56 protein-coding genes (2 of these 56 running past the window's edge) are annotated in these 57671 nt (G+C 39.2%); 17 read left to right on the top strand and 39 right to left on the bottom strand.

Annotated elements, in window-relative coordinates:
* The 12 genes from DKM50_07025 to larB all read right to left on the bottom strand — a co-directional run.
* Positions 1-1330, bottom strand: partial view of a hypothetical protein gene (locus tag DKM50_07025; GenBank protein ID PZM79927.1) — the 5' portion only. It extends 50 nt beyond the left edge of the window; only the first 1330 of its 1380 coding nucleotides appear in the window; the start codon lies at positions 1328-1330; the stop codon falls past the left edge of the window.
* Positions 1331-1510: 180 nt separating this feature from the next.
* On the bottom strand, positions 1511-2257 hold the full coding sequence (lepB, locus tag DKM50_07020) for a signal peptidase I (protein PZM79926.1): 747 nt from the start codon (positions 2255-2257) through the stop codon (positions 1511-1513).
* A complete protein-coding gene (locus tag DKM50_07015; protein PZM79925.1) occupies positions 2257-2616 on the bottom strand; it encodes a 50S ribosomal protein L19 in 360 nt (119 codons plus the stop codon). The genes lepB and DKM50_07015 overlap by 1 nt, the downstream gene beginning before the upstream one ends.
* A gap of 18 nt (positions 2617-2634) precedes the next feature.
* Complete coding sequence (locus DKM50_07010; protein ID PZM79924.1) at positions 2635-3357, bottom strand: tRNA (guanosine(37)-N1)-methyltransferase TrmD; 723 nt, start codon at positions 3355-3357, stop codon at positions 2635-2637.
* Positions 3358-3398: 41 nt separating this feature from the next.
* Entirely contained in the window at positions 3399-3917 is a 519-nt protein-coding gene (gene rimM / locus DKM50_07005) for a 16S rRNA processing protein RimM (protein ID PZM79923.1), read from the bottom strand.
* Positions 3901-4347, bottom strand: a complete 447-nt coding sequence (locus tag DKM50_07000) for a hypothetical protein (GenBank protein ID PZM79922.1) — start codon at positions 4345-4347, stop codon at positions 3901-3903. Before DKM50_07000 ends, rimM begins: the two co-directional genes overlap by 17 nt.
* Before the next feature lie 15 nt (positions 4348-4362).
* A complete protein-coding gene (locus DKM50_06995; protein PZM79921.1) occupies positions 4363-4596 on the bottom strand; it encodes a KH domain-containing protein in 234 nt (77 codons plus the stop codon).
* 53 nt (positions 4597-4649) lie between these two features.
* Entirely contained in the window at positions 4650-4940 is a 291-nt protein-coding gene (gene rpsP, locus DKM50_06990) for a 30S ribosomal protein S16 (protein PZM79920.1), read from the bottom strand.
* A gap of 66 nt (positions 4941-5006) precedes the next feature.
* Positions 5007-6158, bottom strand: coding sequence for a chorismate synthase (locus DKM50_06985; GenBank protein PZM79919.1), 1152 nt, complete (start codon positions 6156-6158; stop codon positions 5007-5009).
* An 86-nt stretch (positions 6159-6244) separates the two neighbouring features.
* Positions 6245-7105 carry a bifunctional methylenetetrahydrofolate dehydrogenase/methenyltetrahydrofolate cyclohydrolase FolD gene (locus DKM50_06980; GenBank protein PZM79918.1) on the bottom strand — a complete coding sequence of 287 codons (861 nt, stop codon included), beginning with the start codon at positions 7103-7105 and terminating at the stop codon, positions 6245-6247.
* Positions 7095-8264 carry a nickel pincer cofactor biosynthesis protein LarC gene (larC, locus tag DKM50_06975; GenBank protein PZM79917.1) on the bottom strand — a complete coding sequence of 390 codons (1170 nt, stop codon included), beginning with the start codon at positions 8262-8264 and terminating at the stop codon, positions 7095-7097. The genes DKM50_06980 and larC overlap by 11 nt, the downstream gene beginning before the upstream one ends.
* 134 nt (positions 8265-8398) lie before the next feature.
* Complete coding sequence (larB, locus tag DKM50_06970; protein ID PZM79916.1) at positions 8399-9142, bottom strand: nickel pincer cofactor biosynthesis protein LarB; 744 nt, start codon at positions 9140-9142, stop codon at positions 8399-8401.
* A 200-nt stretch (positions 9143-9342) separates the two neighbouring features.
* Between larB and DKM50_06965 the strand changes: the two genes are divergently transcribed.
* Positions 9343-9741: a hypothetical protein gene (locus DKM50_06965; GenBank protein PZM79915.1), complete on the top strand. Its 399-nt coding sequence runs from the start codon at positions 9343-9345 to the stop codon at positions 9739-9741.
* A 5-nt stretch (positions 9742-9746) separates the two neighbouring features.
* Here DKM50_06965 and DKM50_06960 read toward each other — a convergent pair whose 3' ends face one another.
* From DKM50_06960 to DKM50_06945, 4 genes are all read right to left on the bottom strand, one after another.
* On the bottom strand, positions 9747-12068 hold the full coding sequence (locus DKM50_06960; protein PZM79914.1) for a hypothetical protein: 2322 nt from the start codon (positions 12066-12068) through the stop codon (positions 9747-9749).
* Positions 12069-12137: 69 nt separating this feature from the next.
* Entirely contained in the window at positions 12138-12581 is a 444-nt protein-coding gene (locus tag DKM50_06955) for a two-component system response regulator (GenBank protein ID PZM79913.1), read from the bottom strand.
* The gene (locus DKM50_06950) at positions 12565-13872 is read right to left on the bottom strand and encodes a hypothetical protein (GenBank protein PZM79912.1); all 1308 of its coding nucleotides are present in this window, start codon (positions 13870-13872) and stop codon (positions 12565-12567) included. Before DKM50_06950 ends, DKM50_06955 begins: the two co-directional genes overlap by 17 nt.
* Positions 13872-15653 (bottom strand): hypothetical protein, encoded by a 1782-nt coding sequence (locus DKM50_06945; protein PZM79911.1) that lies wholly within the window; start codon positions 15651-15653, stop codon positions 13872-13874. The genes DKM50_06950 and DKM50_06945 overlap by 1 nt, the downstream gene beginning before the upstream one ends.
* Positions 15654-15910: 257 nt before the next feature.
* On the opposite strand from DKM50_06945, the gene DKM50_06940 reads away from it, so the two are divergent.
* The 4 genes from DKM50_06940 (at position 15911) to DKM50_06925 (ending at position 20251) form a co-directional block, all read left to right on the top strand.
* Positions 15911-16519 (top strand): hypothetical protein, encoded by a 609-nt coding sequence (locus DKM50_06940; GenBank protein PZM79910.1) that lies wholly within the window; start codon positions 15911-15913, stop codon positions 16517-16519.
* 36 nt (positions 16520-16555) lie between these two features.
* A complete protein-coding gene (locus DKM50_06935) occupies positions 16556-18418 on the top strand; it encodes a hypothetical protein (protein ID PZM79909.1) in 1863 nt (620 codons plus the stop codon).
* A gap of 290 nt (positions 18419-18708) precedes the next feature.
* Positions 18709-19740: a hypothetical protein gene (locus DKM50_06930; protein PZM79908.1), complete on the top strand. Its 1032-nt coding sequence runs from the start codon at positions 18709-18711 to the stop codon at positions 19738-19740.
* Between the two features lie 262 nt (positions 19741-20002).
* Positions 20003-20251: a hypothetical protein gene (locus DKM50_06925; protein ID PZM79907.1), complete on the top strand. Its 249-nt coding sequence runs from the start codon at positions 20003-20005 to the stop codon at positions 20249-20251.
* A 32-nt stretch (positions 20252-20283) separates the two neighbouring features.
* Here the strand turns inward: DKM50_06925 and DKM50_06920 are convergent, their stop codons facing one another.
* From DKM50_06920 to DKM50_06905, 4 genes are all read right to left on the bottom strand, one after another.
* Complete coding sequence (locus tag DKM50_06920) at positions 20284-21021, bottom strand: FkbM family methyltransferase (GenBank protein ID PZM79906.1); 738 nt, start codon at positions 21019-21021, stop codon at positions 20284-20286.
* 50 nt (positions 21022-21071) lie between these two features.
* Positions 21072-22166, bottom strand: coding sequence for a hypothetical protein (locus DKM50_06915; protein PZM79905.1), 1095 nt, complete (start codon positions 22164-22166; stop codon positions 21072-21074).
* Between the two features lie 190 nt (positions 22167-22356).
* Positions 22357-23946 carry a hypothetical protein gene (locus DKM50_06910; protein PZM79904.1) on the bottom strand — a complete coding sequence of 530 codons (1590 nt, stop codon included), beginning with the start codon at positions 23944-23946 and terminating at the stop codon, positions 22357-22359.
* A 619-nt stretch (positions 23947-24565) separates the two neighbouring features.
* A complete protein-coding gene (locus DKM50_06905) occupies positions 24566-24715 on the bottom strand; it encodes a hypothetical protein (protein ID PZM79903.1) in 150 nt (49 codons plus the stop codon).
* A 60-nt stretch (positions 24716-24775) separates the two neighbouring features.
* Here DKM50_06905 and DKM50_06900 point away from each other — a divergent pair, with 60 nt between their 5' ends.
* Entirely contained in the window at positions 24776-26701 is a 1926-nt protein-coding gene (locus DKM50_06900; protein PZM79902.1) for a hypothetical protein, read from the top strand.
* A 31-nt stretch (positions 26702-26732) separates the two neighbouring features.
* Here DKM50_06900 and DKM50_06895 read toward each other — a convergent pair whose 3' ends face one another.
* From DKM50_06895 to DKM50_06860, 8 genes are all read right to left on the bottom strand, one after another.
* The gene (locus DKM50_06895) at positions 26733-27986 is read right to left on the bottom strand and encodes a hypothetical protein (protein PZM79901.1); all 1254 of its coding nucleotides are present in this window, start codon (positions 27984-27986) and stop codon (positions 26733-26735) included.
* 59 nt (positions 27987-28045) lie between these two features.
* Positions 28046-29398 (bottom strand): hypothetical protein, encoded by a 1353-nt coding sequence (locus tag DKM50_06890; GenBank protein PZM79900.1) that lies wholly within the window; start codon positions 29396-29398, stop codon positions 28046-28048.
* Between the two features lie 34 nt (positions 29399-29432).
* A complete protein-coding gene (locus tag DKM50_06885; protein PZM79899.1) occupies positions 29433-30332 on the bottom strand; it encodes an NAD-dependent dehydratase in 900 nt (299 codons plus the stop codon).
* 117 nt (positions 30333-30449) lie between these two features.
* Positions 30450-31157, bottom strand: a complete 708-nt coding sequence (locus DKM50_06880) for an acylneuraminate cytidylyltransferase family protein (GenBank protein ID PZM79898.1) — start codon at positions 31155-31157, stop codon at positions 30450-30452.
* Positions 31158-32084 carry a hypothetical protein gene (locus DKM50_06875; GenBank protein PZM79897.1) on the bottom strand — a complete coding sequence of 309 codons (927 nt, stop codon included), beginning with the start codon at positions 32082-32084 and terminating at the stop codon, positions 31158-31160.
* A 25-nt stretch (positions 32085-32109) separates the two neighbouring features.
* Positions 32110-32901, bottom strand: coding sequence for a 5-deoxy-glucuronate isomerase (iolB, locus tag DKM50_06870; protein PZM79896.1), 792 nt, complete (start codon positions 32899-32901; stop codon positions 32110-32112).
* Between the two features lie 15 nt (positions 32902-32916).
* Entirely contained in the window at positions 32917-33723 is an 807-nt protein-coding gene (locus tag DKM50_06865) for a sugar phosphate isomerase/epimerase (GenBank protein PZM79895.1), read from the bottom strand.
* Positions 33720-35105 carry a glycosyltransferase family 2 protein gene (locus tag DKM50_06860; protein PZM79894.1) on the bottom strand — a complete coding sequence of 462 codons (1386 nt, stop codon included), beginning with the start codon at positions 35103-35105 and terminating at the stop codon, positions 33720-33722. The genes DKM50_06865 and DKM50_06860 overlap by 4 nt, the downstream gene beginning before the upstream one ends.
* A gap of 265 nt (positions 35106-35370) precedes the next feature.
* Here DKM50_06860 and DKM50_06855 point away from each other — a divergent pair, with 265 nt between their 5' ends.
* The 10 genes from DKM50_06855 (at position 35371) to DKM50_06810 (ending at position 47048) form a co-directional block, all read left to right on the top strand.
* Entirely contained in the window at positions 35371-37296 is a 1926-nt protein-coding gene (locus DKM50_06855; protein PZM79893.1) for a hypothetical protein, read from the top strand.
* A gap of 58 nt (positions 37297-37354) precedes the next feature.
* Entirely contained in the window at positions 37355-38230 is an 876-nt protein-coding gene (locus DKM50_06850) for an N-acetylneuraminate synthase (GenBank protein PZM79892.1), read from the top strand.
* Entirely contained in the window at positions 38227-39363 is a 1137-nt protein-coding gene (locus tag DKM50_06845; GenBank protein PZM79891.1) for an acylneuraminate cytidylyltransferase, read from the top strand. Before DKM50_06850 ends, DKM50_06845 begins: the two co-directional genes overlap by 4 nt.
* Before the next feature lie 44 nt (positions 39364-39407).
* On the top strand, positions 39408-40634 hold the full coding sequence (locus tag DKM50_06840) for a hypothetical protein (GenBank protein PZM79890.1): 1227 nt from the start codon (positions 39408-39410) through the stop codon (positions 40632-40634).
* A 116-nt stretch (positions 40635-40750) separates the two neighbouring features.
* Complete coding sequence (locus DKM50_06835) at positions 40751-41752, top strand: hypothetical protein (GenBank protein ID PZM79889.1); 1002 nt, start codon at positions 40751-40753, stop codon at positions 41750-41752.
* Positions 41753-42064: 312 nt separating this feature from the next.
* Positions 42065-42889 (top strand): hypothetical protein, encoded by an 825-nt coding sequence (locus DKM50_06830; GenBank protein ID PZM79888.1) that lies wholly within the window; start codon positions 42065-42067, stop codon positions 42887-42889.
* Between the two features lie 117 nt (positions 42890-43006).
* Positions 43007-43354: a nucleotidyltransferase domain-containing protein gene (locus tag DKM50_06825; GenBank protein PZM79887.1), complete on the top strand. Its 348-nt coding sequence runs from the start codon at positions 43007-43009 to the stop codon at positions 43352-43354.
* Positions 43320-43700, top strand: a complete 381-nt coding sequence (locus DKM50_06820; GenBank protein ID PZM79886.1) for a DNA-binding protein — start codon at positions 43320-43322, stop codon at positions 43698-43700. Before DKM50_06825 ends, DKM50_06820 begins: the two co-directional genes overlap by 35 nt.
* A gap of 101 nt (positions 43701-43801) precedes the next feature.
* The gene (locus DKM50_06815) at positions 43802-46048 is read left to right on the top strand and encodes a hypothetical protein (protein ID PZM79885.1); all 2247 of its coding nucleotides are present in this window, start codon (positions 43802-43804) and stop codon (positions 46046-46048) included.
* A 61-nt stretch (positions 46049-46109) separates the two neighbouring features.
* Positions 46110-47048 (top strand): hypothetical protein, encoded by a 939-nt coding sequence (locus DKM50_06810; protein ID PZM79884.1) that lies wholly within the window; start codon positions 46110-46112, stop codon positions 47046-47048.
* Between the two features lie 107 nt (positions 47049-47155).
* Here the strand turns inward: DKM50_06810 and DKM50_06805 are convergent, their stop codons facing one another.
* The 11 genes from DKM50_06805 to DKM50_06755 form a co-directional block, all read right to left on the bottom strand.
* Complete coding sequence (locus DKM50_06805; GenBank protein ID PZM80025.1) at positions 47156-47551, bottom strand: endonuclease; 396 nt, start codon at positions 47549-47551, stop codon at positions 47156-47158.
* Between the two features lie 230 nt (positions 47552-47781).
* Positions 47782-49422 carry a hypothetical protein gene (locus DKM50_06800; protein ID PZM79883.1) on the bottom strand — a complete coding sequence of 547 codons (1641 nt, stop codon included), beginning with the start codon at positions 49420-49422 and terminating at the stop codon, positions 47782-47784.
* 163 nt (positions 49423-49585) lie between these two features.
* Complete coding sequence (locus tag DKM50_06795; GenBank protein PZM79882.1) at positions 49586-50701, bottom strand: hypothetical protein; 1116 nt, start codon at positions 50699-50701, stop codon at positions 49586-49588.
* Positions 50463-51113 carry a hypothetical protein gene (locus DKM50_06790; GenBank protein ID PZM79881.1) on the bottom strand — a complete coding sequence of 217 codons (651 nt, stop codon included), beginning with the start codon at positions 51111-51113 and terminating at the stop codon, positions 50463-50465. Before DKM50_06790 ends, DKM50_06795 begins: the two co-directional genes overlap by 239 nt.
* A gap of 22 nt (positions 51114-51135) precedes the next feature.
* Positions 51136-52272, bottom strand: coding sequence for a hypothetical protein (locus DKM50_06785; GenBank protein PZM79880.1), 1137 nt, complete (start codon positions 52270-52272; stop codon positions 51136-51138).
* 128 nt (positions 52273-52400) lie between these two features.
* On the bottom strand, positions 52401-53585 hold the full coding sequence (locus DKM50_06780) for a hypothetical protein (GenBank protein PZM79879.1): 1185 nt from the start codon (positions 53583-53585) through the stop codon (positions 52401-52403).
* A complete protein-coding gene (locus tag DKM50_06775) occupies positions 53582-54055 on the bottom strand; it encodes an NUDIX hydrolase (GenBank protein ID PZM79878.1) in 474 nt (157 codons plus the stop codon). Before DKM50_06775 ends, DKM50_06780 begins: the two co-directional genes overlap by 4 nt.
* Positions 54042-55208: a CDP-4-keto-6-deoxy-D-glucose-3-dehydrase gene (locus DKM50_06770; GenBank protein PZM79877.1), complete on the bottom strand. Its 1167-nt coding sequence runs from the start codon at positions 55206-55208 to the stop codon at positions 54042-54044. The genes DKM50_06775 and DKM50_06770 overlap by 14 nt, the downstream gene beginning before the upstream one ends.
* Before the next feature lie 31 nt (positions 55209-55239).
* Positions 55240-56286: a hypothetical protein gene (locus DKM50_06765; GenBank protein PZM79876.1), complete on the bottom strand. Its 1047-nt coding sequence runs from the start codon at positions 56284-56286 to the stop codon at positions 55240-55242.
* A complete protein-coding gene (locus tag DKM50_06760) occupies positions 56261-56797 on the bottom strand; it encodes a hypothetical protein (protein PZM79875.1) in 537 nt (178 codons plus the stop codon). The genes DKM50_06765 and DKM50_06760 overlap by 26 nt, the downstream gene beginning before the upstream one ends.
* 10 nt (positions 56798-56807) lie before the next feature.
* Complete coding sequence (locus DKM50_06755; protein ID PZM79874.1) at positions 56808-57422, bottom strand: hypothetical protein; 615 nt, start codon at positions 57420-57422, stop codon at positions 56808-56810.
* A 134-nt stretch (positions 57423-57556) separates the two neighbouring features.
* On the opposite strand from DKM50_06755, the gene DKM50_06750 reads away from it, so the two are divergent.
* A protein-coding gene (locus DKM50_06750) for a hypothetical protein (GenBank protein PZM79873.1) crosses the window boundary here: on the top strand, positions 57557-57671 show its 5' portion. The gene runs 869 nt beyond the window's last position; only the first 115 of its 984 coding nucleotides appear in the window; its start codon is at positions 57557-57559; its stop codon lies beyond the right edge, outside the window.

The raw sequence follows: 57671 nt of genomic DNA, 5'->3' as shown, positions 1-57671 counted from the left end.
CTTGGATAGTATTTAATCCAAAAGCGGTTCCTGTGAATTCGGTGTCATTTGGAGCTTTGAAGTGTCTATATGCTGTAAGTGCGTTTTCGAAAGAGCCTGTACGTATCTTATTGGCGATATTTTTCGTGTCAGGATTGTTTTCACCTTTTACTTCTATCAGGTTAGCGACCATTTTAAGCGTGAATTTTAGATTATTATTAAAATCAGGATAATCTTCTTTTTTTGATAAGACGCTTATTAAATAATTGCCGTCTTTTTTGAACCAAGCTTTGTTCCCATCTTTGTAATAATCGTATATTGCTGGGAAGTGCTCCTTATTTGGAATCCACTGTCCTTGATTATCCTTTTTACCTGACGTGAAGTAGTTAAGGATGTCTCCGGCTAGCTTTTTGTTGGAGGGAGAATTAATTTCATTTATTAATTTTTCGTGTAATGTTTTTTTGTCGTTTAAAGTATCAAGGGTCTTCACAACTTCTTCTGCTTCAGGTTTTTTCATCTCACGGTTATTCCGGTAGAGATCTGCTAGGGACAACTCTTTGTCATTATTAAACCCTTTCAAGCTTTCTTTTGTAAGGTGGGTGAGCGAATCGTATAGAGTTCCTTGGTCCGCTAGCATTGACTCAATCAGTTTTTTTGTACCAGCAGATAGTCGATTATCAGCTTTGGCTTTTTCCAATTCGTTTTTAGATATATGGTGGTCTTGGTTCATTATAAATATTATGTCTTTGTCATATCTCGCAAATTTTGAATCGATATCGAGCTTGAAGTTCTCCTTGTCAGGAGCAAATTTGTCTAATACTTTACCCTTCTCGTTTATGTACCCTTTTTTTTGTAGTTCATTCCAGATCTCTTTTGAGGTATCATTGTTAATAGTTTTATTTTTATCGTCTTTTATGTCGGTGAAGGCATTTTTATTTAAAGCTTTATAATCCCAAGGGAATTTAAAAAGTCCTAAAAAGGTTTTGGGCAAAAACCCGGGAGCTTCTGTGCTGAACGCATTTTCACCTCTGTTGAAATAGCTTATTAACTCATCTATAGTGCTGCTGGTATCTTTTAGGTACTGAGCTTTAGAAAGGTCTTTGATAGAAAGCTCACCGCTATTTACGAGGCCAAAGCAATTTTCATTTGTCATCTTCATCATAGATTTATAGAGCGTTTCGTTATTTGCTAATAATGATTGAATGAATTCTTTACCTTCGGGAGCAAGGTTCTTGTCATCTTTTGCTTTTTTTAGTTCTTCTACAGAAACGTTTTTGCTGTCATTATCCAAATGATTTGTTTTAGTGCTGAAGTATTTTATTGTTTCGCCTATTCCTTTGCTGACTTCCATGAGGCTCTCCTTCATATATATTTATAATGGTGTTGTTATGATAATTATTCCACGGTATAGATAAAATGAAACATCAACAAGGAGTATGGAATTCTTTATGAATAGCACTTCTTGATGATAATAGTCTGGATTAGTTTTTAGGGAAAACTTAGTATGAAAGCAAATAGCCAGTAAAAGTTATTAGATTATAGGACCAATTCGGGTAACTGGCCAGATTTTGAATATAGCTTTACCAACAATATTTTCTGCTGGCAGGAAGCCCCAGATTCTGCTGTCACTGCTGCGCGGACGATTGTCGCCCATTGCGAAGAAGCTCTTTGCGGGTATCTTGATTGGTCCGAAATTATCTTCATCCCTTATGAGAAGATGCTTTGACTCATCAATTTTTTTGCCGTTAACATAGATGTAGCCATCTTTAACTTCAATAATCTCGCCAGGTAAGCCAATTATTCTTTTTATATAGTCACTTCCTGGTTTCTGGGGAGGCCGGAAATACGTTACCTTTCGGAAGGTATTTTCGGTGTAGAAATGTATTGCTCCCTCAACCGGTTCTTCCGGTGGGTAAAAAACTACAACGTCAAATCTTTTTAGCGGGTTTTTGAAATCAATCACATATTTTGTATTTGAAAACGGGATATTTACCTTATAAAGCGGATTAGGAATAACATAAAGAAATGTTTTTTTGTGTTTAGCATTAAATAATGGATTTTGAATCCCATAGTACGGCTTAATTACGACGAGCCGGTCTTTTATCATGAGCGTAGGTATCATTGATCCTGAAGGAATATAAAAAATTTGAAAGAAGAAAGTTTTTATAAGAACAGCTAAAACAAAAGCAATAACAAAGGTTTCTACTGTTTCCCTTATATGTCTGCTAATACTTTTATTCTGATTATCAGCGAGTGATTTCAGTTTGTTACTAAACATTAAGACTTTTTAGTCTCCTTCTTTTTAATTCTTGTTGCTTTCGTACCTATTCTGTCTCTTAGGTAAAATAATCGGGCTCTACGTACTTTTCCTGCAGTAATAATCTCGATCTTTGTGATTTTCGGTGAGTTAAGGGGAAAGGTTTTTTCGACGCCAACATCGCCAACAACTTTTCTGACAGAAAATGTTTTCTGTACAGAGCCGTTTTGCATCTTAATAACAATGCCTTGAAAGAATTGTATTCTTTCTTTTTTTCCTTCGATAATTTTTGCATATACCTTTATCGTGTCCCCTACATGGAACTCCGGGAAGTCACTTCTGACTTGGGCACTTTCAATTTTTTCTATTATGTTAGACATTCCTATCTCCTTTACTAATTATGTTTTAAAGTAATTTTCGAATAATGTTTTATCTTCTTCAGAAAAACAAGCACCAGCAAGTGTATCAGGCCTTTCGTTAAAGGTTTTGATAATGCTTTGCTGTCTTCTCCATTGATGTATGGCATTATGACTGCCTGATAATAGCACATGAGGTACATTTTGTCCAAGAAAATTTGCTGGCCTGGTATAGTGAGGGAAATCAAGTAACGATTCCTGAAATGAGTCCTGCTTTAATGATTCTTGATTCCCGACAACGCCGGGCAATAGTCTGATAAGCCCTTCGCAAAGCACCATGCTTGGCAGCTCTCCTCCACATAGTACATAATCACCAATTGAAACGGACTGATCAACAAGGCTCTCTGTTATCCGCTCGTCGATACCTTCATAATGTGCAGCAATAATAATCAGGTGATGTTTATCTGATAAATTGCTTAATAGCGTTTGTGTCAGACGTTTCCCCCGAGGGCAGGTTAGTATGGTATAGGTGTCGGCAGTTTTTAAGGATGTAATAGCTTTGTGAAGCGGTTCCGGTTTGAACACCATGCCTGGACCGCCTCCAAATGGAGAGTCGTCTACTTGTTTGTGTTTGTCCTCGCAATATTCCCGTAGATTATGTATCTTTATTTCGCAGATATTTTTATCGAGAGCTTTTTTAATGATGCTTTCAGAAAAAACGCTGGTAAATAAGCCGGGAAATATAGTTATAATATCAATTTTCATGTACTCTCTCACAGCTTTCCAACTGATGAAATTATTAAGTATTATAGGTACTTCGGCAACTTAATCCTAATTTCTTTGTTTTCGAAGTCTATTTTGTGGATATATTCTTTTGTTCCTGGCACAAGTATTTCTTCTCCGGTGTCATCATTGGTAATTTCATAAACATCATTGCTCGGTGTGGTAAATACGTCTTTTACCGTTCCGGAAAAGCTGTTTTCACTATCAAGCGCTTTCATTCCAATAAGGTCTTCCACGTAGAATTCATCTTTTTCCAGTGGCGGAACATATTCATTGCTTATTCCAACTTCACTGTTAATCAGCGGTATAGCGTCTTCGATTGAGTTAATCGATTCCAGTTTTATAAGAATGAATTTGGCATGGGGTCTTGCTGAACATACCCTGAAGGTCCTAATGTCGTTGTTTTTTATAAGGGTTACTTCCTTAGCCTTATAAAAGGTTGAGGTATCTTGAAAAAAAGGGAGGAGCCGAAGCTCCCCTTTTATTCCATGTTGTTTTGTTATAACACCAAAAATTATATAGTTATTATTTTTCTTCAACATCACCCGTTATGTCCTGGATAATCCCGTCTTTTATAATGATTTCCATGGCTCCTAGCTTTTGATAAAGATTATCTCCAGGTTTGATTGATACGAATCCATCTATAGTTCCCTGAACGAATTCACTGTCGATAGGAAGGCTTTGTGCTTCGTCTACTCTTTTCGTTAGTTCATCTTTTGCAGATTTTTGTTGGACGCGTTCAAGTTCGATTTGTTGCTTTATTGAACTTATTTGGTCAAGGGCACCTTGCTTGGTCATCATCTCAACAAGCTGTTTCCCTTGTATTTCCATTTGCTGGAGTTTTTCATCGAGAGATTTTATGGAATTCTGTAGTTCATAGACTAAGTATTTTCTAAAATCTTCTGTAACAATAGCTTTTATCGTCACTGTTCTCTTTAAAGTAACCGACTTAGATTTCTTTTTGTCATCCATTAAAATCTCCTTAGGTTATTTAGTTATAATTTCAACAGTTACTTTTTTTCTTTGTTTTGCAGCTGCAGCTTTGACAACAGTTCTGATGGCATTTGCAATTCTACCTTCTCTGCCGATTATTTTACCGACATCTTCAGGAGAAACGTTAATTTCGAGAATAACAATGCTTTCTCCTTCAGTTTCATTTATTCTTACCTCATCCGGATTATCAACGAGAGCTTTTGTTATTATTTCAACTAGTTGTTTCATAATACTACACCTGCTTTCATACATGCATCAGAACTTTAACAAGTTCTTTATACTTATGCTTTTTGCTTCTTCGGTGGTTTCTTTGCAGTTCTAACAGGTTTTGAAATAATCCCTGCATTTCCTAGTAATCGAGCAACTGTAACCGTAGGTTGTGCACCTTTGCCTATCCAGGACTTAACTTTTTCAACATCAACATTAAATACTACTGGATCATTTTTGGGTGCATACTGTCCCAATTGTTCAATTACCTTTCCGTCACGCTGTACATGTGAATCTTGTACTACGACACGATAGATAGGGTCTTTTTTCTTTCCAAATCTTTTTAAACGAATTTTTACAGCCATTATTGCCTCCTTCAAAATCAGGGGATGATAATATCATATTAATCGACTTTTCGTCAATGATATTGTTTATTTCTTTTTCAATAAAGAAAATCTTGCCAACTGTTCTTCTATATAATCACCGCCTAACTTTTCTATTAATGCATTTGCTAACGTAATTGCAACGACATTTTCTCCAACAACACTAGCTGCTGGAACAGCACAATTATCTGACCTTTCAAAATGAGCGTCAACAGGTTTTTTTGTTGAGATATCTACTGATTGTAGTGAATGCTTCATGGTTGGTATGGGTTTCATAGCGGCACGTAAGATAATTTTATTTCCATTTGAAATCCCGCCTTCAATCCCTCCTGCATTATTGGTTTTTCTGTAATAGCCTTTTTCTTCGCTATAGAATAGTTCATCATGGACGAGATTTCCTGGTAAGGTGGCTGCTTCGAATCCCATTCCTATCTCCACGCCTTTTATTGCCTGAATGCTCATAAGCGCCTGTGCGAGCTGCCCGTCAAGTTTTCTGTCCCATTGGACATGGCTGCCGAGTCCGACCGGTAGCCGGTCGATAATAATTTCAAATATCCCTCCGAGCGTGACTCCCTTACTTTTAGCTTCATCAATGGCGCTTTTCATTCTGGATTCTGCTTCGGTTGAGAGGCATTTGAGTTCGGATGTTTCAAGGTGGGCACAGATATCTTGGTAGGATAAACTGTTGCTATTAGTCATGGTGGAAGCTACCGAACCTATTTGAGTCACGTGGCTCCAGATAGAAATGTTAAATGTTTCCAGATATTTTTTGGCAACTGCCCCGGCAGCGACTCTTGCCGCTGTTTCTCGTGCAGATGATCTCTCCAGGATATTCCGGAGATCGTTTTGATTATATTTGAGCATCCCCGGAAGATCTGCGTGGCCTGGCCTTACTGCACTGATAGGTTTCGATTCGCTATCTATCGGCTCGACACTCATTGTCTCCTGCCAATTCTCCCAGTCTTTGTTATAGATAACGAAGGAAATCGGGCTGCCAAGCGTTTTGCCATGCCTGATGCCTGAGATGATTTCTACGGTATCTGTTTCTATTTTCATTCTGCCGCCGCGGCCATATCCTTGTTGCCGTTTTGCAAGTTCTTTGTTGATATCGTAGGCAGTTAGTTCTAAATTAGCCGGGATGCCCTCGATGATAACAACGAGTCCTTTTCCGTGAGATTCACCGGCAGTCAAATATCTCATTCTTATCTCCCATAAAAGTTACTAAAATTATCCTTAGTTAATATAGTATAGTAGGTCATTTAATAAAAAACAATTATAAACACTTATTATGACGCTAGAAAATATTTTTTAAAACCCTGAATGGTATTATTCATGAGTATTGCTCTGGTCATAGGACCAACGCCCCCCGGGACAGGAGTTATTGCGCTTGTCTTTTCTGCAACAGAATGAAAATCTACATCTCCGACGAGTTTACCGTCAAGTCGATTCATCCCGACATCGATCACGACAGCGCCATTTTTTATCATGTCAGCTGTAACGAAGTTGGCTTTTCCTATGGCAGCAACGACAATATCTGCATTTAAGCATTTTTCTGCCAGATCTTTTGTTTTTGAATGGCAAATAGTGACCGTACAATTTTCGTTAAGTAATAGGATTGACATCGGTTTTCCTACTATATTGCTTCTGCCGATTACGACGGCATCTTTTCCTGAGAGGCTGATATTGTATTCTTTGAGCAAGGCAATCACTCCGGCAGGTGTACATGGCTGGAAGGGGTTGTCCAGGCCCGAAAAAAGTTTGCCTACATTAATCGGATGAAAGCAGTCGACATCTTTTCGTGGATCGATAGCCTCTATGATCTTCTCGGAATCTATATGTTTCGGTAGGGGAAGCTGTACTAGAATTCCGTGAACAGACATATCGCTATTCAACTTGCTGAGTAACTTCAGCACTTCATCTTCCCCGGTTGTGGCAGGAAGGCGATAAGCTTGAGATTTTATACCGATTTCTTCACAGTCTTTGATCTTGTTTGCGACATATACCTGGGAAGCTTTGTCTTCTCCTACAAGAACAACTGCTAATCCAGGCGTAATATGATGTTTTCTTTCAATCTCAAATATCTCTTCTTTTAAATTACGTTTTATTTTCTGAGAAAGTAATTTGCCATCCAGAATTTTATATGTCATAAAGTGCTTCTCCTTTTTTATTGAGTAGGTGGAGTAATTTTTTCAAAGGTATATTGTACTCCTTTGCGATGGTTTTGCATATTTCGTATTCAGGTTTGATCGATATTACTGAACCCTTAAACTTCCCGACTCTAAAGGGGACCGCTCCCCATTCTGTCTGGATTGTTTCAAAACTGGAATCGAGCATGGTTCTCTCTTTTTGAGAGATGCGTAGTCCGAAGGTACCTGTTTGGGCAAGGATCTCATGAATAAGCGCGGGCATAGTTGCTTCGTGGCAAAGTACCGATAATTTGATAGCCGGACGGCTTTTTTTCATTATTATCGGGGTCAAAAATACATCGACAGCTCCTAATTCCAGCAGCTTTTCTATAAGGAGATCATAAACTTCCGGATTGGTGTCATCAATGTTGGTCTCAATTTCAGTAATCGTAGTGTTTTGAGGGCCTTCTTTTTTTTCAAGTATAATAAGATTGAGATAGTTTGCATCCTCATGCCGGTAACTTCCTGCCCCGTATCCGGAAGCTCGTGGTGAAGCAATCGGTATTGGGGAGAAAGAAGGCTTGAGTGCAGCAAGAATTGCTGCGCCTGTAGGCGTCGTAAGTTCGTAGCTGTTAGTGCTTGAGAATATCGGCATTCCTTTCAAAAGAGCACTTACTGCGGGAACAGGTACCGGGATTGAACCATGAGCACATTTGGCGAGTCCGCCTCCGATATTGATGGGTGTTGCAAATACCTCGCGGATAGACAGGTAATGGATACCCAGGAATGATCCGACAATATCTATAATTGCATCGATTGCGCCGACTTCATGGAAATGAACGGTTTCCTCCGGTATTCCGTGCGCACATGCTTCGGCGCTGGCAAGCAGTTCGAAGGCTTTGATGCTGGTTTCTTTGACGTGGAGCGGCAGCGAAGCAGCCGTAATAAGTTGTTTTATCCTTGTAACTCCGCGATGGTGATGACCTTGCTGGTAGGTTATCTCGACAAAGGTGGTTTTTATGCCATTAATCATCGGATGTGTAACGAAAAGGTCCCAAGGCGGGAGATCGAGAGTTTTTAAGTTGGTGATAAGATAATCCATTGGTACCCCGGCATGGAGGAGTGCGCCGAGGAACATATTTCCCGCTATTCCGGAATGGCAATTAAAGAGTGCAATCATTTTTTTCCCTTTTAAGCATTGATCAAATGATCTCAACGGGTTTTTCTCGGCGATAACTAACTTTTTAGTATAGTTATCTTGGTTCACTCATGTATATTATAAGTGCCGGGGCGGTTCTCGTATCGCTCAATGTGCTATTTATTGATAAGGCTTGCAAAACAGCCTGCTCCGAAACCGTTATCGATGTTGACGAGCGTAAGTCCGGTGACACAGCTATTAAGCATCGCGAAAAGCGGAGTTAAGCCATTGAAGTTCGTTCCATAGCCAATACTTGTCGGGACGGCGATTACCGGTTTGTCGGTAAGGCTTGCGACAACGCTTGGCAGCGCGCCTTCCATTCCTGCTACAATAATTAAAATGTTAGCCTCGTTTATTTTGGGGAGATGGGCAAATACTCGATGTAGTCCGGCAACACCGATATCGTAGATACGGTTAACCGGATTTCCCAAAAATTCGGCTGTAAGCGCAGCTTCTTCGGCTACGGGGATATCGGCAGTACCTGCGCTGAGGACAGTAATGTTTTTTTGTGTTTTAAGTTTGATTTTTCTTTTGAAATAAATAATCCGTGCATCTGCATTGTAAACAATGTCCTGAAAGGCTGGTTTCAGGAACTCATAGACGTCATTTGTCGCTCTGGTGGCGAGCACATTCTCACTGTAGGGGAGCATTTTTTCGATAATCGCTTTAATCTGCTCAGGGGTTTTTCCCGGGCAGTAAATAACTTCCGGAAATCCTTTTCTCAGAGAGCGGTGATGGTCTACTTTTGCGAACCCGATGTCTTCAAAGGGTACTTTTTTTAAGATAGCTAAGGTTTCTTCGAAAGAGAGCTTGTCATCTTTATATTTGTTGAGAAGTTCACTTAAAAATTTTTCATCCATAGCTATTTCCTTATTTAAAATTAATTCAGAGAATATATGAAAAGTGAATCGCTGTCAATTTTAATGTAATATCTATCGTTAAATATTGAGGTAAATATTTACTTGACGTAAAATAGTTGCCGAATTATACTGCTTTTAGTTTCCTATTAGGTATATGCGTGAAGGCAGGACAGCAAATTTATAAAATAAAGGAGAATCTAATGAATAATAAAGGATTTACAGTGGTTGAGCTTTTGTTAGTGTGTTCTATCATTGCTATGCTTACCATGGTAATGATCCCAAACATAAAGAATGTGAGGAACAAATCAAACGAAATGGCTCTGAAATCGAATGTATTTCGACTGCAAACACTTCTCGAAAGCTACTATCTTGATAATGGCCATTACCTTCCTGATAAAGCTACTGGGGCAGGGTTGTTCGAAGTATTTCAGGAAGCCGGCTATATCACGAAGATACCGAAGAACCCATTCACCGGGCAACAGTTTAGTATTGCTGATTCAGAAGGCAAGATAACGTATACGGTTGAGGCCGAAAACTATACGTTAACGGCGTATAAAAGCGATGGAACAACAATTTTGGTGCAGGCTGACGGGGGGTAATCCCGTTAATCAGCAGCATTTGAACAATAATGCATCCACATTTCAGTATAAGCAGTTTCTAAATCTTGGGTAAAATGCTGAGTGTCCATGATCCTTGATTGGCGCATCATCTCCCGCAAGTTTTTTCTGATGTTATACAATATATCCGGAGTGTTCGCTAGATTGATAGCTATGGCGGTATATTCTTCTTGAGATTGGGCAATAAACGAAGAAAGTCCGATGTTCGAGAGTAAGCTGACCCCGACGCGGGATACATGGGTATTCCCTTCGAGTGTGATTACCGGGACACCCATCCAGAGCGATTCACAAGTTGTAGCGGTTCCATTATAAGGGAAAGTATCAAGACTTATGTCTATCGAATTATAAATGTTCATATGCTGTTCGTAGGGGAGGTATTCTTTGAAGGTAATTCGTTCGGAGGCGATACCGTTTTCCGCAAATAATGCCTGGTACTTTTGTAGTGTTTCATCGAACAAGAGCCCTTGAGTTTTAAGAATGAGACGGCTATTAGGTATGGTGTTTAAAATAGTGGACCAGAGCCGGATAACCGTGGAATTTATTTTTGCGAGAATGCTGAATGAGCCGAAGGTGAGGAAACCGTTTTTAAAGAAGGGAAGCTCTCCTACTTCAGGGCAGTTATTGTGTGGCTGATAGCAAAGAAAAGTTGATGGCAGGCGGAAAAGGTTTTCGGAATAGTATTTATCCGTTAATCCTTGCGGGTCCGCGTAGGTATCGGTTATTCTGTAATCGATTGCTGGCAATCCGGTTGTATTCGGATAGCCGAGATAGGTTATTTGCAACGGTGCAGGTTTGCGAGCGAAGAGTGATAACCTGTTGCCATCAGTATGTCCGGCGAGGTCAACGAGAATATCAATTCGGTCGGTTTTTATGAGCTCGATAACTTCCTCATCGGGTTTTCCATTAATATCTCGCCAGATATCTGCATAAGTTTCGAATTGTTTTGTTACGGCATCGGGATGCTTTATGTCAGAGTAACATACGACAGTAATTCGTTTCCGGTCATGCCTGGCAATTACCGGAGCGATAAAGAAACCTACGGAGTGAAGGCTGAAATTTGGAGATACGTAGCCGATCCGCAGAGGTCGTGTTTGCGAAAAATTATTTTCATAGGCTGTAATCATTTTGTTGCTGGCAGCATGTAACTGGAACCAGCGTTTATGTTCTTCAAAAATCGTAGCAGGATCGACCGCAATATAAAAATGAAGTGAAAGCAATATATTTGAATGGGCAACGCTATGGTGCGGATTAACCCGTAGTGCCTGCCGGTATTGTTCCAATGCTTCATCGATTCTGGCAATTTTCGACAGGGTATTTCCCCAATTGCAATAAGCATCAGCGAAGTCTGGCTTAATCTCGATCGCTGTTTGAAAACTGGTGATTGCCTGCGAATAATCATGTGTCTGAAGTTGGCAGATCCCTAGAAAATTAAAGGCGTCAGCAAATTGAGGGGAGAGCCTGGCCGTTTCTTGAAAGCAGGCATTAGCTTCTCCTGTATTATTTTGTTGCAAATAGCTGAGTCCCAGATGGTAGTGAGCTAAAAAAAGCTGAGGATTACGATGAATGGTTTCCTTAAAATACTCAATCGCTTCTGTTAGTTTATGTTGTTTAAAGTAGATGAGCGCAATACTATAATAGGCTTTAAAAAATTCCGGATTATAATGTACTGCTTCCTGAAAGTAGTTGATTGCCTGCTCGAGTTTTTTCTGTTTTGTAAGCGCGAGTCCAATATTGTAATATGCTTCAACAAAGTCTGTTTTCAGGTTGATAACTTTTTGGTAGTAAGAAATGGCATCTTCGAGTTTATTCTGCTGATGTAGGGACATCCCGATATTGTTATATGCATGAAAGTAATCAGGATTAAGCTTGATGGCTGCCTGAAAATGCTGCATCGCCATTTCGTGGTTCCCTTGTTTCTGTAATGCAAACCCGCGATTATTTTGAGCAATATAAAAATCAGGGTTTATTTTGAGGGCTTCCTGATAATAGTTAATGGCCTCATCGAGTTTACCTTCAAAGAGAAGCACGTTTCCTAAATTATTATAGAAATCAGGAATCGATGGATCATTCTCGATGGCCAAGGAAAGAAATGTAATAGCCCGGACATTGTCTCCTTGCTGATTACTGATAATTCCCAGAAGGTTAAGCGTTTCCGCATGGCTAGGTGCTAGCAGCAGAATTTCCTGGCAGAGTAGTTCGGCCTTTATTAGTTCACCGTTTTGAAAATGGACTTTGGCTAACTCTAAGGATTTTAGGGCTGGCTGTAGATTGTTTTCTGAATTATAGGCATTTCCAGGTGACAGGCTCATATCGCAATTGTATCATATTTTATTATGACTTATACTCAAAGCAATTTATATCACAAATAATTATAATAATTATAAAAAATATTTCTTAATTTCTTCCAAGAGGATATCTTGTGTGAGTTCATCTTTTTGGAAATATGAGGTTATTCCTAATTTTTTCAGGAGCTCTATTTCTTCTTTGTTTAAGTGTTTTGCAGTCAAAACTATTGTAGGGATTAATATTTTTTTATCGGACATCTGCTGTGCCACGCTGAATCCGTCAAGACCTGGCATCATAATATCCAGCAATATTAAATGCGGAGGCATTTTTATAATTTTCTTAATAGCATCCAGCCCATTGTACGCAGTATCAATGAAAAAATTGTTTTTAAGGTACATCGAGTACAATTTTACAAGAATTGGATTATCTTCAACAATTAATATCTTATTTTGTTTGCTGTTATGATTATGGTCATCACTGGAAAATTTCTCCAGGCGAGTTAATGAATTGTGTTCTTTTTTATTCGTTCCGTTCATCTTGTATCCCTTTTTCGTAATTGATGGGGAGCGAGAAGGTGAAAACGCTTCCCTTATTTTCTTCACTTATGACTTCAATTGTGCCCCCGAGAAGATTAAGCAGATCTTTGACTATCGGTAGTCCTATCCCTAACCCTTCATATTTTCTCGTAGATGAAGAATCGATTTGTCGGAATTTTTCAAAGATAATCTCTTTTTCTTTTTTGTTGATACCTATTCCCGAATCTTCGACATGAGTATTAAGATAATTGTCTTTTAAGGAAAAATAAACTTTTACATGGCCTTTTTCTGTAAATTTAATAGCATTGCTAATTATGTTAATAAAAATTCTTCTTGCCTTGTCTTCATCAGTCCAGACGGAGGGAATTGCCGCGTCCTCGACCAGGATGAGTTCGATACCTTTTAGCCTGGCCTGGGGCATGAAAGAGAGAATAATTTCTTTATACATTTTATACAGGTTAATCGTCTCAATTTTAATTTTTAATTTTTTCGACTCCATGAGTGAGATGTCGAGTAAATCATTGATCAATTGCCTTAAATGCAGGCTTCCTTTAAGGATTACTTCAAGATATTCTTTCTGTTCGCCGGTAAGTGGTCCGCGCTTTTCACTTTTCAGGATATCAATGAATCCGATAATACTTGTGAGTGGTGTACGAAGCTCATGAGAAATTGTCCTGATAAAGTTATTCTTTAAATGGTCGAGCTCTTTTTGTTTGGTAATATCCCTAATAACGCTGATAAGCCCTAACGGGTTTCCTTTTTTATCAATAGCTCGTGTTATTTTAACATTTAGTATTTTTGCAGTTTTATCGTCTCGAATGAGAGGAATCTCCATGTCTACCTTCTCTTGCTTATTGTTCTGGATTTTTTCGAGTGCTTCTAAATACTGCTTATAAGTGATAATTTCTTCTACATGGCGGCCTATAATATTTTTGTTAATGTTTTCTAAGAGTTCAAGTGCCAGTTCATTTATTTCCATGATAATACCTTCATTATCAATTACAACAATGCCGTCGGCCATATACTTAATAACTGCGCCTGATTTGTCTTTTTCTTGATTGAGAAGGATATTAGCTTTGTAGAGTTCCTTGTTTGTCTGGTTCGTTTCGGAGATCCTTTGCTTCAATTCTTTTTCTAGCTGCTGGTTGAATTGAGCTAGCTTTTCGCTGGTATCTTGCTGTATGAGCTTAATGACTTGTCTGTGTTTTCTCACCAAAAGGTATGCGAATATTGCAATAATGAGAAGCGATGCAATAAAATAACCCTTTAATAATAAGCTCGTGATAGTCATCAGGAATTCCTTTTTATCGGCAGACTAATCGTAAACACGCTTCCTTTTTTTTCGGCAGAGCTTACTTTTATGCTGCCACCTAAACGAGTGATGATTTCCTGCACGATGGAGAGTCCTAAGCCAATACCCTCATAGTTCCTGGAAAAAGAAAGATCGACTTGTTTGAATTTTTCGAAAATTTCAGCAATATATTTCTGAGGAATCCCGATTCCTGTATCAGCTATTTCGATCGAAGTATTATGTTCGTCCTGGCTCGTTGAAAGCGTAATTGATCCGCTGTCTGTGAATTTGATAGCGTTACCGATAAGATTGAATAGGACTTGTCTTATCATATTATGATCGCATTCCAGAAAAAAACTCTCTGAATGGTATTTTTTATTGATAGCGAGTCCTTTCATTTCGATTTGTGGATGAAATGTTTTAACGACTTCGTCAATGAGCGAAGGCAACGCAATTTTCGTAATGGTAAATTCAATCTGGTCCGATTGTAATCTTGATAGACTGAGGAGATTGTTTACGAGGTTTTTAAGATTCTCGGCGCTGGTCTTGGCGAGATCGATGAATTCAAAGTGCTGCTCTTTGATGTAGCTTTTCCCTTCTTTTTCAAGAATATCTAGAAATCCGATGATACTTACGAGGGGTGTTCTTAATTCATGGGAGACAATCTGCAGCAAATTAGTTTTCATCTCATCAATCTTATGCTCTTTTGTAATGTTGTTGAAAACAGAGATAATCCCAATTATTTCACCAAACTCATTCGTAGCTCTAATGAGGCTGACTTTGTAGGTTGAAGAGGATAGCTCATCGGGAGCAAACTGGATCGAAAATGACATTGCCGGTTCGGAATCGGAAGTGAAAGCGCTGATACGCTCAATGTATATCTCATTTTTAATGATAGTTGAGACCAGCTCTCCGAGCGCCAGTTTCGAGTAGATATCAAACATATCTTCCGCTGTTGTATTTATCTCAATAATCCGCATGCCGGGGTCGGTGACTATCACACCTTCGTATAAATTGGACAGGATTGCATGGAGCATGTTTTTTTCTGCCAGTAACTTCTTAGTCTTGATATAGGAATTCTTATTTGATTCTTTTATGGTATGGAAGAGCAGATTAAAGGCTTTTGCCAGATCTCCCAGCTCATCATTTGCGGTGACCTGTACTTTATGTGAAAAATTCCCATTATTAACCTTTTGAACGGTCTGGTGAAGTAGGTCTACCTGTCTTGTAACCATTCGCGAGAGTATGAGCGAAAGGAAGATTGCCAGTACGAGAATTAGAAATGCCGATATGATCAGGAAATACTTGAAATAAGTGAGTTTTGCTATGGCTGATTCAAGCGAATAATCCAAGTAGACAACGCCATATGATTTTTCGATATTGTTAAGAGGATAAATGAACTGGATCATTGTTGGTTTCAGGAGTTCTTTAGTTTGAGTGAACTGAGCTGAATTTTTGATCGAGGCTGGTAATGGCCCTGACCGGTAGAGCACTGTATTATTCGTATCTATAAGGATAAGGTTACGGATGTTTTTATCATTTTGGGTCTGGGAGACAGCCCGTTTGATATCCTGTGCAGGGTTGTTGCCTTCGAGAGCTTTGATAAAGGTGAATGCGAGCGTTTTTACCAGGTACTCGCCCTGGAGCCTTGTATTTTCAATAATCTGTTTTTCTTCAAATCTTATTAAGACAAAAGAGAAAAGAAAAAAAACAAATATAAATATCGAAAGGATAATCAATAAAAACTTATCACGAAGTTTTACATTGTTTAAGAAATGCATGAGTGCTCCGCTCAGTTATCACATGGAAAAAGTTAATAACAGTAATAATTATTAATACTCTTTAAATTAATAGTATAATCAAACAATTGAAAATTCAAGTTCTATTAGCTTATTTTGTATTAGGTTACTGAAAGGTGTTTTGTGAGCTGCGATTAGTTTGATATACTTATAATACCAGACTATATCATAGAGCCCTTCAGTCCGTTGTCGCCAAATGGCGCTACCACCATGATTGAGGTGAAAGAAAGGATGTTGTAATGGAAATAATTGTTGATGGAATAAAAGATATGGTAGTTGTTGAAGATAATGAACATGAGACCCTGGAGGACTTCTTCAACAAGTTTAAAACCCATGCTTCTGAAAATGAAAAAATCGTTACCCTTATCTCGATAGACGGTTATGCTATTACTCCGCCATTTGTTGATGATATTTTTTCCAGGTCATTAACGGATGTAAAAGTGCTTAACATTGAAACGGTGTCAGTGAAAGCGCTCTGCCTCCAGACAATGGATGAGATTGATATACATTTAAAAGAGTGCATAGCTGAGTTCAAAAAAGCTTCGGACATTATTTATAGTCAGAAGTATGACGAATCGGCAGCACTTATTGCCAGGGCAGTTAAAAAATGGCGATATTGCCAGCAGGCCATCGATATGATAACGAACATTATTGTTGCCAAAAATAATGGCATAGACGTCACCCGGATAAAAGACAATTACAAAAAACTCGAAGAAGTGATCATACAGCTCAGCGAAACACTTGAAAATCATGATTTCATGATGGTCAAAGACGTTATCGATTACGAACTGCTCGATAAACTCGAAGAGACGATGACCCAAAAAGATGTCTTAAAAGATTATCTGTAAGACTTCGTGATATTTTTATGCTTATGGTAGCTATCATTGTCTGAGGTATATAAAAATAATATACAGCTGATTACCTGTAAAAATACTAATCTTGCAAAAGAAATAGATAACGCACCTATTAGTAATAATTATGATGCGGTGCTGTCTAAAAGTGGACTTCCTACTATAAAAATCACACAACCTGGCCGGGACTGTTACTGTCATAGTCCTTATGATCCTTTGGTCGAAGCCAAGAAATACCTCCGGCATTTTTACGAACAACATAGATCGGAGGTAGATAAAGCAACCTCTGGAATTATTATAGGTTTTGGCCTGGGGTATTACGTGCAGGAAGTGCTATCGCAGTATATTTGGTTAGATGAAATAATAATTATTGAGCCGGATGTCGGACTATTTAAGCTTGCACTCCACTGTGTCGATTTTAGCGTATTATTCGCGAGACCTAATGTTCATTTTGTTGTGGGGGCCTTAGATCCGTTAAAGCTCAAAGCGCTTGACGAAGCCAGCAACCTATACTCCGCCCAGGGTATCATTATCCCCCATCCGCAGATAGCCACCATGGCCGGACCTGAATACGTTATGGGAGTCCTGAAAGAAATCACTAATTATATTACCAGAAAAGACCATATTACTAATTTATTAGAAATGAAAAGTAAAGATATTGTCAAAAATAATCTTTATGCTTTCACCCATTTATTCGATAAGCCGTTAGTTAATGAATTGTTCAAAAAGTTCCCGGCTATTCCGGTCATTTGCGTATCTTCCGGACCGAGCCTAACCAATTATATAGCAGAATTGAAGGCTATACGGGATCAAGCAATATTCATCGCTGTGGATTCTGCCTTTAACGTGCTGATCGAGAACGGCATAGTTCCCGATATTGTCACGGCAATTGAACCACAATTTTGCAATAAATATGATTATATTGAGAAAAACGCTCATTTGACGAAAGATATTCTTCTGGTAACGACGCTCGATACCTATTCTGGAATTAGTAAGCATTGGCAGGGCCCGGCTCGACTTCTGCTTCACCGTGGATTGATGAAGGAAATGCGAGAGTTAGTTCCCAAGCTAATTGATCCGGGTATCGAAATATTTCCGGGTATCCCGACCGTCGGACTGATGTCCCTTATCGTAGCTGACAAGTTTGGGGGGAATCCTATCATTATGGTAGGGCAGGACCTCCGGTTAACTGATGTCACTCACGCTGCCGGATCAGCGAACGCCCGCAAGATTGAGATCATTAACGAAAATGATCAATCTTTTCTGAAAGTGATAAAAAAGACCGATGAAAAAGATCTGGTCTATGACCGACAGAAAGTCGAGTACCTTCCGGATTATGATGGCAAGCTGGTGCCGACTACCGCTGCTTTAAAGCACTTTAAGGAAACCATAGAAGGAAATATTGCTTCAACCCAGGCGAAGATTATGAATGTAACGGTAGGTGGTGTAAAAATCGAAGGCGCGCCTCGAAGTACTATTGAAGAAATTAAACCATATTTAGGGAATCGGGTAGAGAGACGACTTCTTTTTACTGATTCGGGGAAATTATTTTTGAGAAATAACTATCTCGTAAACGAATGGCTCAAGACATTAGACACGCAAAGCGAGGGTATGAAAAAAGATCTGGATACAGGGCTGGACTCGTTAAAAAAGGTGGACAATAATATAGAAAAAAGAACCATATATTTACAGGAATTAATAACTAGCCTTGATAAGAAATATCCTGATTTTATGAGTTTGCTAACGTTCTTTCTCTTTAAGGAACTGGAGACGTTGAAAATATCTAAGGCAAGGGATAGAACCCACCTCAACAAGTACCGCAGTGTAATGAAAAAAACGGTTACCCTGAGAAGAGGACTAAAAAAGGTCCGGGAAATTATGATACAAGCACTGTAGGGCGAACCAATCGGTCCGCCCAAATATCGATGTAATCTAATAAGGTGCTGTCGGAGGTGTGAAGTTACCCGTCCAGCGGGTAATGCATAAAGATACACGAAATTCATTAATGTAGCCATTAAGGATACCTGTCCCTGATAAACATGCTCCGATATTTTGAATATTATAGAAACATAATGTACCGGTGTGTATATGCCGATAAATTATTTTTCAGCACCTTAACACCGGTTACTTCCGCCCCAATCTGCTATATTGATTATCGTCTAATTATCGTCTAATGTTAGTCTAATATGTTTGAACCAAAGTATACGATAACTTCAAAACTACTATCTAATATTAAACGCATTGCAACGCTAATATTTGAGTTAAATTCTTTCCGATATAATGAGATAATTTTAACGAATCTAGAGCAATCAGCACGGGAACTTTCCGCTTATTCTTCAACCAGTATAGAGGGGAACCCACTTCCTTTAACTGAGGTCAAAAAAATTCTTAAAAATATACCGCAGAAATTAAGAGACAGTGAACAAGAAGTTATTAATTATAATGAAACGCTTGTGACTATGAATGATCGTATTAAAAAAGGGGACATCAATATCAATTTGCCTTTGATATTAAACCTTCATAAAAGGATATCAAAAGGCTTACTTAGTAAATACCAAATTGGAAAGCTCAGACAGGAACCTGTATTTGTTAATAATCCTCGAAAACTCCAACCAGTATACTTACCCCCAGACCAGCAGGATGTTAAATATTTAATAAATGAACTTATAATCTTTGCCAATGGTAACAAAGATTTGATAGACCCTTTGATTTTAGCTGGCATTTTTCATAAACAATTTGTTATTATTCATCCTTTTACTAATGGCAATGGGCGTACTGCCCGATTAATCACAAAGCTTTTATTAGCGGCTATGGGGCTTGATACATTTAATTTATTCAGTTTTGAAAATTACTATAACAATAACGTCAGTAAATACTTTGAAATGGTTGGCGTTATTGGAAACTATTATGATTTAAAAGATAAAGTCGATTTCACTGTTTGGCTCGAATACTTTACCGATGGGATTATCGATGAATTATTGAGAGTAGGAAAAGAACTAAAAACATCGATGATAACACCAGAGGCGAAACTAAAAGAATATCACCTGAAAATATTAAACTTTATAAAAGAACATGGCTATATCACCTATAATGACTACGCTAAACTGACAGATCGAGCAAAACCTACAAGGAATATCGATTTTAACAAGCTTATTAAACAGGGTTATATAGAGAGACAAGGAAGAGGAAGAGCTACTTATTATAAAATTAAAACTTAATCCTGTTATCGGTTTCGATTGTTTTTTTAGTTTTTCCCATTTTGCTAATTCTCTGGTTTTAGTAGGTATACCGAACGCAAATTGGTTTTAGCACGAAATGACGAGTGAAGTTTATATCAATAAATGATGCGAGGAATGACAAAGCTAAAACCAATTTGCGGAGAGTATATCTAAAACAGGAACAAAAAAGACTGCCCCAATAAAGGAACAGTCCTTTTTATATTTTAATTTCAGTTTATATTAATAAGGTGCTGTCGGAGGTGTGAAGTTGCTCGTCCAGCGAGCAATAGACTGGGCAGAGACTCCGGACTTTTTATCCCCGAGGGTGATCTTGATTTTTGAAGTGGCGATAATGGTTATATGCTTGGCTGAGTTGAGGGGAGAGAGGTCAGTATCACCTGGATTGGGGTCAAGTTTGTTAAGCTGGCCGCAGCCTGCGAGAGCGAAGAGAGATATCCCAATACCTAAAAAAAGCCAGTTTTCTTCATTAAAAGCTCCTTTATTATTTTAAAGTAAATATTATATACAAGATTCCATCAAAGATCACCATTTAGTATCAGTTGCAATAATATCGTAAATTTTACCTTTATACAAAATATTCTTTATAAGGCTATCGTGAGTTAGAAGACAACCATGATGATTGTATAAATATTTATAAATTGATAGTACTTCAACTATTTTGTTTGAGTCTTCTCTTAGATTATTGAACCATCCGGAATGCAATGACAAGTGCAAGGTCGGTTTTGTCTCGTGAAGTGCTTTTTTCATAGAAGGAAGCACAAAACTTTCCGCACCCTCAATATCCATCTTAATGAAATTAAAGTTTTGGGCACCACTAATTTTGATAAAAGAATCGAACGTTAATGACGGTACTGTGACAGAACTTTTTGTTCCGGCGAATAAAAGGCTCGACATACTATCGCCAAAATGGGAATTTGTGCCTATTTGTACTTGCCCGTCTGATTCACCTATGCACCCTTCAAACAGCGTTATTTTATCAATCAAACCCTGATTGAACATCAGATTGGTCTTAAGGAACTGTAGAGCTACAGGATCCGGCTCAACAGCATAGGTATGCTTGGCTATCTGTGCACCGTACAAGATTGTTGGGCCTATCCAGGCTCCGATATCAATGTATGAATGCTCCGCAGATAAAAATCTTTCAAATACTCGGTAAGTATGAGGTTCCCATAAGCCACTGGCCACCCTACGCCAAAAATGTTCATGCTTTGATCCGGCGTAAAAGGTTTTTCCATGTGTTGATACTTGAATTTTGTCCATGATATCCTTAATTTGTACTTGTTGCCGTAGTAAGAAGATTAAATCCTAACTTATTTCGCGTACTTAATAAGCACCCTGAAAGCTTCAGGAAGAGACTCTTTTAAGTTGATAATATCTTTGTCTAGGCTGTTAATTAGAAATAACCCTTCCTCTTCCATAATTGCTTTTTGACTGATTAATGATATTAGAACTTCCGGGTTGCTGTTCAACTCTTTTTGGAACACGGAGAACTCTTCTTGGGTTAAACAAATGCTTCGTTCGTATTTTCTATAATCCTCAATTTTTAAAAGCCAATGCGTTTTGTTTTTCAGGATAAGTAATTTTTCAATACACATATCTCGATGTAGATCCATCTCCTCAAAAACTGCTCTAGTGGGACGGGGATTATTTATAAATCTGGCATAAAGTTCTTTATAAATTCCTTCATATTCTTTTGAACTCATTAAATTGTTGATGCATCGCTCATCATAGGTTTTTCGGAACTCTATGATATAGTTAGAAGAAATTGATGCTAAATCAAACTCCAGCCACAAATGGCTTTGTGCGCCTATATATATAAGATTGTTATCTACGCATAAACGTTTTTGTAAATAACGGGGAAACAATACCAATTCTTCAATAAGGTTAATAAAATCTCCCGAGATTTGTGAGGGATAATTGCCGAGGAAGTCTCTTGTTTTACATGATAAAATTGAACCGGCACAAGTAAACTCCGGGGGATTCATTCCAAAGTTAAAATCGAAAAATGCAGACTGTCCTTGGCTTTCAAATTCCGAGATGCCATCTGTTGTCATTTTTAGCCATTGGTTAGTGTTCGTGCCTATCGTTACATCATCTTCCATCTCTACCAGAAAATCATATTTTCCTTTAAGAAGAGAGAATGCGATGTTGCGTTTTGATGTAGGGCCCAAATGCTCGTCACAAAAGTGACATTCGATGGGAGGTTTTTTCGGATCATGTAATCTTTCCCGGTTTTCTTTTTCGAGCCAGAGCTTAACTTCGTCCTGTTTTCCGATACTGCTGTCGACAATAAAATGGCGGTACGGCTGACTCGTATAGTCGGTACGTTCTTCAAACGTATGGAGACAGTATTCCAGACATTCTAAATTATAAGTATGAATCCATACTACATAAATATTTTTCATATTATTTGCTCCCATTGAGAGATATTTCGGAATTCAATAGCCTTATATGTTAATCGCGGACCCTGTATTTTTTAATGTTTTGGATGAACATGTTCCTATAACTATAATAAATACCAAATGAAGGGATGACAAGCTAAGAAAGCGTTTTTCATATTGAACGCTCTCTTAGCCATATTTTGGGGGGAATAATTTAGTATGGGTTTGTTGGCACGTTAAATGTTGGTCCGGTCCAACGAGCAATCCCTTTTGAGAACCTGAATTCATCAATGTATAAATTTGACATGCTGGCATTGGATGCTGAATAACCGATGGTTAGTGCTCCAGTATTTCCAGGGATAGTATAATCCCCAATGTTTCGACTGCCTACTTGTACTCCGTTTAAATAAAGTAACAAGTTAGCTCCATTTCTTGCTACAGCAACGTGATACCATGTATTTGTTGTAAGAACAGTCGTTGTGCCTACTCCTTTCCAACCACCATAGTTCCAGTCATAATAGATAAATCCCAATTCATGGTTCGTTCCACCATAATTCATATAATAAAAATTATTTTGGTCAAAAATGCCATTATTTGCAGCATTTATAGCAGCAAACTTAACCCAGTAATCTATTGTAAACTTATCGATATCTAGATCCCATATAGGAGAAGTATTTGTACAAACGAAATCACCAGTTCCATCAAAATAAGCTGATTTACCCCCAAACACCATTTGTGAACTAGTTTGTGTGGCATCTCCTGCAGCATATACAGGGTTATTCAGTCCAGAAGAATCAACAAAGCTCTCTCCATTTCCATCCATATGCAGAAGTAGTTTCGTGTACTGATCTGGGGGAGATTGAGGCGTTGCAGAGACGCGATTCCCCGACGACACATTCCCATCATTGTCACGAGCAAAAATGCTGTAATAGTAAGTTGCACCATTGGTAAGCCCGGTGTGAATATAGGACTGGTTCAGTCCTTTATAGACAAGCGTTCCATCCGTGACTGAAATCGGATAGTTATTGGTGGCAACCCGTAATTCCACTTCTTTGAGGTCATTATCCGCGGGGTTGGTCCAGTTAAGAGTTACTCTCTGGTCTCCGGCGGAAGCTGTGAAGTTGGTGGGCATACCCGGAGGAAGGCTGTCTATATTCTCGTCCCTGACGAACTCGAGCATTATCGTGCCTTTGTACTGTTGTTTGAGTGCATAGGTGAAGTTGCCTCTGAGCTTGAGCACAACTTGTTCATTAATCGCCTGCATAAAAGGGGCATTCCAGACTTTCATATTTGCGCTGCTGGTTGTTAATGGTTGGTAAGGGATACCGTTCACGACCTGGATATCAAGCGGGATGATATTTCCTGATACCTGCTGACCGTGGAGGCCATTTGATTCAACCATATACGCCCTGACCCTGACCCCTTGAAGGTCCTGGCTGATGAGGTCATTGTAGACGACATTAAGGGTGATCGTGCCATCGGCATTAATCAGTCCGAGCTGAGTCACATTAAAGAAAATAGAGCTGTTAGCCTGGAAGGTCATGAAAGACGGGACGTCAGCCTCTATTTCGACCGACTGAGAAGCAATCAGGGAAGTTTCAATAGACTGGGCAGAGACCCCGGATTTTTTATCACCGAGGGTGATCTTGATTTTTGAAGTGGCGATAATGTTTACATGCTTGGCTGAGTTGAGGGGAGAGAGGTCAGTATCACCTGGATTGGGGTCAAGTTTGTTAAGCTGGCCGCAGCCTGCAAGAGCGAAGAGAGATATGCCAAAACCTAAAAATAGCCATTTTTTATTCATAAAAGCTCCTTTATTAATATAAGATTATTATTAAACGCTAATATTCTATCGATTGTAATAATAAAAAATTGCAGTGTCAACGAAAAAAAATGTCAAGCATCATGACATGCTGCCCCCCTGTTTAGGATTATCAATTAAATCAAGCTGACCGAATCTTTCAGCTATTTTTTCTGGCTTCCTCATACTTTTAATACACCCACTAATCTGATTCGCCGAGCATGTCTGAGCTGATTACGGAAACACTGGAGCCAGGCTCAGATTTTGCTCCCCGCAGTACTCGAAGGGGTCTGAGCCTGGCGTAAGCTGTTGCAGTTATCAGCGAGTTGCGCAAGCGGTCAGGTCTCGAGGCTAGTCAATCAGACCTTCCGTAGGAATGCGCGGATTGTTAAGGTCTTCGCATTAAGGCCTTAACGACTAGGGTTTGGGAGCGTCAGCGTCCCATTACAATTATTCCTTAATGCTTCCTAGGGGATATTTATAAGGGAGATTTCCCCCGTCCTTCGAACGAAGTGCAAGTTCCGAAAAAATATTTTTTTCCCTTTATAATCAGCTTTTGTTTCAAAATTTGAGGATAACACGATAGAATATATAACTTCAGGATAATGGTCGATAAATACTTTTATTCCTTGAGGTATTTCGGTATTTCCAGATTATAATAATGGCATCTTGCTCCGAGCGCAGAAAGTTCCATGAATAATTTTTTCAACAAAAAAGTCTTACCTACTTGCCTGGGGCCAAGCAGAATAGCGGTCTTCTTCGGGTAAAAGATTTTTGACTGCTAAAAAGCGGATTAAAGTTTTGTTATAAAACAGGTATCTTGTTATGATATATGAAGATAAAGTTTTTTAAGGTAGCCGATAGTATGAGTAGCGCAATATATGACAGAAATATCAAGATTATAGCCGAAATGGACACTAGTCTGGCCGAGGTAATAGATAATATCCGGATTAGTGATGAATACGAATGTACTGCGTCGAAGAACGGGTTGCCCAATGTAAAGATCAGAAGAGCGGGTAAAGAGCATTGGTGTCATAGTCCGTACGCTCCGGACAGCGAAGCCGCGAAGTACATCGAACAATTCTATAATGAACGTGTCTCAGAGGTCGAGAAAGCACGGCTGGGTATCATTGTCGGGTTCGGTATGGGATATTACGCACGAGAGCTGATCCGGCGGTTTGACTGGTTCCGGGAAATAATCATCATTGAACCTGCCCCGGTCCTGTTTAAAATTGCTCTTACTTCTATTGATATGAGTGACATGTTCCGGGCGAAAAAAATAAACCTGGTTATCGGAGAGCTCAATAGACTAAAGGTTAAGCAGCTTGATGCCAGTGGCAGTTTGTATTACGCCCAGGGGATCATTATTCCTCATCCGCAGGTTACGACAGTGCTTTTCCCCGATATTGTGCAGAAGTCCGTTCAGTTGATTACTGAGTATATCGAAGAGAAAGATTCTTTATCCGCAACGCTAGGCTTGAAAAGCAAAGATGTCATACGGAATAACTTTTATAATCTCGTGCACTTATTTGATAAACCTCTGATTAACGAAATGTACGGCAGATTAGCTGATCTCCCTATTGTCTGTATCGCCTCCGGGCCAAGTCTTACGGATTATCTGGAGGACTTGAAACTGGTCTGCGAAAAAGCTATTTTCATTGCCGCGGATTCGGCATTTAATGTTCTCATGGAACACGGGATCAAGCCTGACATTGTAACGGCGCTTGAGCCCCGGTTTTGCAATAAATTTGGATTCATTGAGAAAAACGCTCATCTGACGAAAGATATCCTTCTGGTTACTACGATGGATACGTATTCTGGGATCAACAAATGCTGGCAGGGGCCTATACGGCTCGTAGTGAATGGCAGCCTTAATCATACTATGAATACGATCCTGGATCATTTGGTTGAAAAGGGCACGGAAGTGCTCACAGGAATCCCGACCGTCGGAATGCTCTCATTAAAACTAGCCGACAGGTTAGGTGGTGATCCGATTGTTATGGTAGGGCAGGACCTGCGATTCACCGAGGTCACTCACGCTGCCGGGTCAGCTAACTGCAGAAATATCGAGATTGTTAGCGAAAATGGCGAGGATCATATTAAGGTTATACAACAGAAAAAGAAGAAAGATATCGTCTACGATAACAAACGGATTATATACATTCCGGATTATGACGATAATTTAGTCCGGACAATACCTGTTTTCGACGGGTTTAGAAAAAGCATCGAACTTTTTGTCAGGAACACCCGGAAAAAGTTCTTTAATATCACGGCTACCGGGGCTAAAATAGCCGGAGTTCCACGTACGACATTTGCTGAAATTACCGGATGTTTTGACCCGTTCGTCAGAGTAGAACATATTTTGAGCGGACAGGGAACAATGACCTTGCACAATAGAGAGTATGTCGTTGCTATGCTGGACCGGTTAACAAAGGATAGTCAATTATTAGAGGAAAGAATTAATGCCCAATTGAAGCATTTCAGAACAATAATCAGGCAGCCAATCGCTAACAAGGATAGCTTTATCCAAAATATGATTACTTCCCTTAACCGGGAGTTCCCTGAATTAATGGCTATGCTTAATCTCTATATACATAAAGAGATCAATAACTATATCACCGTACAATATACTGATAGTTCTGATACTATAGCGGGCACAAAAAGCCGGTATGTGCTTTCGTTAAAGACTATCGTCGCGCTAAGGCGCGGTCTTGTAGGTTTGAGGAGCTTGATAATTGAAGCGAACAGAGATTTTTAGCTTATAAAAAACTAACTTCGTCCGGTGCACGTTACCATAATTCTTCTCTAAGTTTTTTAAAAAACGTCATTTTATCGGCAGGGCTGGATAGCTTGTCGATATTATTTGAAAGTTCTAAGGCTATCTGTATTGCTCTGGTCATCGAAATATATGCAAACAGTCCCAATCTCCCGATAGAATAAAAATTATTGATGTTGCTTGCCTTGTTTAAGATCTTTTCCAGGGTGTCGATATTCTGTTGACTTGAAATCGGGTAACAGAAATCTTCATGTTTTTTGACGGTTTTTATGACTTTTGCATGTATTTGATGTATTACAAAATCATGAATTTCTTGCATGTAGTCATTTTGCAGCGGTTCATTTATGCTGTATGGTATGGCGAAAGAAATAAGCGTTTTGCCGTTCGTGTTTTCCTGCCCGGAATGATGTGGATACTCGACAATCCTTGTCCAGCTGTAATTGTTGGGGAAAGTAGTGCTGTATGTTGGCATTGCCGGGCATGTGTCGAGGAGCGCGAATACCTTCAACGAGCCTCTCCAGTCAAGTTTTTCTTCAAAGAAAAGATCGATCGGTAACGTATTGATAACAACATCGTTCGGACTAATCGATATTTTGTTGTTGTTATTATTGAAATAGATGCATTTGATAACATTATTATCTATCCCCAGCCCTGAAACCTTGGTATCAGTTACAATCTCCAGGTCTTGACTCAATTTGTCAAATACCGGACGATAGCTTCCCGGATGTCCGGCCCAGACATCACCGAACATACGTGGATTATCCGGTTTTAAGGAGAGCGGTCTGAATTTTGCCCAGTCGGCTAACATGTCTTTAGGATGAATTCCCCACTGTTTAATATTATAGTTTTTAACAAAAGTTTCGTACGAAGCTTTTCCGATTTGACTGATCATGTAGTTTTCAAAATTACTATAATCAGGTTCTTGAGGGATATAGCTTTCTCCTAGCCTTGAGATATTTCTTTTGCTGATAGGGAAATCGAATAATTCGTCATAGCTTTTTAGTTGTCCGTCAATACAGCATCTGACATGATAATCAATGTACTTGGGAGTAATTAATCGTCCCCAGAAAGCCGATTGTTCAACCGTTTTGGAATATAGTACGTGGGGCCCGAATTCGTAGTTAATTCCATCAATCTGGTAGGTCTGGCAGAGGCCTCCGATATCATTGTGTTTCTCTATAACAATTGTTTTGTTGAATTTGTCTTTTAATGCATTCGCTGCGGTGAGTCCCGAAAGCCCTCCGCCGATAATATAACAAGTTTTCACCTGATTTTTCCTCCGTTCTATAAAATAGCTCTTAACTATATGATATCTAAAAAATAAAATTATGTAATGATTTGATGGGTAAGTGCTATAACATCTTCGAGCAATGTCGGGACTACGGAGTGTGCTTTCTGATTTAACCGTGGGATTAACTCATTCTCATGTATATCAAACATTTTACTGTAGAGAACTGCTTTTACTTGCGCTCCAACCGGTTCAAGGCTCATTTTGGGGATGTGATCATTCCAGGACTTGCAGGTTTCTTGCAGCCCGTAATTCATGCAAATGATTGGCGTATTGCTTATCGCTACTGCAAAATGCTGCGGGGCAGAGTGAGACCCGATAAAGAGTGCGCTTTCCTGGACCTCTCGGAGTTGATCGTTGAGCGAAAAGTTCTCATGACAGGCGTTTCGGCAATTCAGAAGTGGAGTCATTGATTTATCACCGAGCCGGACTATCTCATAATCAGGGTAATGTTCTTTGAGAAGATTGACAAATAATTGCCCTTGTTCCGGAGTGACGTTACGGGCATCTTCTCCGTAATTTGCTTCCCTTAAATGAATCGTGATTTTTTTCTTTTTGGTATATTTTTGCTCGGTTAGCTTGGGAAGTTCTTTTTTTTCTGATAAATACAATTCTGCTCGTTTTTCCCAGATGCGCCATCCTGCATTATAGCGATAGTTATCAAGCAAAGGGAAATAACGTGTCTTTTCGATAGTAATCTCAAATCTGTTGCTTATCAGGTCTTGTAAAATACAATCAATAATATATTCCTGGACAGAAATATTGTGGAATTCCTTGTTCCTAAGCTGGAGCGAGTGAAGCCTGTCCTTTTCTGCTTCCAGCAGCGTGATATCGATTACATAGTCGATAGCGGTATTGAGCGAGGCAAGTTCTTTTAGCTCCGGCCTGTTAAGCGGCATGATTAATATGACCGGAACAGATGGATTTTCCAGTTTTTTTTGTTTGATAAACTGGTGAACGACGATCATGTCCCCGAACGCTATACTCCAGATTAGCGGGTAGACTATTATTCTTTTGCCGATGCATTCAGAATATATTTTTTCATTGATACCTTTGTATATCCGGGAGAAATCCGGCTTAATTTCTTTTAGTTCTTTTAGTTCATGCAGGATAGTTAGTCCTGCCTGTACAACATTCTGTTGTTTTAGGAAATCGTAATAATTGGAAAAAAACTGGTTATTTGAATCAATATTATGCAGCAATTGATAGAGCTTCAGCCCGTGATAAACAGCCTTGTCAGTGTAGTTTCCTTTGATATAGCTTTGAATCAGGAGACTGTCTAACTGGAAACTCGTTGATTGCTCATTTCTATGTATTTGTAGAATGGCTTTGATAGCTTTGTCATAATGCCCATTACAATAGTCTTCATAAATGTTCTGGATTTGGTTCATTGGTAAGTTCCCTAATCACTTCAGTTTCGTATTCTTAATCTAAGAGTGAAAGCCCTTTTTCCAGATTGATGCTCGGAGACCAATTGAGGTCTCTGCGGATTTTATCTATATTGCTGATAGTTGTTCTCGCTTCCCCTTGTCGTTCGGGAATATGTTCATACGGGGCCTTGAAGAGTTTTGCGATGTGATTGATGCTGTAGCTTTCTCCACAGCCTACGTTATAGATCTCATATACTTTATCTGAGGTGGCTGCAGCATAATTGGCTCTGGCAATATCATGGACATGTACAAAATCTCTGGTTTGTTCGCCGTCTCCTGTAATGAGCAGTGGCTCCCCGTTGTCTTTTTTCCTCTTGAATATCCCGATTACCGAAGTATAGGCGTTTTGTGGGTTTTTATCGCTAAAAGACCTGGGACCGTAGGCGTTGAAATATCGCAGGGCAATCGTCGGTATTCCGTATCTCTCGCCGAGTATCATGCAATACTGTTCTCCGGCATACTTTTGTAAGGCATAAGGGCTTAGACAGGAGATTTTTGCATTCTCCGAAGTCGGAAGTTCTTCCGGGCTGCCATAGCAGGCTGCTGAACTGGAATAGACGAGTTTTTTTATGTTATTGCCTTTTGCTGCCAGCAGACAATTGATCGTTCCTATGACATTCACTTCTTCGTGTTCAACCGGATCGTCAAAAGACGGCTGAATGCGTGGTAGTGCTGCTAAATGGAAAACAAAGTCAATATTTTTGAAATGAGGTTTGATTTGCTCAAGGTCCCTCATATCAGCTTTAATGAGTGACGCGCGAGGGTTAAGGTTCTTGGTGTCGCCTGTCAGCAGATTATCGATAATGGTAACCTGATGCCCCTGGCTAACTAAAAGGTCCACTACATGAGACCCGATAAATCCCGCTCCACCTGTAACTAAACAATTCATCATCATCCTCCGGATTTATTACATATTTTAATATCATGAATTTTCATTCCCACGAATAAACCTTCCGTAGCATTATATCAGCGTTTGGAACGGGATACTATACTTGAGAAAAGAGTATCCTTTCTATAATCTATATTTCTGAAACTCCGGTCTTTCCTGTAAGACTTTTTCCGCGAACCAGAAATCAAAGTCATCGTGGATATCGATCAGCAGTTCGTTATTGGGGATTATGACAACTTTATCACCCAAACGCCGTTCTTCTTCTATGAGTAGTCGTGCCCGTGTCGCACAGCCCAGACCGGTATCTTCGCGCAAGACCGGTGGTTTCAATTGGCGTGACATGTGTTTTCCTGGCGTAAGGCAGGTATAGGTTCCTTCTTCTTTTTTCCAGTAATTCTTTTTGTCAGGATACCCGACAAACGCCGAATCGATGGAATCATCGTCTATCAGGGCCCGCACTGCCTGCTCAATTAATTCAGGTTGTTTGAACAGGTCAGGGATCTGTAAGTAAACAAGAATATCAACCCGGTAGTTTTCGTTTTTCTGTAACCAAAGAAGTGCATGCTTAATGGACGCTTCCGAGGTGGTGTTGTCCTGTGCGACTTCTGCCGGGCGGATAAATGGCACTTCAGCTCCCAGGCTTTTGGCGACAGCAGCTATTTCCGTATCATCAGTCGAAACAATAACCCGGTCAATGAGCCGTACTTGTCTGGCAGGTTTGATGGTGTATTCCATGAGCGGGTGTCCGAGTAGGGGCTTAATGTTTTTCCCCGGCAGACCTTTGGACCCGCCGCGGGCCAGAATAATTGCCGCTACGTTTTTCTTTGTCATTTAGACAGACCTCCCGAGTACTTTCCCAATGAGATCGATTTCTTTGACAAGCTTTTCAAAGTCGTTAAATCCAAGTGCCTGGAGCGGATCAACCCATGCTTTTTCCGGGTTGTTGTGGACTTCGATAAGTAGCCCGTTTGCTCCTGCTGCGATGGCTGCCCTGCTTACCGGCGCAACATAGCTGCGCTTAAATGTAGAATGGCTTGGGTCGACCAGGACCGGCACCGTCGGAGCGTATTCGTTCAGTGCAGGGATCGCTTGTATATCAATAATTGCCCGTGATTCAACATTGTGGGTATGCGGCGAAGTTACTCCTCGTTCGCAGAACATTATATCGTGTTTGCCTCGGGCTTCGAAGTGTTCTGCTACGCCGAGGAGCGAGCGCAGGCTTTCTCCGTAATGGCGTTTAAGGATGATCGGTTTGTTAACATTTGCTAATGCTTCGATAAGGTCCATGTTGAACATGTGCCGGTATCCGATTTGGAATACGTCGACATACTTGGACATCATTGCGGCCGTCTCAGCATAGAGGATTTCGGAGACTACCGGTAAATGGTAGGTATCTCCGGCTTCTTTCAAATAAGCGAGCCGGGTTTCTGCCCGGGCAAATAGCTCTTTTTTCGACATAATAGTCTTGCGGTCCAGGTCCTGTCCGTCGCAATCGGCATCGCTTTTTCCCAGAGGGTCGCCGTATGGGAAGGTGAGCGGTTTAAAAATGCCGCCGCGCAGCATAGTTGCCCCAGCTTCCCTGACAGCTTTTGCTATCTCCATAATCTGGGATTTGCTCTCAACCGTACACGGGCCGGCAATAATCATTATTTTTTCCGGATTGTAGGTGTACGAACCGGTTGTGATGATTCTCCGGTAATCTTTTCTGGTAATGAGAGGGATATTGTTTTGTAGATCATTAGCTGATATATCTTTCATGGTGTAAGCTCCTTTAGCGTATTATTTACTTGGTTATCCAGGCATGGTCCTTGTCAGGTATGCCCACAAGTTTTTTCCCCTCACCGGATAAAAAGAATAGATAATAGAGTGTGTATCCGGGTGCGGCGACGATCTGGTGATATCCGTAGGGCATGTAAGTAACTGTTCCGTCTTTGATTGGAATGAGCATATCGATATTATGTTCAGGAGAGTAAAACTTTTCTATTCCATATCCTTGAGGTTTGTCAGTTTTGAAGTAATAGAGTTCTTCATGCAGTGATTCGCCGGGAAGGTTATTGTGTTCATGTTTGTGTGGAGGAGTTCCGGACCAGTTCCCCGGAGGATTGAGGGTTTCTCCGATTAACAGATTTTGAGCAGGAGAATCCGGGCCGATGATCATTCGGACTTCGCGATGCCAGTTGTCTTTTCCTGCCTGCATGACTTTAATGTCTTCCGGTCTAATTATTGCTGAGTGAGTTTTCTGTGAGCATTTTCCGACACAGAGAGCGAAGGTCACTTCTGTTCCCGTAACTTTGAGGTTTGTGCCGGCGGGAATGTAAACGGCGGTAGGTATTCCTTCGAAAACGCTTTTTCTTGTGCCGAGGTTTTTGTGTTCTTTTCCTTCGAGGACAATATCGCACACACCTTCAAGGATAACTACTCCGGCTTCTTCATCTTTTGCGGTCGTTAACTCAATTGACTGGTTATCCGTCAGAGAAAATACCGAGAATTTTTTGATGTAGTGAAACATTGTATCAGCCCACTTGGCGTCATTTCGACCTTCTTTAATCCTAAGTTGTGATGAGAATCCGGTCATAATTGTTTCCTTTCTCTAATAGCGTGTTATTTTGTCTTTCATATACTGAATTGTCTTTTTTGCCGCTGTCTCGAAATCCGGTTTTGGCAGCATTTCTCCTGAAAGAAAGCCTTGATAATTAATCTGCTTCAGTGTTGTTATGATTGCTTCGAAATCAATATGCCCGTGTCCGGGATACCAGCGATCGCTATCGGCAATATGGACATGTGCCAGCTTCGGCGCGGCAATGGTAAGCGTAGATGGCAGCTGCTGTTCTTCGATATTCATATGGAAGGTATCTGCCAGGATATAAAGTGAAGCACTGTTAATCTCTTGGATGATATCAAGCGCTTCCCGGACGCAATTAATAAGCGAAGTTTCGTACCGGTTGATCGGCTCAATCACTATCCGGGTATTTTTCTTTTCTGCATAAGCGCAGATTTCTCTCAGGCTTTTCTTGAACTGGTCAGCGCTAAAGAATTTGTTTTTGATTCCTTCGCCTCGTAGCAACCCGACAATAACCTGGCTTTCGAACTGCGCTGCCAGATCAATATGCCCTTTAATCCGTTCGATAGCCTGTTTGGTTATCCCCGCGTCCGTCGAGGAAAAGAACAGGCCTTCATCAACATAAGCCTGTCCGGTACCGATCGCTGCTAGTTGTAATCCGCACTTTTTGAGAAGCGTTCTGATTGACGAAACATCGAGCATTCCCGGGTCACGGATAGCGAGTTCTATGCCATCATATCCTAATGAAGCGATTATTCGGACCTTGTTCTCTAAGTTTCCGCTGGCGACTGAGGTGAAGCTAGTCTCATGGGTGGAGACAACATATGATAATTTCATCGTTGGACTGAGTACTCCTCTTGCTTAGCCCACCAATAGGGGAACGCTTTTTCCGCAAGTTCGAAACTTGCCGGGGTTTTAAGCTCTATGGTCGAGTAAAAATCGACAATTTCGGAAATACCGACGTTATTTCCCAGTAAATGGCCTTTTCGGATGAACTCGGCATAAGTAACGCAGGCAAGTCCAGCATAGCCGATATGTATCGGATGTTTTTGCGAACTGGCAACGAAGCCTTCGTCCACCCGCACTAAGCTGCCTTCTTTTTTTATCCAGCAGGACTTATAGGAAGGATAGCCGGGAAGGACCGAGTCAAACCCTTTTTTCAGCATCATACTAATGAGTTCATCGATCAGGAATACCGGACGGAACGGTTGGATAATAGAAAGATAAACAATAATATCCGGAAAAATATTACTCTTTTCCAGTTGGTCTAAGGTGTATTGAAGGACCGCCTCGACACCGATATCGTCATTAGATAGTTTCTGAGGCCGAAGGAACGGGACATTCACCCCGTGTGCTTGCGCTATTTCTTTGGTTTTAACGCTATCAGTAGAAACAATAAGATTATTTAATAGCTTTGATTGCTGGGCGCTCTTTATCGTATACTCGATCAACGGTTTATTATTGAACATAAAGGGATCGCCTTTAGCAGTAATAATACCCATGATATTGAGATCAAGATGATTGATTTTTTTCGAAGAAAATTCTTTTTCGTTCATCGATTCCATGATCTTGACTATATTATGGGCGCGTTGCGGGTCTCCTGATTGATGAATGCCGTGGTGGTGATAGACACTGGCCTGAGGTTCATAGACTATTTTGTAGCCATGGTTAATTATTTCTTTGCCCCATAACCGGTCTTCGATATTAGTTGCGGTGTCGTCGAAAGGGATCGTCTCGACAACAGACTTTCTGACAAGGCTATTGGCATTATGAAAAAAACTGTCTTTAATCTGGACGCGCCGGTCTAACCCAAAGGTTATCAGGAGATCGCGTTTATCAAGATCATGGGTGAAGGCGAGCGGCTCTTGTCTGCCATAGACTCCCGCGATTTCCTGGTTGGTATCTTCATCGAGGTTCCTGACGAGGTTTTCGAGCCAGAATTCGTTGGTCGGAATACAATGAGAGGATAGTATTGCAATATAGCTGCCGCAGGAGGCTTCTATGCCGACGTTGATCGCTTTTCCCGGAAGGTATTTGTCGATTTCGACAACGGTCACCTCGAATTGTTTGGCTTTTTCGACGGTCTTGTCCGTACTTTTATTATCAACAAGGATTACTTCAAAATCCTTAAATGTCTGGTTGAAAACTGACTTCAGGCAAGGAGTGATCCAGCGTTCTTCGTTTCTTGACCTGACGATAATCGAAACCTTGGGTGCCATTACTATGCTGACCTTTTTGTAGACTATTTCTTAATATTGTATCATAAGATGAAGGGTTTCATAATGTTAATGGACTGGATACGTGAATTATTGTAGTAGCTCTTGATTTTGTGTGCGGGCGTGCCGGCGGTACGCCCACAGGCTAATTCCGGAAGAGCGGATTCGCCGCAACAACATCCCTTCATACAAATGATATAATTTAAAAATAGTAGGACATCCGAATAGTAACATAAGGACTTATAGTATAAATAAAGGCAAGAAAACTATGACAGAACTACCAGATAAGCCAATCTACCAAAAAAACCTGGAAGCCTTGAAAGCCCGGAACGAAAAGCTGGCGCAGGAAATAGTGCAATTAGTTATACCGGAAGATTATACATATTGTTTGTCAGACAGTGGCCTTCCGAATTGTAAGATAAAGGTAGGCAACCAAGATTTTTATTACCACGACCAAGGTGATCCGCAAAAAGAAGCCGAAGATTTTGCGGCACTATTTTCGCAGCGGCATTCCTGCGAACTCAACTCTGCAGTGTTTGGTATCATTGTGGGTTTCGGGTTTGGATATCATCTCTTACCGTTACTGGACAAAATAACCTGGTTAAAGGAACTTATTATTATTGAGCCGGACAAAACTTTGTTCAAGCTAATGCTTCATTATCAAGATACTACAGGCGTTATTTTACACAAGAATATCAGCTTTATCGTGGGGGAATTGACGCTTGATAAGCTCAGGGCTTTGCGCGGTGCACAGTGGCTCAATTTGGGAAATCGGATCATGATTAACTGGAATACGGTCACGAAATATTATTTGGAGGACGCAGGGACAATCAGCAGGGTTGTTCAAGATTTTGTTGTCGAGAGATCGGTTATTGATAAAACGGCTATGGTCCGCGGTACTATGATGATCGAGAACCGGTTCAAAAATATTAGGCATTTATTTATCGAGCCTAATGTTGATGGCTTGTTTGGCAAATTTCGTAATCTGCCGTTTGTGTGTGTGGCAGCCGGACCGTCCCTGAATAATTATCTCCCTGATTTGAAGAGGATCCGGGAAAAAGCTGTTTTTATTGTCGCAGATACGGCGTTCAAAGTGCTTATCGAGTACGGGATTGTTCCTGATATCGTGACAGCGACCGACCCGCCGCCGACTAAATATAGATATTTCGAAGAGAACCCTCATTTGACAAAAGATATCCTCCTGGTGACGAGTAGTAATACCTATTCCGGGTTGCTTGATTGCTGGCAGGGACCGATTAGATTTGTGGTTGCCGGAGATGGCTTGTATGACTTTGTTTTCGAGAAATTAGCCTTTCCGGATGCAGCAACTTTTAACGATATCAACACTGTCGCGATGCTTACTTTAATGCTCGCTGACAAATTGGGTGCTGATCCGGTCATATTGGTCGGGCAGGACTTGAGCCTGGCTAGTACAGATCATGCCGGCGGATCTTCGGTCACGAATACTATCGATATTATTGAAAGAGACGGAAAAACGTATTCCAGGACTCGCAAGCCTGGCAGCTCAACGGCTGATGGCAACATTGAGACGAGTGCTCATCAGATTGTCGAAAAAGAGGTGTTTTATGTTCCTGATTATGATAGCCGGCCAGTTCCAACCTGGGAAGATTTTCGATTTTTTATTACAAGTCTTGGCGGCTATTGTTCTCATATGAAAGCTCCGGTTTTTAACCTTACCGAAAAAGGCGCCCGGATCGATGGCGCGCAGAGAGTATCTTTTTCCGAGATCGTTCATTATTTTAATAACGAGGTCATCTTTAAGGAAATCTTTAATTGTTATTGCGAAAGAACTCCAAAAGAACTGGAACTAGCAACGGCACATGTCAATAAGTGTATTGAGAGCTGCCAGGCTTTTGACCAGTGGATACAGTATTGCCGTGAAGAGATCGCACGAAGACACTTGAGAGAAAAATACGATTTCCTGCATAACGAAATAGCCCGGTCGTACAGTAATTCAGCTTCATTCATGAGGCTGCTGGATATGCATATACCTGCAGCAATAATCAGGGCGAGCAAAGTTAATTTTCAGAATTACCATAATCTGAGTGAAGAAAAAAGATACCGGAAAAAATATATCAACATTCTTCGTCTCTTCCTGTCATTGGAAAGAGCCTGCAGCCTGCTTAAAGGTAACCTGCAAAGTGCGCTCGGACACCATGAATTAGTAAAGTAATGCTTTTATATTTTTGATATAGTGTAAATACTGAACTGTTTATTTAAAGGGGACCAATATGCCGGTAATAATCGCTGAAATAGGATGTAATCATAAAGGGGACATGGAAATTGCCCATGAGATGATCAAAATGGCGGCTCTATTCTGCAAAGCAGATGTCGTCAAATTCCAGAAACGTAATCCCCGCGCACTCCTTACCGAGGCAGAGTATAATACTCCGCATCCTAATCCAATGCATTCGTTTGGTGCGACCTATGGCGAACATCGGGAGTTTTTAGAATTCGACCTTGAACAGCACAAGCAGCTGCAGATATGGTGCAAGGACTGGGGGATCGGCTATTCCTCTTCCGTGTGGGATATTGATTCCGCCAGAGACATTATTTCTTTGCAGCCCAACATGCTGAAAATCCCGTCGGCTGCTAATCTGGATTTTGAGATGATGGAATATATTGCAATTAATTTCCCGGGGATTATTCATATATCCTTTGGTATGACAACCCAAAAAGAAGAAGAACGTATTATTTCGTTTTTCGATAGGTTTAATAGGACTAAGGACGTGGTAATTTATCACTGTGTTTCCGGCTATCCGGTCCCGATGGACGATGTTTGTCTTATGGAAATAACGCGATTAAAACAAGCCTATGGAAAAAAAGTAAAGGCAATTGGCTTCTCCGGGCATCATTTGGGTATTTCTGTTGATATCGGTGCAATGGTCTTGGGGGCTGAATATTTTGAACGTCATTTTACTCTTGATAGGACCTGGAAAGGTACTGATCACGCTGCCAGTCTCGAGCCGGACGGTCTTCGCAGGCTAACGAGAGATCTTCGGGCCGTTGACAAAACCATGAAATACAAACCAAAAGAGATCTTAGATATCGAGCTGGTACAACGGAAAAAACTGAAACGAAAAATAGGAGAATACGATATCAAATGATAATAGCCCTTATCCCTCTTCGCGGCGGCTCAAAAAGCATTCCTAAGAAAAATATAAAACTGATGGCCGGGAAACCTCTGTGTGCCTGGACCCTCGAATCAGCATACAATTCCGGGATTTTTGATAAAGTGGTCGTATCAACGGATTCACAGGAGATCGCCGATGTCGTACGATCTTTGAATCTGGACGTAGAGATCATCATGCGACCGGCGGAATTGGCAACCGACACCTCCAGCACAGAATCAGTCATGCTGCATATTGCCGACATCGTGGATTTTGATGTCATCGTTACAATCCAGGCAACGTCTCCGTTAACTGAACCGCTAGATTTCGTTAATGCCTACAAAAAATTTAACGCAGAAAATCTGGATTCTTTAGTAACCGGGGTTAATCAAAAAAGATTTTACTGGGATATCGCCGGGACTCCTTTGAGCTATGATCCCTTGAACCGTCCTCGCAGACAGGACTACAACGGCGTGATCATGGAAAATGGCGCTTTTTACATCACGAAACGAAGCGTCCTGACCCAATCACAGTGTCGTCTGGGAGGCAGGATCGGCATCTACGAAATGCCGGAAAATACTGCGATCGAAATTGACGAACTTTCTGACTGGCACGCTGTCGAAAAATTGATTAAGTTGAGACAGGAAGCAACGCTCCATGATAGCCTTAAAGGCGTCAAGCTGGTGGCTGTTGATGTCGACGGAGTACTTACCGATAGCGGCATGTACTATGATGAAACCGGGAAAGAACTGAAGAAATTCAATACGAGGGACGGGAAGGGTATCGAACTATTGCGTGAAAGAGGTATCAAAACCGCAATAATCACAGGTGAATCCAGTACGATAACCGACTACCGGGCACAAAAAATTAAAGCTGATTTCGTTTATAAAGGGATTCAGGATAAAGGTGCAGTGATCTGCGAACTTGCCCTGCTGACAGGTATTGATCGGGCTGCGATTGCATATATCGGCGATGATCTCAATGATCTGTCCGCCTTTCAGTGTGTGGGCATCAGTGTTTGTCCGGCTGATGCTGTCGAGAGTATTAAAACTCAGGCTGATCTTGTCTTGTCGAAGAATGGCGGGCAAGGGGTTGTGAGGGAATTAGCAGATCTCATCCTTAAAGAATAATGACGGTATGAATTTTTTCGAAGAATAGTGAAAGTACTCTAGTTATGAGCAAAAAAATGACCATATTATTTTTGGCAAAAGAAGCCGGACTAAGCTATATTAATTGGCTTCGGTTTTATCTTGAAGATATCGGACATCAGATCGTTTACGTTACAACAGTTAATGAGTGCATCGCAGAATACGAAAAAAGCAAGCCTGATATTCTTTTTTCTGTTAATTTTCAGTTTATCCTTGCAGAAATAGCGAAAAGAGATAAGCTTCCATATGTGTTTTGGGGAGTGGATGCAGTAGTCAATAGATTGCTCTTTAGCAAACATTTCGTTTCTGATTATACGTTTGTGTTCGAGTGTTGTCAGGAGGATTACGATAAGTTTCGTAAGGCAGGCTATAAAAACGTATTTTTGCTCCCGCTGGCTGTTGATGAGAAATCGCTCGTAATGAACAAGCCTGCTACTAAGAACTATCAATCGAATATCGCTTTTGTTGGTGGTAACTATGCTCCCCGGAACGAGTACCACAATTTACTTGACGCTTTATATAAATATTATCCTAACTCCCGCGAGATAATTGATAATAATCTGATCAACTTTTTCGATGAGATATTTGAGAAACAGAATCAGGATATTTGTCATTATATTGTGCCGAAATTGCTGTTGGAAGATGATAAATACGGACTAAATATAGAGGACTTAGCTCCCTTATACGAAAATGAGATTATTAATGCAATTGCAGACGGGCAGCCGAAAGACAAACGTTTTTTATCCGAAATGATCGCTGATACCTTATCCCATGAATCGGACAGGAGGTTCCGGGAGGCCATTATCCGCAGACTCGCGCCCTATGGTTTTTCTTTATGGGGAGACGAAGGTGTGTGGCAGAATTTAACCTGCACCGGTAATTTGACGTTTCATGGGTACTGCCAATGGGGTGAGCAGATGTCAGATGTCTATAAAGGCGCAAAAATCGGATTGACCATGACCAGGCTTTTCATCGATGCGGTTTCCATGCGTATTTTTGAGATAGCTGCGAGTAAAACCTTGTGTCTGGTAAAATTCACCTCAGAGTTGCCTCAGTATTTTGACATCGGGAAAGAGGTTGTCGCTTTCGAGTCAATTGAAGAGGCGGAAATCCTCGCAGACTATTACCTTCGTCACGATACTGAACGCGAGAGGATTGGTCAGGCAGGACATGAGAGAATGCTGCGGGATCATACACTGCGAAAAAGGTTGGATAGTATGAGTCTTGTGCTTCAGGAGGCAGGCGTGTTTTAGTGTGCCAGTAGTGTACTATTTCATCTGTCAAAAAGCAGATAATTATTTAACTTGCGTAACATAGATACCGATAATTAAAAAAGCTTATATTCGCTAGACAAGTATCAAGGAATATTATGAAAGATCTAATAAAAGGCAAAAAGATAGTGGTTACCGGGGGTTCTGGGTTTATCGGAAAAGCCCTTGTCACCGAAATCCTGAAATACGACCCCAAGGTTGTCAGGGTTTTTTCCCGCGACGATTCGAAACAATTTGAGATGCGTCATGAACTTAACGATGATCCTCGGTTGCGGTGGTTGATCGGTGATGTAAGAGAATCTGATCGGTTGGCTGCGGCATTTGAAGATATTGATATCGTATTTCATACTGCCGCGCTGAAGCATGTTCCATCGTGTGAGTATAATCCTTTTGAGGCAGTCAAAACTAATGTTGTTGGCGTACAGAATGTGATTGAGGCAGCGATAGCCAATAACGTTGAAAGAGTAATCTCGATCAGTACGGATAAGGCAACGAGTCCCAGTAATGTTATGGGCGCGACTAAACTGTTAGGTGAAAAGCTTATAGCTACAGCATCACATCGCAGGCCTGATAGGTGCACCAGATTCGCATCCGTCCGGTTCGGCAATGTGCTGGGATCACGCGGTTCTGTGGTTCCATTATTTCGCTCTCAGATCGAAAAAGGCGGACCGATCACCATAACTGATCCCAAGATGCAACGGTTTGTAATAACAAAAGAGCAGGCAATAAAGCTGGTTATAAAAGCTGCTCAAACAATGCATGGTGGAGAAGTATTCCTTTTGAAAATGCCTGTTATCAAAGTTGATAATCTGGCGGATGCTATGATTTCTATTTTTGGTAATAACAAAAATATAACTAAAACGTATATCGGGTTACGTCATGGCGAAACCCTGGATGAGGACCTGCTGACCACAGAAGAAAGTCAGCGCGCTCTCGAGACTGATGAAATGTTTATTATATTGCCTGCAATAACGTATACTACCATCGATTATTCTTATAATAACACGTTCCCGGTTAAACCTGGACTGCGCTATTCTTCTGCCAGCTATGAACCGCTTTCATGCGGAGAAGTGAAAAAAATGGTTGAGCAAGTCTATTGAAAAGACGTCATCAAATTTGGGCGATACAGGTCGCCGAGGAACTCAGCTAGCACAATTCAGATTGATGGGAGGGGCTCTGAGCTTTTCGTCTCTAATTGTTTGGGTTGTTTTTGTAATTACCTAGCATTTTTAAAACATTCTTTTTATAATGCATGGCATGTTTAAACGAAAACTAACAAAAATATTAAAGAAATACTACAATTCTGAAAGAAATGTAGCCTTAACAGGCGCTCGGCAAGTCGGAAAGAGTACACTGCTAACTCAGATTTTCCCTTCTGAATTAGGAATATCAATCACCAATCTCAAATTTTGATGATGGAAAAAATACCGGAGTCCCTTGCCGGAAGAGTCGGATTGTGGACGATGTATCCTCTATCATTTTCACCACTGGAAATCCAAGATCAGAAGCAACTACTATCGAATCATCAATTGTGGGGCGGTTATCCGGCGGTACATAATTTAGAAAACAGCGAAATTAAATATCGATGGCTTAGCAACTACAAGAAGACATATCTGGAAAAAGATGTACGGGATATAAAAGCCTCTGTAGATATAAAGAATATTACAAGATTTCAAAATGTTATTGCGCATCGAACAGGTAATCTCCTTTCTTATACAGATGTCGCCAGAGACTGCGGAATTTCTGTAACAACAGCCCAGAATTATATGAAGCTATTTGAGCTTACTTTTCAGGTTCATCTCCTAATGCCCTATTATCAAAACCATACGAAACGAATGATAAAAAGCCCTAAACTATATTTCCTGGATACAGGGCTTATAAATGTCATAACCGGACAGTATAATCAGGAATTATCTGGCAATGTATACGAAACCTGGGTATTTACGGAACTCCTAAAATGGTCATCGACCAAGACTATTCCTCCTGAACTATTTTTTTATCGAACATCTGCTGGATTTGAGATCGACTTTATTATCAAGCACAGCGGAAATAAACTACTACCTATCGAGGTGAAAAACACAAAAAAACCTTTTGCTTCCGACGTAACTCCACTCAAGAAATTTATCGCCGAACATCCTGACCACGCTGACAGAGGGATACTCGTATACCCTGGCGATGAAATCATCAAATTTGCCTCGAATATCTGGGCTATTCCTGATAGAATGTTATTCTTGTAGAAAGCTACTCATTCAAAGTTTTCTGGTTACCCCAATAACTCACCCATTATAATTAATAAGTCAAAATAATTGTAAATAATCCGGTATCCGGTATAATAATGGGTAAGGACTGGTTCGATGAATAAAAAAATTAAAGAAAATCTATATCATCTTATAAAAGAACGTGTCGTCAGCGGTTACGATCCTCGGGCTATTTATATTTTCGGTTCGTTTGCCCGTGGGGAAGAGACCGAAATGAGCGACATAGATATCCTCATAGAAAAAGAAACTGATCAGAAATTGCCTTTGCGTTCGAGCTATGTTCGTAGTTTATTGCGAGGGATAGCTTATCCTCTCGACATATTAGTATATACTTCGAAAGAGATAAATGAAAAAAAGAATGACCAGTATTCAGTAGTATACAATGCTTTGGTTGGAGGAATAAAGATATATGAACGACAACAGAGTGAGAGTTCTAAAGAATAAGGCAGAACAAGACTACACTACCGTAACCATTCTTATGTCAGCACAAGGATCTTCTCCTGATATAATAGTATTCCATATCCAACAAATGATTGAAAAATTATTGAAAGCGTTTCTTGTAAAGATGAACGTATTGTACAGATTCACTCATGACATTACTTATCTTTTGGAAGAGGCAATAAATATTGACGGAACTTTTCGGAACTATTATGAAATCTCTGAGTTATTGGCTCCTTACGCTGTGATTGTTCGTTATGAAGAAGGTTATGAGATATCTTTCGAAGAAGCTGAAGTTCTCCTGGATAGAGCTTTGAAACTGCGGGAAAAAATTCTTTGCTCGATAACCTGAATGTCGTTATGTATAGATTTCTTAAGAAACTTCTTCTCGATTTCCTGTAGTCCTTTACTTTATTTTTATCATTGCAAAGCAACGAGAGATAGGCTAAAAAAATGAAAAGGATTTATACCCAAAATATATCAGCCCTAGCATCAAAATATCCAGCTCTTGCAAAAAGTCTGGATGACCTTGCCATGCCGTCAGAATACCAATACGTTGCCGCTAAGAACGGTCAACCTAATAGTAAGGTTACTAGAGACGGCAAGGACTATTATTACCACAGCACGTATGACCCGCAGAAAGAATCGTCTAAGTATATCCAGACCTATTATGCAGATCATGAACAGCAGTGTCTGAACGCAGCTTTTGCCATCGTTATTGGCTTGGGGTGTGGGTATCACGTATTCGACTTGATTAACAAAGTTACCTGGTTAAGAGAGCTGATTATAATTGAGCCTGACATGGCGCTTTTCAAAACTATTTTGAATCATGTAGATCTGACAGAGTTAATTAGCCATCAGAAAATAAGTTTTGTGCTAGGTGATGTTAATCTGGATACTTTCAGGAACCTCCATGCAGCCCAGTGGCTCAATCTTGGCGGAGTTATTATCGTTCCCTCATTATTTATGACCAATTATGCGAAAGAATATCTTGATAAGGTGAACTCATTAGTAGCAGAATTCATCCAGGAAAAAGATTTTAACGCTAGGACCTATATTAAATGTGGCAGACCAATGCTGGAGAACCAATTCAAGAACATTCCGTTTATGTTCTCCTGTCCTCCGGTAAACGAGCTTTTTGGTAAGTTCGAAGGTGTACCCTGTATTTGTATCGCTTCCGGACCATCGCTGAATGATTATCTGGAAGACCTGAAAAAGATCCGGGATAAAGCGATTTTTATCTGTGCGGATTCTGCCTTTAAGGTGCTGATCGAGAACGGTATCAAGCCGGATATTGTGACTGCAATTGATCCGTTACCGGGTAAGTTTAAATATTTTGAAGAAAATTCACATCTGACTAAGGACATACTTCTCGTAGCCGGAACTACTACCTATCCCGGTATGCTGACAAGTTGGCAAGGACCGATAAGGATTATGTTGCAAGGCAGTAAACAGTTTGGATTTTACTTTGAAGATGTCGCGTATCCTTGTGTTGAACGTTTTCCGGATTTTCATACAGTTGCTTTGTCCTCGCTGATGATTGCTGACAAACTAGGCGGGAATCCGATAGTGCTTGTTGGGCAGGATTTGTGTCTGGGAAAGACGGATCATGTTCAAGGTGCGAGTATTGGTAAAAGGATAGAAATATTACAAATAAACGGAAAATATTATGCGAGACCCTTAGGCTCTTTTTCTGGAAACAGGTCAATAAAAGATGTGGAATATGTTAATAGTCTAATTTCTGAATATCAGGAGCTTCGTAAGAAATGGTTATCAACAAATGATGACAATTTATTACCCTTATTAGAAAGTATGTGGGATGAAGTGAAAGTTATTCTAATCCCTAAGCTCGGTTATTTGACATATGATGCGTTTTGTTTTTTTATATTGGCATGTTCGACAATTGTTTTTTGTAATAACCCGGAAGAATTATGGAATGAGTTGATTTTAAAAGGATATATTAATAGCGATGGAAAAATATTAATAGACTATGATTGTCGTATTAAAAAGAATAATCTTGATTTAGATGCTAAATATAGTAAATTTATAAGCATATTATCCAATATTATTTCATATCCAATTATCCCAGGAGAGCCGGTTTTATTAGTAAAAGATTATTTTGATCAAAACATTCCCACGCTATCAACTTTCGCTTTGTATATAAGAGCTTTTGAATCGTATATTGCTACAGCTAACCTGCATGTTTATAATCTCACAAGTCGGGGTGCAAGAATAAATGGCGCGATAAGAGTGTCGGCAAATGAAATAAAAGAGCTATTAACTAGTTACTCAATTTCAGGGGATTTAATCACTAATCAAGTAAAAGTTTTATCAAAGATAACTGATAACGCTACAGAATACATCACTCAAGTGCTATATCGCTGTAATTGCTTGGATTCTGAGTTTGCTAATATTATTGAAAAAATAAAAATGCCAGGTATTAAATACGAAGAAAAATATTCGTTACTCAATGACTTCAGGGGTGAAATATATCGGAGTTACCCTGAGATAGCCAGAATGATCGAAGTACATATCCCTGCAGAACTGCTTAGATATACAAAAAATAATTTTAAAAATTATCATAGATCAGATTCTGGTGAAATAATTAAGAAAAAATATGCTAATGAACTTCGAATGCTATTAGCAGTGCAAGAAGGTAACAAATTTATGATAGTTAAGCTGGAAGCAGCATCGGGGTGATCCGGTAGGCTTTTTAGAATTTTATTGAGGAAAAGATAGCAACTGCCCTTGGAGAGAAGTAATGTCGATAAATCTATCTGTTATCATTCCAACAAGAAATAGAGCTGGTTCGTTATCTGGCGTGTTGGATTCAATCTGTGTTCAGTCATTATCTCAGGGTTGTTTTGAGGTGATTGTGGTTGATAACGGGTCTTCAGATAATACAAAACAGATTACTGAGAATTTTATTGGCAAAATAAAGAATTTAAAATATTTTTACGAAGCAACTCCTGGGCTTCATGTTGGCCGACATATCGGGCTTAAAGAAGCTCAAGCAGATATTCTCGTATATACTGATGATGACATAATTGCATTCCCCAACTGGTTAGCTGGCGTAAAAGAATCGTTTCAAAACCAGAGTGCCGATCTGGTCGGAGGCAAGATATTGCCTCGGTTTGAGACTGCCCCTCCATCATGGATTATGGATATGTGGAATAAGAGAAGCGATCAGGGACAGGCGTTGGGCTATTTGAGTCTTCTCGATTTTGGAGATGAGATAAAGGAAATAAGTCCGCACTATGTCTGGGGATGTAATTTCGCTATAAGGAAAAGTATTTTACTTGATGCAGGTGGGTTCCATCCAGATGGCATGCCTCAGGAATTGATTAGGTATAGGGGTGATGGAGAGACATTTGTAAGCCAGCATGTTATGGAAAAAGGATATAAAACTCTCTATAATCCAAAAGCCTCTGTATATCATATAGTCCCGGTAAGTAGACTGACTATCGAGTATTTTATGAGAAGATCTTTCAATCAGGCAATTTCAGACGCTTTTACCTGCGTGAGGAAATCCGGTGAATATGGCGGTTTCCAAAGTTTAAAGAAAAACATTGCAAAAGCCCGGAATGAAGTGGAAGAAAAAATTATCATAGCGTATAATTCCGGTATTGATTTTTATACAAAAGAAATTAACGATGACCAAAGCTTGCTTGAATGGATTATGGAACCTAGCTATTTATAGAAAGATTCTCCGCCTAGTTCACTTGAAATAATTTCTTTTATAAGGACCTTTGGATCTCATGGCTATCAGTCTATGGTAATTTACTGACAACTAAAGAAAAATCTCCCTCACCTGAGGGGGATGTCTTTCGCGGCAGCAAAAGACAGGGGGAGTTCGTCATTTATTCTTTGACATACCCCATTAAAATTATTATTAATATCCTGATTAGTAAATCTAATCACCTTAATGTCATATCCTGATAAAATCTCACTTCTTACGGAATCATACTTAAATCCATCTTCAGTATAATGATGGCTACCATCAATTTCAATAACTAATCTGTATTCTGCACAGTAGAAATCAACAATATAATTGTCAATCGGTCGTTGCCTAAGAAAACGATAGTCAGTCTTTGATAAAAAATTATACCAGAGCTTTTTTTCTTCTTTGGTCATGTTTTTTCGTAATTCCTTGGCGCGATCTGTTAATTTAGGATTATATGGTAATCTCGAATTGACTTGGATTAATCCTCTTTGCATCGAACTCCCCCTGTCTTTTGCTTCGCTCAAGACATCCCCCTCAACGAGGGAGATGTTATTTTGCTCTAAATCCCTCTGGGATTTAGAATACCTTTATTGAATAGTCAATTCGCTTGACAAGTTACAGGCTGCATATCTGCGAATGTGTCTGTAGTTTGTCTGTAGGAATGTAAAGCGTAGAGACGCACGGCTGTGCGTCTCTACAAAGAAATTAATTAATACGGTGCTGTCGGAACGTCAAATGTCGAGCCTGTCCAACGTGAGATCCCTTTGGAGATGCGAAATTCGTCAATGTAGCCTTTTGCATATCTGTAATCATTATTAGGTGGATTTGAGTATTTCCCTATATTCAGTACCGCAGTTGAATTAATTATCGTACCGGATGAAGTAGCTGAACCTACCTGTAAACCATTAACATAAAGACTAAAAGCATTCCCATTTCTTACCGCTGCAATATGATTCCAGCTGTTCTCGGTTATGTTGACGGTTACATAGCCGGTATTGATATCCCAGGTAGTGCCTGACGTTGAAGCAGTGAAAATAAGATAAATCACATTATTATCTTTATACATAAACAGACTAAAGGCGCCATAACCTGTACCTTGAGTGCAAATAGTAAATCTGCTGCTATAAACATCTGTTGAATAATTTGAAAGATTGTTGGGATAAACCCAACCATCAATTGTAAAATCGTCTGCAGCGAAATTCCAATCCTCGGAATCTGCTACCGATAAATAATTGGGGGAGCTAAATGATCCAATATTACCCCAGTGGGCAGGAGAGGATACTTGTGTTACGCTGCCATTTACGTTGATCGTCTGATTGGCTAAGGAAGAGTCATCAATACTACCTCCATCCATATGCAATAACAATTTTGTATAAGAATCTAAATACGGCGTTACAGAAGCTGTTGCAGCCGAAGACCAGTTGTTATTATTATCTTTTGCAAAGATACTGTAATAATAAGTTGTTTGGCTTGAAATATTATTGGCATCAACCTTTGATGAACTTGACCCAGAATAGATTGAGATTCCATCTGATACGCTTTGCGGATATCCGGTGATACTTCTCCTTATTTCTACCCCAGCAAAATCAAGATCTGTTGGATTAATCCAACCTAGCGTAACAGTCTGAATACCTGCTGCATTTGCAGTTGAAGCAACCGTAAAACTGCTCGGCATTCCCGGTGGCGTAGTATCATCATCGACATTCTCCACCCGCACCAACTCAAAAACAATAGTCCCCCCGTATTCCTGAGATAACGCATTCGTGAAATCAGCTCGGAACTTGAGCGGCTGCATATGGTCGATTACATTAGAGAATGGCTTCTCCCAGGTATTCATCGTGAGCGCAGTGCCGGTGAGGTTCGTATAACTGAAGTTGTTGTACGCTTTCACCTGTAATGGTAAGACACTTGAGGTCACGACCTTGCCGCGCAGTCCGTCAGTATCGAGCATGTACGCACGCACGTAGACCCGTTCGAGATCTTCGCTGGTCAGGTCATTATAGTTGATCGCGTACATGATATATCCATCTGCCTCTGTCCAGGACTGAGCAGTGACATTAAAGGTAATATTCCCGGTAACATAGAACTGCCCGAAATTAGGGACATTTCCCCCTATCTCGATCGTTTTTGTGGTTACTTCTTCCGAAACTGATAAAACTCTCATCCCTCCCGGCCCGGCAGGGTTAAGCTTCATTTTTACATTCGTACTGGCAATGACTTTTTCGGTACACTGGGTCGCAAGCGCAGGAGCTGTGATATCCGTGTCCATATGTTGTTTGTTCAGTTGACCGCACCCGGCCATGAGCAGGACTGCTCCCGCCACAAAACCTATAAACCATTCTTTTTTCATAATATCTCCTTTTATTGTTGTTATATCTTCTATATGAAAATATCATTTAATTATAATAACAATAAAATATGACTGTCAAAGGGAAATTATTATTGCTCAGTAGATTTTTTTGTAAATGCAGATAAATTTATCTGATAAATAATGTATATATGAAAATTTGAAGTTACTTTTTGGGTTTTAAAAAAATATGTGTTCCCTGGACAAATTTTTCTAATCCTAAAATCTGGTTGTCGGGACTGTAGAAATCCCAAGGTTTAATCTCTTTTTCATAATTCCATTGGACGTATGCATCATACTTGCTGAAGTCAATCAAACAAAAGAAATCTTCTAACTTATCATTGAACCTTGATAAGGAATCTGTATGTACTTCAATTGCTATTTTGGGTAATGTTTTGAGTATGTTTTTTGCTCCACGAAGGGCTTGAATGTCTGCGCCTTCCACATCTAGTTTAATAAAAGTGGGTTTATAATGGGCGTAATTATCCAATTCAACTATTGGAACTTGAATGTAATTTTTAATACAGTCGGTATTAATAAATGAATTCGATGTTTCTGTTGATAATTTAATAATACCATTTTCATTTCCAACCGCTTTGGGTTCAATACTTACATTTTTTATATTATTGATTTCCAAGTTTATTTTGAGTATTTCAACATTGTTTGGATTTGGCTCAAACGTGATCACTTTCCCGGTAGGCCCTACCCAATTTGATAGCAGAATCGCTGTGCAACCTTGATGTCCGCCACATTCAAGTACGACATCCCCAGGAGCTATTAAATAGTCCCTAATGATACGCATTTCAGTCCAGTAAGGGTCTGTACAATAGGTATCGTACCAATCTTTACCATCCTGATCGCCGATATAAAAATCAAAACTAATTCCTTCTATAACTTTTCTTTTTATATATGGAGTTTTGAATTTTTTGCTTTCAGCTTCGTATAGTGCATTAATATGTTTTCGTAAATGTTTTAATATAAGTTTTTTTATCATATTGTACACATATCCTTGGTGTTTTTTTATAACCATAGTGAAAAAGTTTTTATTTCGTTTGCGATTGTTGCTTTTTATATATTTCAAATAATTTAGGATGTATATAAACATTTTCATCCCAAATATATTTTTGTAAATTAATTGAAATATCATTTTTGATAAATAGATACATGTTTTGCGTATACCACCAATTAACATTTGAATTCCAGTATTTTTTTCTAAATGGATCAAGGACTGAGTATCCTTTATTTGCGAAAAGGTTAATCCAATATTGGGGAAATTGTTCATTAAAATGATTTTCTCCCATTTGCCCAGGAATTGCGGCAGAAAAAATAATAATATTACTTAATTGTGTTAGCATATTAATAAAGCTATGGGCCTTATCCTCGATCAAATGTTCTGCGACTTCTAAACTTATTGCTAAATTAAATTTGTTTTGGCTGGAAAAATTCTCACAATTATTTAAGTCAAACTCAAAGAATTCGTCAGCTTTTAGCATTATTTTTTCTTTTGGAACGTGCTTTCCATCTACTCCAAGAATTTTATTAACACCATTTTGTTTAAAAACATACAGCCACTGACCTAACCCACAGCCAATATCTATTACGCTTGTTGGTGAAAGTAACTCCATAATATAAGGAACTATAATTTCTGCAGAATTTGGCAAATGGTCATTATTGTAATGATGATAGACTTTCATGATATCAGCCTCTTTTTGGTTTTTAATTGATCAACCCGGGACATTTTATTAATTTAAAATTCGTATCTAATAAATAGTTAGTTAAATAAGCAATACTTAGTGTTCTGAACCAAGTTGGGAATAATGCACTTTCATTTTTTTTACTACTCGTTAATGTATGCCCATATACAAATGGTTCATTACGTTTAAATACGAAACCATCATCATTATTTTGATTTGTGAGTACCCACCTAAAGGCTTTATTCAGTGCTATATTTATTTCCTCTTTCCGGTAATCAGTTAGAGAAGTAAATTTAACTAGAAGATAAATAGCATCAATATCCTCACAGGCACTGCTGTTTAATTGAGCCCCAAACCCACCTAATATAGTTTGAGTTTTAAGTGTTAAATCAATGAGTTTTTCCATATATGGTATTGGTTTTTTGTCATATAACCAAAGCGGATATAGATGATAAGCAAATTGTTGAGCACGTGACAGATAGACCATGTCATCATCACTGCCATAGCACCAGCTCCCCCATTTGGGGTTAATTCTCTTCTCCAATTCATTAAATAATATATCCAATACTTTTCTGGCATGTTCATCTTTAAAAAAATCACGCTGATATTGCAGCAGACTCCCAAGATTCATTATCGCGTTATCTGCATCTGTTGTCTTAATATCGTCAAAATTTAAATTGTTTAAATATGCCTTTAGGCCGGATGGGTTATAATATTTTTTTATATAGTTAAATTCATGTTTAGGGTTTATTCCAAGATAGGTATAGCAAATTATCAAATGTAAGGAAAGATGATTTGCTCCCCACCATTCGATATTATAATAGTTATCATTTTCCAGGCAAGGATCTATAAATAGGCCTTCGGTATTTTGAAAACTATTAAAATATTCCGCCCATTTTATTTTTTCAGTAACAGAGAATTTCTCTAGTTTATTAAAAAGACCATAAAGCATACATGCATATACTGAACCGTAAATAGTTGGTTTACCAACAGAAGGTGCGTAGCGGAAAGAGAAAGGCTCTGTAGTTTTTAATGAATTAACAAAAGAAATGGTTTTTTCGGAAAAATCATTATATTTAAAATTTAAAGCTGTAGGTACACCGTAGTTTACATATCGATTCAAAATATATAGTAACTCATTATTCTTTTGATCTGGCATTAATTCATCACTTTCGTCAGTAATTTTAAGTGTTGTTTTAGTTTAGTTATCATATTTGAGATACTCTGTTCTATTGTTTAGTATTTTTTTGATCTGATTCTAATTATAGAATATGCCCTTCTAATTAATTAGAGTTGATCGTAATGCAATTTAGCATAATCACAATCATATTTGCACGCCAGATCATACTCATCCTGCCAGTATTTGTTATCAAATCCTGTTTCTCTTAAAACATTTGCCCAACGCACGTGATATTGGGCATGTAGTTTTAGAATATATTTCGACATTTGTTGTAGATCAGGAGGTGTTATGCTTGGGCGTATTTTGCTGTCTGTAGTTTCTGCTTCTATTACGCTAAAAATATTTTCAAGTAGTTTGCTCTGTGATAAATCGTTGGTCGCTCGTAATTTACCGGCTCGTGCAATTATTTGTCGTTCTTCCTCGTTTATAAGATAATAGTCAATTTTTTCAAGTGCATCTTCATAATTATGAAAACATACTATTTCTTTTCCAAGTTCGAAAAAATCTTCAATTCCTGCTGCGTATTCGCAAAGCAAAAAACCTCCACACATCGTGATGTCAAATATTTTACCTTTTAACTGGTTGCGAACACCAGTACCATAAGCTTTTGTAAAACATATATTTATTTTACTACTGCTAAATATTTGTACCATTTCATCATGCGAAACAAATCCATTGGCCCAACCCTTGCCAAACGTCGAGATAGCAACTCCGTCCCTGGAAAAACTTTTTACCAGATCTTCGCGATCTGCCACAAGCTTGGAGCCTACAAAACTAACATCATAAGATATATTCGATGGATAAGGTGTAAAGTTATCAGGTTCGCCGGTAACTAGAAGATGAAATGCTTTTGCCCCTAGCTGTTGATAGCTGGGAAGTGAGGCCTTATCTGCTGTAAAGATATAATCCATATATGGAATCCACCATCGGGAATAGTTATCAAACCGACATTCATCATCAAAGAACCACCCGGTAACATAACTTCCTAAGCTACGGATTTCCTGAAATATTTCTTCAAGTATTTCATAAGACATGGTAGGCCAAATCACATATTTAGGTGAATGTTCTTTTACTAATTCCACAATCCTTTTATTCGTTTGAATTACTCCATACTCGGAATACGATTCTCCGATCTCAAATCGAATTACCTGATTAAAAATTTTGGATAATGGGTTCCCGAGTTGAAAATCAGGATTCCAGCTCACATTTACACCAAGGTTTTTTGCATGTGGTTTAATTATCGGGTTGCAGCAATCTGTTTGCGGCAAATATAGAATAGTTTGATTGATCATGGCTGTATATACGGATTTAACCTTTCAATATTATCAACCCCGAGTAGCAAAAGCGGATGATTCACAGCCGGATGATATGCAGAGTTTTGTTCACTAACCCACTGATAACCATTGTGATATTTATCATATTTAAAAGAACTAATATTAACAGGAGATATTTCACAGCAGATATTTACCGTATGCACATCTGTTCGCATGTTTTCATTTTTGGTAAAAATGGTTTCTTCTACAGATATTATTTTTTTAAATGTGCAGTCAAGATTTGTTTCCTCTTTTGCGATTCTAATTGCTGCTTGCTCTATCGTTTCAAGTTTTCTAACTCTGCCGCCTGCAAACCAAAATTCGCCTTTCGCAGGTTCATTATCTCTTTTAAGCAATAGACATTTACCTTCATGTACGATTAATAAGTCTACACAGAGAATCGGCATATTATTGAGTATGAGTTGGTACTCTTGTTCAGGAATATACATAGGAAAACACCTCCTCGAGAATACCTTTTAGTTTGTTGAGCCGTTCTTCGTTCACAAACTGATTATTGCCAATATAAAATCCATTTTGATGCAGTATTTCCGCATTAGGAAAATCAGCATAATTGCCATAATTTTTAAAGCAGGGTTGCCGCAAAAGATTGCCGCTTATAATTGGACGGGTTTCAATTAGATTATCGTGAAACTTAGCCTGCAAAATATTTTTATCTTTTTTGTCCTTAAAAATGAATGGCAAACAGAATGATGATAACCCTTTAGGATTACAGCTGTAGAGTTTATCTTCAAAGAATGAAATTAATTTAATGAATTTTTCGTAATTTGTATTTCTAATGGCAATATAACGATCGATATGTTTTAACTGCGCAATCCCTATCGTAGCATGTAATTCCGTATTTCTAAAATTGTATCCATGGGTAAGAAATAAAAAATTAAAATCAATATCAGGATATTTCTTTTTATAAACATCATGTTTTGAGGGGTCCAGTTCTCTTGCGAGTCCATGTGATCTTTTTAAGATGAACAGATCGTTCAACTCTTCTATATCAGTGCATAACATACCGCCCTCAATAGTAGTCATGTGATGCCCCCAATAAAAGCTAAAGGTACTTGCGAGACCATGATTGCCTACTTTTATCTCATCATATAATGCCCCATGTGACTCGCAACAATCTTCAAGAACTATTAAGTTGAATTTTTCTGCAACAGACTTGATCTTTGTAATATTAGCAGGAAGACCAATAAGATGTGTGACCAGGATGATTTTTGTTTTCGAGGTAATGGCTTTTTCAATGGCATCGTAATTAAAAGAAAGATCGTTTAAGTTAATATCAACAAATACGGGGGTTAATTTAGCTTGGATTACTGATGTAATATTGGTAGCCCAGGTTACCGCAGGCACTATAACTTCACTATTATCAGGGATGTTGTAATATTCTTTGATGCTATCAAGCATAACTAGATCAGCTGAGCTGCCTGAATTAACAAAAACAGAATATTTACAGCCTTGCCATTTTGACCATGCTTTTTCAAATTGTTTTACTTTTTCAAATTGTGTAAATCGATCTGTTGAATTAATGAATTCAGACAGCTTATCTTTATCGCTTTGTTCGAGAATGTTTTCCTGTAATTTCCACATATAAGTACCTCTTGTTTGGGGGTCTTTAACTTTATTCGATAAGATTCTTATGCCAAACAATTGTCTTTTCAAGACCTTCTTGCAGCTCAATATAGCTTTCTTTTTTGTATTCAGACATTATTCTATCTAAATTAAGGAATACACTGCTTGGCGCTCCTGCGATACTTTTTTTTACATTAGGGATTACGACCGGAACATTTAATAATTGACCGATTAAATAAGCCAGTTCATTGATTTTGATTGCAGAAACCCCACCTACATTATAGCAACTATGTGTGCCGTGTAGGATAATGTGCCACATCATTTCAATCGCATCCGAGATGTAGCAAAATGTTCTTGTTGCTTCTCCCTCGTCCAGCAATTCAATTTTGCCCTTTATTGCTTTTTGAATAAATGAAGGAAGTACTCTTTTGTCATTTGGCCTGGTCCCAGGGCCATAAGTTAATGAAAGTCTGACGGAAGATGCATTTACCCCCTGTTGCCTATAAAGAGTGCAGATAGTTTCTCCGGTCCGTTTCCCTTCGATATAGCAAGCGCGTGGATGATCCGTATTCGTAGTTCCTATTTGATTTTCTGAATATTTTGCTGATTCCAGTCCGTTATATATATCGCTACTGCTGATAAAAAGGAATTTTCCGTTAGAGTTTAATTTTTCAAATAACATAAATGTGGTTAATGTGTTTATTTTGAGTGAGGCTAATGTGTCTGTCATAAATTTACTTGGTTCACCTGATCCGGCAGCATGAATGATTATATCTGCATCAGGTAGTGTCTTTATGAACTCACTATCGGTTAGATTCCCTTTGAAAACCTGTACTGTTTTAGAATTAAGCAATGGTAACAGAAATTCCGATGGGTCAGAATGAATAATCGGGAAAATTTTCATTCCATTAACTTTCTTCGCAATCTGCAACAATGAGGCTAAAAAATTTATACCAACTAAACCGCTCGCCCCGGTTATTATTATGTGTTTATTAGTTAACTCTTGGAAATCAAAACACGATGCGACTTTCATTGCATCGAAAGTTAATAAGTCGCTTAATGCCTCGACTCTATTTTTCATTATAATAATCCCCATATTCTACGAGTATTGTTGAGACCCCATCTTTTCGTGAATACGCTTTTTCGTACGCAGGAAAAATCTGTTGCGGTTCGTCCAGTACTACTACTTCAACAGTTGTTAGCATCAATTTAAACGCGTCAGAATAATCTCCAGTATGTTGGATCTGGGGATTAATCGGTCTTTCAGAACCTATACTGGTTCTTATTATTACTTTTGGATTAAATTCTCCATTAGAATATTGTGATATTTTATCCAGATGATTTACCAACTGATTTGTAGCTAGTAGCAAAAAATTCCATCTGGGATAAATACTTATAGGAATAGAGCCATTAACTGCTAATCCAATAGAAATTCCCATTTGCATTTCTTCGGCTACAGGCATTTCAAGTAATTTATTTTTTGATACACCTGCTAATGTGTTTGTCATCCCAGTCCCAGGATATTCCACGGCTTGTCCTAGAAATAATGTTTCTGGTTTATACGAAAGCCATTCCATCGTTCTTTTCAATTCATCAAAATATTTCATAATGACACTCCTAGAATTGGATTCTCACACCACTTCCGGCGTGTGGATATTTACTGGAAATATATTTATAATAAGTTATATATTCACTCAAAGAACCTTCAAAAGTTAATGTTTCAAGACCCCAGGTTTCTCTTGTTAATGTACAAACAGATTTTTCATTATCTTCAATAATAAAATGGATTGGCAGTTTTTTATTAATACAATATTTTATACACTCGTGAGCCATGCCAGATTCCGAAGTCATATCGCCCATAAAGCAAAATACTTTATTTTTTGCCTTTCGTCTTTGAATATCCAGTGCAATGCCAACTGCTATTGGAATTACTCCGGTAACAATCCCAGAGGAGATGATTTTATATTCTTTATAGCAAAGAGAGATGGACCTTCCTGCCAGAATATCATTTTTTAATCTTTCCTTTGGGACACCCTTAAGTAAACATTGGTAATGACTTCGCCAGGAACATAACACCCAATCATTTTCATCGATGTTTTCAAAAACAGCTAAAATATTATCTTCATTGCCGCTATAAAGATGGATGGGCGCTTTAATCATGGCTTTATTAAAACAATTTGCAATATCTTCTTCAAAAGATATTAATTCTTCTTTAGTTAATAAACTTTTCATGGGGTGTCCTTTAAATGGATTATTCAATTATAATTTTACCGGGTTTATTTTTTTACGTGTTGATCATTCATGATAACAATTTTATAATAAATTTAAAAAGATATATAGTAGGTAGTCATCTAGATTCTTCATAAATGCTGAAGGGCTCGAACAAATACCTTTTTTTGAAGGACAAAAAAGAGCCGGATATCGTAAATTGGCTAAAGTACAAATGTAGCCCGTCCCAAATATGTTCGTTAACTATTCTAA

This window comes from Candidatus Margulisiibacteriota bacterium, assembly GCA_003242895.1.
Taxonomy (GTDB): Bacteria; Margulisbacteria; Riflemargulisbacteria; order GWF2-39-127; family GWF2-39-127; genus GWF2-39-127.
The sequence above is the reverse complement of the archived record's forward strand: the minus strand, read 5'-3'. Positions and strand labels throughout refer to the sequence as shown.

Coding starts and splice junctions, on each gene's coding strand:
- lepB (PZM79926.1), bottom strand. CDS start 2,257: ATGTTTAGTAACAAACTGAAATCACTCGCTGATAATCAGAATAAAAGT.
- DKM50_07015 (PZM79925.1), bottom strand. CDS start 2,616: ATGTCTAACATAATAGAAAAAATTGAAAGTGCCCAAGTCAGAAGTGAC.
- DKM50_07010 (PZM79924.1), bottom strand. CDS start 3,357: ATGAAAATTGATATTATAACTATATTTCCCGGCTTATTTACCAGCGTT.
- rimM (PZM79923.1), bottom strand. CDS start 3,917: ATGTTGAAGAAAAATAATAACTATATAATTTTTGGTGTTATAACAAAA.
- DKM50_07000 (PZM79922.1), bottom strand. CDS start 4,347: ATGGATGACAAAAAGAAATCTAAGTCGGTTACTTTAAAGAGAACAGTG.
- DKM50_06995 (PZM79921.1), bottom strand. CDS start 4,596: ATGAAACAACTAGTTGAAATAATAACAAAAGCTCTCGTTGATAATCCG.
- rpsP (PZM79920.1), bottom strand. CDS start 4,940: ATGGCTGTAAAAATTCGTTTAAAAAGATTTGGAAAGAAAAAAGACCCT.
- DKM50_06985 (PZM79919.1), bottom strand. CDS start 6,158: ATGAGATATTTGACTGCCGGTGAATCTCACGGAAAAGGACTCGTTGTT.
- DKM50_06980 (PZM79918.1), bottom strand. CDS start 7,105: ATGACATATAAAATTCTGGATGGCAAATTACTTTCTCAGAAAATAAAA.
- larC (PZM79917.1), bottom strand. CDS start 8,264: ATGATTGCACTCTTTAATTGCCATTCCGGAATAGCGGGAAATATGTTC.
- larB (PZM79916.1), bottom strand. CDS start 9,142: ATGGATGAAAAATTTTTAAGTGAACTTCTCAACAAATATAAAGATGAC.
- DKM50_06965 (PZM79915.1), top strand. CDS start 9,343: ATGAATAATAAAGGATTTACAGTGGTTGAGCTTTTGTTAGTGTGTTCT.
- DKM50_06960 (PZM79914.1), bottom strand. CDS start 12,068: ATGAGCCTGTCACCTGGAAATGCCTATAATTCAGAAAACAATCTACAG.
- DKM50_06955 (PZM79913.1), bottom strand. CDS start 12,581: ATGAACGGAACGAATAAAAAAGAACACAATTCATTAACTCGCCTGGAG.
- DKM50_06950 (PZM79912.1), bottom strand. CDS start 13,872: ATGACTATCACGAGCTTATTATTAAAGGGTTATTTTATTGCATCGCTT.
- DKM50_06945 (PZM79911.1), bottom strand. CDS start 15,653: ATGCATTTCTTAAACAATGTAAAACTTCGTGATAAGTTTTTATTGATT.
- DKM50_06940 (PZM79910.1), top strand. CDS start 15,911: ATGGAAATAATTGTTGATGGAATAAAAGATATGGTAGTTGTTGAAGAT.
- DKM50_06930 (PZM79908.1), top strand. CDS start 18,709: ATGTTTGAACCAAAGTATACGATAACTTCAAAACTACTATCTAATATT.
- DKM50_06920 (PZM79906.1), bottom strand. CDS start 21,021: ATGGACAAAATTCAAGTATCAACACATGGAAAAACCTTTTACGCCGGA.
- DKM50_06915 (PZM79905.1), bottom strand. CDS start 22,166: ATGAAAAATATTTATGTAGTATGGATTCATACTTATAATTTAGAATGT.
- DKM50_06910 (PZM79904.1), bottom strand. CDS start 23,946: ATGAATAAAAAATGGCTATTTTTAGGTTTTGGCATATCTCTCTTCGCT.
- DKM50_06900 (PZM79902.1), top strand. CDS start 24,776: ATGAAGATAAAGTTTTTTAAGGTAGCCGATAGTATGAGTAGCGCAATA.
- DKM50_06890 (PZM79900.1), bottom strand. CDS start 29,398: ATGAACCAAATCCAGAACATTTATGAAGACTATTGTAATGGGCATTAT.
- DKM50_06885 (PZM79899.1), bottom strand. CDS start 30,332: ATGATGATGAATTGTTTAGTTACAGGTGGAGCGGGATTTATCGGGTCT.
- DKM50_06880 (PZM79898.1), bottom strand. CDS start 31,157: ATGACAAAGAAAAACGTAGCGGCAATTATTCTGGCCCGCGGCGGGTCC.
- DKM50_06875 (PZM79897.1), bottom strand. CDS start 32,084: ATGAAAGATATATCAGCTAATGATCTACAAAACAATATCCCTCTCATT.
- iolB (PZM79896.1), bottom strand. CDS start 32,901: ATGACCGGATTCTCATCACAACTTAGGATTAAAGAAGGTCGAAATGAC.
- DKM50_06865 (PZM79895.1), bottom strand. CDS start 33,723: ATGAAATTATCATATGTTGTCTCCACCCATGAGACTAGCTTCACCTCA.
- DKM50_06860 (PZM79894.1), bottom strand. CDS start 35,105: ATGGCACCCAAGGTTTCGATTATCGTCAGGTCAAGAAACGAAGAACGC.
- DKM50_06855 (PZM79893.1), top strand. CDS start 35,371: ATGACAGAACTACCAGATAAGCCAATCTACCAAAAAAACCTGGAAGCC.
- DKM50_06850 (PZM79892.1), top strand. CDS start 37,355: ATGCCGGTAATAATCGCTGAAATAGGATGTAATCATAAAGGGGACATG.
- DKM50_06845 (PZM79891.1), top strand. CDS start 38,227: ATGATAATAGCCCTTATCCCTCTTCGCGGCGGCTCAAAAAGCATTCCT.
- DKM50_06840 (PZM79890.1), top strand. CDS start 39,408: ATGAGCAAAAAAATGACCATATTATTTTTGGCAAAAGAAGCCGGACTA.
- DKM50_06835 (PZM79889.1), top strand. CDS start 40,751: ATGAAAGATCTAATAAAAGGCAAAAAGATAGTGGTTACCGGGGGTTCT.
- DKM50_06830 (PZM79888.1), top strand. CDS start 42,065: ATGATGGAAAAAATACCGGAGTCCCTTGCCGGAAGAGTCGGATTGTGG.
- DKM50_06825 (PZM79887.1), top strand. CDS start 43,007: ATGAATAAAAAAATTAAAGAAAATCTATATCATCTTATAAAAGAACGT.
- DKM50_06820 (PZM79886.1), top strand. CDS start 43,320: ATGAACGACAACAGAGTGAGAGTTCTAAAGAATAAGGCAGAACAAGAC.
- DKM50_06815 (PZM79885.1), top strand. CDS start 43,802: ATGAAAAGGATTTATACCCAAAATATATCAGCCCTAGCATCAAAATAT.
- DKM50_06810 (PZM79884.1), top strand. CDS start 46,110: ATGTCGATAAATCTATCTGTTATCATTCCAACAAGAAATAGAGCTGGT.
- DKM50_06800 (PZM79883.1), bottom strand. CDS start 49,422: ATGAAAAAAGAATGGTTTATAGGTTTTGTGGCGGGAGCAGTCCTGCTC.
- DKM50_06795 (PZM79882.1), bottom strand. CDS start 50,701: ATGAACAATTTCCCCAATATTGGATTAACCTTTTCGCAAATAAAGGAT.
- DKM50_06790 (PZM79881.1), bottom strand. CDS start 51,113: ATGAAAGTCTATCATCATTACAATAATGACCATTTGCCAAATTCTGCA.
- DKM50_06785 (PZM79880.1), bottom strand. CDS start 52,272: ATGCCAGATCAAAAGAATAATGAGTTACTATATATTTTGAATCGATAT.
- DKM50_06780 (PZM79879.1), bottom strand. CDS start 53,585: ATGATCAATCAAACTATTCTATATTTGCCGCAAACAGATTGCTGCAAC.
- DKM50_06775 (PZM79878.1), bottom strand. CDS start 54,055: ATGTATATTCCTGAACAAGAGTACCAACTCATACTCAATAATATGCCG.
- DKM50_06770 (PZM79877.1), bottom strand. CDS start 55,208: ATGTGGAAATTACAGGAAAACATTCTCGAACAAAGCGATAAAGATAAG.
- DKM50_06765 (PZM79876.1), bottom strand. CDS start 56,286: ATGGGGATTATTATAATGAAAAATAGAGTCGAGGCATTAAGCGACTTA.
- DKM50_06760 (PZM79875.1), bottom strand. CDS start 56,797: ATGAAATATTTTGATGAATTGAAAAGAACGATGGAATGGCTTTCGTAT.
- DKM50_06755 (PZM79874.1), bottom strand. CDS start 57,422: ATGAAAAGTTTATTAACTAAAGAAGAATTAATATCTTTTGAAGAAGAT.